Raw genomic sequence first — 44211 nt, forward strand, 5'->3', positions numbered from 1 at the left:
TAATCCAAGGCGCGCTGCAACATGGCCTGCAGCATGTGGGCCTCGACCGCCATATCGGTCGTGTCGAACTGGCGCGACGACCCCAGCAGCAGTTGGCCCGTGGGGCGCGGCTGCAGGTTGAAGGCCACGGAAGGCCCTTCGCTATGGTGCGAGCTGGTGATGTAGCCCAGCTCCACCAGTTGGTGGTGCACCGTGCCGGGGTAGCGGTCGGTGATCAGCAAATGCCCCTTCTTGGGGCGTATGGGTAAATCCGGGCATAGCGTGGTGGCGTGGATGCCATTGGCCAACAGCACCTGCGGTGCCTGGCGGTAGCTGCCATCGGCCAGGCGCACTTTTTGACCCTCTATTGCGGTCACTTGCGCATATTCCACCTGCACAGAATGCTCGTATTTTGATAGCAGCCAGCGCGCCGCATTGGGTGCGTAGACGATGGCGTCGCCCGGCACCACCAGCCCGCCGGCCAGGCCTGGGCGCAGCGCAGGTTCAGCCTGGGCCAAGGCGGCGGCGTCCAGCAGATGGCTGGCAATGCCGTGCTGCTGCATGCGCTGGCGCTTGTCCTCGGCGGCGGCCATTTCTTCGGCGTTGGCGGCAATCCACAGCGTACCGCAGCCGCTGTAGGCGCAGTCTGCGGGCATCTGCGGCGCCAGGGCTTGCCACAGGCTGACCGAATACTGGCTCAGGGCCAGCTCCGCAGGGTTGTCGTCCATCACCACCAGGTGGCCCATGCCCGCGCCGGTGGCGCCGCCCAGGCAGGCGTCGAGCACCAGCACGCGCTGGCCCGCTTGCGCCAAGGCATGGGCGCAAGCCGCGCCGACGATGCCTGCGCCGATGACGATGACGTCCGGCTTCATGCCAGAGAAATTCCCCAGGCAAACGGGTCGTCTTCGGCGATCAGCAAGGTCGATTCGGCGCACACGTGGGCGTGGCCTCGGATCGTGGGAATGATCTGCCCATCCTCCAAGGTGTAAGACGCCTCGAAGCGGCTGCCGATCACGCTGGCTTGCTGCCAGATCTCGCCCGGTGCCAGCTTGCCGTCGGCCGCCAGGCAGGCGATCTTGGCGCTGGTGCCGGTGCCGCAGGGCGAGCGGTCGTAGGCCAGGCCGGGGCAGAGCACGAAGTTGCGGCTGTCGGCGCCGTCATCGTCCGGTCCGAACAGTTCGATGTGGTCGATCTCGGCACCATCGGCACCGGTAATGCCTTGCGCACCCAGCGCGTCGCGCAGCGCGCTGGTGTAGGCGGTGAGCGCCGCCAACTGGCTACTGGCCACGGTCTGGCCGTGGTCGCTGACCAAGAAGAACCAGTTGCCGCCCCAGGCCACATCGCCATGCACCAGGCCGTAACCCGGCACGTCCACCGCCACCTGTGTGGCATGGCGGTAGGCCGGCACATTGCGCACGCTGACCGAGCCGTCCGCGTGCAGCGTGGCTTCTACCGTGCCCACCGGGGTTTCGATCTTGTGCACGCCGGGCTGGATGCGCCCCATATGCGCCAGGCTGACCACCAGGCCGATGGTGCCGTGGCCGCACATGCCCAGGTAGCCGGTGTTGTTGAAGAAGATCACGCCAGCAGCCGCGTCGGCGGCCACGGGTTCGCACAGCAGCGCGCCCACGATCACGTCGTTGCCGCGTGGCTCCAGCACGGTGGCGGCGCGCCATTTGTCGTGCTGGGTGGCCAGCAGGGCACGGCGCTCGGCCATGCTGCCAGTGCCCAGGTCGGGGAAGCCAGCCACCACCAGGCGCGTAGGTTCGCCGCCGGTGTGGGAATCAATGGTCTGGATGCGCTGCATGCGGGTTTCCTTACATGACGGATTGGTACTTGGCCGGACGGGTTTCCAGCGCCCTGGTCACGATACGCTCAATCACGGCACGCTCTTCGCCGATCAGCGGCAGGCGCGGACGGCGCATGTGTTCGGTGCCCACGCCCACCAATGCGTCGATGAGCTTCAGGTTTTGCACCAGCTTGGTGGACACGTCCAGGTGCAGCATGGGCGTCATCCACTGGTACAGCGCCAGCGCCTCGGCCCACTCGCCGGCTTTCATCAGGTCGTACAGCGCCACGGTTTCGCGCGGGAAGGCGCAGCCCACGCCGGCCAGCAGGCCGTCGCAGCCCAGGGCCAGGCCTTCATAGGCCAGGTCGTCCACACCCAGAAACAGCTGGTAGCGCGTGCCCACGGTGTTGCGCAGGTCGGTGATGCGGCGGATGTTGTCGGTGCTTTCCTTGATGGCGACGATCCATTGGCAGTCGGCCAGCTCGGCCATGTGCTCAGGTCTAAGGTCCACGCGGTAGGCCACGGGGTTGTTGTAGACCATGATGGGCTTTTGCGCGGCGTTGGCCATGGTGCGCACATTCTGCATGGCTTCGCGGGCATCGGCCACGTAGATGACGGACGGCATGACCATGAAGCCGTCCACGCCCAGCTTGTTCGCACCGTCGATGTAGCGCAGCGCCTCGCGGGTGCTGGTTTCAGACACATTGGCCAGCACCGGGATGCGGCCCTTGGCGGCCTTCAGCGCGATGTCGGCAACCTGCAGCTTTTCTTCCAGCGTCAGGGTGCTGGCCTCACCCAGCGAACCGCAGGTGACCAGGCCGTGGATGCCGTTGGCAATCTGGAACTCGATGTGCTTGGCTGTGCCTTCGGCGTCGATGCTTTCATCGGCGTGGAACTTGGTGGTGATGGCGGGGAAGATGCCTGTCCAGCGGGGGAGCGTCATGGGATGTGTCCTTGGTAAAAGTGTTTGGAGGCGTGAACTTTAGCAGTCTTAATATATTAATGACATATTTAAAATATCTTCCTAGGGTTTTAAGCAGCTTGCATGCCAGCTTTTTTTGGTCCAATGCACCAATGCAATGCAATTCATGGCTTGCCCCAACACCATGCCCAAACTCCCCCCCGCCCCTTTACCCAAGCGCCGCGCGGCTGACATGGCCTACGACGCAATAGAGACGCTGATCTCCACCCTGCAGCTGGCCCCCGGCAGCCCGGTGGTGGAGGCCGACATCGTCGAACTGACGCAGCTGGGCCGCACGCCGGTGCGCGAGGCGCTGCTGCGCATGGTGTCGATTGGATTGATCGTGCAGCAGCCCAGGCGCGGCCTGCTGGTGTCGCACATCGACCTGGCCGACCACCTGGACGTGGTGCAGACCCGGCGCGTGCTGGAGTGCCTGGTGGCCGCCTGCTCCGCCCGCCGGGCCACGGCCTTGCAGCGCAAGGACATCCTGCGCTGCGCCGACAAAATGGTGCAGGCCGCCACGCGCGGCAATCTGGTGGACTACATGGCCGCCGACCTGGCGCTGGACCAGGTAAACCACCAGGCCAGCCACAACCATTCGGCCGTGAAGGCCGTGGTGCCGCTGATCGTGCAGTGCCGGCGCTTTTGGGTGGCCTACCAGCACGAAGGCGACATCATGGAAGCCGCGCAGGCCCACATGGACCTGGCCCAGGGCATCGCCACCGGCGACGAAGCCGCAGCCGTGGGCGGCGCCACCCGGCTGATGGACTATCTGCAGGGCTTTGCGCGGCGGGTCATCGACAACTAAATTGCTCCTTTTTTTGACATCAAAAACAAGAGCAGGCTGCGCACATATAACCTGCGCAATCGGCCTATTTCATGCCTAAAAATGGGGCTTCAATTGGGCGTTCAAACCTCGTCTAATTCCTGGGCAAAACCCTGCGCCAGGGCCTGCCGCAGGTAGTTCACAAACGCCGTCACCGCGCGCGGCACATGGGCGGTGTAGGGGCGGATGGCATACAGCTGGTCGGCATAGCCCCCGACCAGCTGCCAGTCCGGTAGCACTAGCGCCAATTTGCTGGCGCGCAAACTGGCGGGCAGGCTGAAGTCCGGCAGCAGCGCAATGCCCAGGCCGCTCACCGCCGCATCGCGCAGCGCCTCGCTGTTATTGGCCGACAAGACGCCCGACACCGGTACCGTCACCCGCTCCACATTCGATCCCGTGCCCTGCGCAAAAGTCCAGGCCGGGGTGTCCTGCGCACGCGGGTAGTGCAGGCAGCTGTGGTTGCGCAGGTCTTCCGGCCGCAGCGGCGTGCCGCGTTTACGCAGATAGCTGCGGCTGGCCACCAGCACCGAGCGGGTGGCGCACAGGGTCCAGGCCACATGCGTGTCGGGCGGCGCAGCGGTATGGCGGATCGCCAGGTCAAAGCCTTCGGTGGCCAGGCTGGACAACCGGTCTGACATCTCCAGCTCGAGGCGCACGTCCGGGTATTCGCGCAGAAAGTCGGCCAGGCGCGGCACCAGTTGCTGGCGCGCAAACGCCACCGGCGCTGTCACGCGCAGCAGGCCGTGCGGCGCATCGGCCAGGTCGCGCACCTGGGCAAAGCTCTGGGCGATCTGCTCGAACGAGGCCCGGGTGTCGTCCACCAGGCGCTGGCCGGCCTCGGTCAGCCGAACGCTGCGGGTGGTGCGGCGCACCAGGGGCACGCCGGCCATCTGCTCCAGGTCGGCCATGCGCTGGCTCATCGCCGCCTTGCTCACGCCCAGCCGCGCCGCCGCAGCCGTGTAGCTGCCCTGCTGGGCCAGCACGGTCAGCCAGTGCAAATGGCTCCAAAGCTCGTTGATCTTTTGCTCGTTCATGGCCCTATTGTTCACCATTCTGAACAATCAATTCAAGTTTTCGGCCTTGTAGCACGGGGGGCGAGTCCATAAACTGCAAGTCCGCACTACACAACGAGACACCTACTATGTCCTACACAGATAACACCGAAGTCGCCCAGTACATCCAGGGCCAACGTACCGCTGGCACGGGCACCCGCACCCAGCCCGTGTACAACCCCGCCACCGGCGCCGTGGCGCGCCAGGTGCGCCTGGGCAATGTGCAGGACGTAGACACCGCCGTGGCATCCGCCAAAGCTGCATTCCCCAAGTGGTCCGACACACCGCCGATCCGCCGCGCCCGCGTGATGTTCAAGTTCCTGGAGCTGCTGAACCTGCGCAAGGACGAGCTGGCCCACATGATCACCGCTGAGCACGGCAAGGTTTTCACCGACGCGCAAGGCGAAGTCGCCCGTGGCATCGACATCGTCGAATTCTCCTGCGGCATCCCCCAGCTGCTGAAGGGTGACTTCACCGACCAGGTCTCCACCGGCATCGACAACTGGACGCTGCGCCAGCCCCTGGGCGTGGTGGCCGGCATCACGCCGTTCAACTTCCCCGTGATGGTGCCGATGTGGATGTTCCCGGTAGCGATTGCCGCCGGCAACACCTTCATCCTGAAGCCCAGCCCCACCGACCCAAGCCCTAGCCTGTTCATTGCCGATCTGCTGAAGCAAGCCGGCCTGCCAGACGGCGTATTCAATGTGGTGCAAGGCGACAAAGAAGCCGTGGACGCCCTGCTGGTGCACCCCGATGTGAAAGCCGTGAGCTTCGTGGGCTCCACCCCCATCGCCAACTACATCTATGAAACCGGCGCCCACCATGGCAAGCGCGTGCAAGCCCTGGGCGGCGCGAAGAACCACATGGTGGTCATGCCCGACGCCGACGTGGACCAAGTGGTGGACGCGCTGATCGGCGCCGGCTACGGCTCGGCTGGCGAACGCTGCATGGCAATCTCGGTAGCCGTGCTGGTGGGCGACGTGGCCGACAAGGTCATCCCCAAGCTGCTGGAACGCACCAAGACCCTGAAGGTGCTGAACGGCACGAATCTGGCCGCCGAAATGGGCCCCATCGTGACCGCCGCCGCCCATGCCCGCATCAGCGGCTACATCGAGCAAGGCATCAAGGAAGGCGCAACCCTGCTGGCCGACGGCCGTGGTTTTGACGGTAGCCAGGCCGGCGACGGCTGTGGTGAAGGCTTCTGGCTGGGTGGCACGCTGTTCGACAACGTCACGCCCGACATGAAGATCTACAAGGAAGAAATCTTCGGCCCGGTGCTGGGCTGCATGCGCGTGCCCGACTTCGCCACCGCCGTGCAACTCATCAACGACCACGAGTTCGGCAACGGCGTGGCCTGCTTCACCCGCGACGGCAACGTAGCCCGCGAATTCGCCCGCCGCATCCAGGTGGGCATGGTCGGCATCAACGTGCCCATCCCCGTGCCCATGGCCTGGCACGGCTTCGGCGGCTGGAAGAAGAGCCTGTTCGGCGACATGCACGCCTACGGCGAAGAAGGCGTGCGCTTCTACACCAAGCAAAAGTCCATCATGCAACGCTGGCCCGAAAGCATCGCCAAGGGCGCTGAGTTTGTGATGCCTACGGCGAAGTAAGAGTTGACTTGCGAGGCCTGCTTTCTGCGGGCCTCGCTATTGAAAGAGTAGCTGCTTGAGCAGGTTTTATCTGCGCTGGCGGCTATTTTTGTTTGTGGGCGTTTTTTGACATCCCCGGCCGGGAGTTCGCCCCGGCGGGCGAGGTACTTCTTCTTTGCTTCGCCAAAGAAAAGTACCCAAAAGAAAGGCGAGCCGAAGTCGTCGCCCCCTACGCTGCGCTACGGGGTACGCTGCGTTGCTCGGTCTGTGCGGGGTCCCGCTCGAACTCGGCCTACGGCCTCAAACAATCGCGGTCCCTGATCCGCCCAGCCCTGCGCTACTCGCCGACGCCACACGGCGTGGGAACGGGAGCGGACATCCAGCCCGGCTGGGCCGGGCATCGCGTATCCCGCGAACCCCTCACCCCAACCCTCTCCCCGCAGGGGCGAGGGAGTAATGCAGGGACACGCGCAGTTTTCGCGCCGGTATTGCCCCCTCTCCCTACCGGGGAGAGGGCTGGGGTGAGGGCAAATTCGCGCCCTAGGCGCGATGTGGCGCACAGCGCCACCGATCCCGATCCCCGGGGTCACCCTCTGTATGCGCCGAGGAGCACAGCTTTGGGCGGATCAGGGCTGGCGTTGTTTGAGCCGCAGGCGAGTTTAGCCAGACCCCGCACAAAGCGCGCACCGCAGGTTTCCCAGCGCGATAGCGCTGGGGCGCAGACAGTGGGGGCGCCTTTCTTTTGATGACTTTTCTTTTGCGCAAAAGAAAAGTTACTGCGCCGCCGGGCGCAAATCCCGGCCAGGGATCGCATAGACGCAAGGTGCCATCTGCAGCACCCCAAACCGCACATAAATCTTCAAATAAAAAAGGCTCCAGCGCAGATTCAACCGGCGTAAACAGCTATGGAAAATAGAGCACGCGGTAGTTTCACCTTTTTGAGGGGAATACGCCTGCGGGACGGAAACCGATCGGTTACGCCGGGCTATAGTGGTTCATTGCTCAGCGTGCGGTGTTTGTCAAAACTTTTATACCGGTATAAAAAACCCCACCCCACAGAAAGCCAGTCTGCAAGCCATTTTCAGGAGATTTCGATGGATGTTTTAAACCTCAGCAGCCAATGTAAACCTTGGGTTTTGCGGGGTGCATCACGTTAGCCCGCAGAGAAGAATGTCGAACTCCGAACCACTCATGGTCGACTGTGGACCGCACGGCATGCGCGTTGCCACCGTCGTGTGCAAACATTTGCTCAAGCTGGAACCAGCGCCGGTCGGTTTCGTCGAAAACAGTGACGATCCGAACGACCTGCAAGCTTGGTGCCATCTATGCGAGGAGAGATACCAGCAGGAGGGCGGAATGACCGACGCTTTTCGGGAGTTCAATGGGATGGCAGTCGTATGCATTGCCTGCTACAGCGATGCAAAGTCACGTCATCATTTGCTGGGACACTAACACCATGTCACGGCGCTGCGGTCTAACTCAAACGTTGAGGCTGTAAAAAAACCTCTTGCACGACGTTTGCAACCCATCCGGGGAAGGAGATCGCGACGATCCACGGAGGCAGTGATATGGGTCGGTATGCGGGCATTCACTTGAAGCTGTGCTCCTCGGCGCATACAGGGGGTCCCACGGGGTCGGTGGCGCTGCCTAGGACGTGAAGGGGGACGTTTCCACCCTCCGTTCGGGCTGAGCTTGTCGAAGCCCTTCGACAAGCTCAGGACAGGCACCATCGACAAGCTCAGGGTGAACGGGAAATTCTTTTCGCGCCTGCGGCACGATGCCCGGCGCAGCCGGGCTGGCCGTTTGGCTGTCCGCTCCCACGCCGTGTGGCGTCGGCGAGTAGCGCAGGGCTGGGCGGATCAGGGCCCGCGATTGTTTGAGGCCGTAGGCCGAGTTCGAGCGGGACCCCGACCAGACCGAGCAACGCAGCGTACCCCGTAGCGTAGCGAAGGGGGCGACGACTTCGGCTGGCCTTTTTGTGGTTACTATTTTTGGCCACGCAAAAATAGTGACTGCGCCGCCGGGCGCACTTCCCGGCCGGGGATGCCCATAAACACCCACCCCATAAACAAAAATAGCCGCCAGCGCAGATAAACCCTGCACTGGCAGCTACTCATTCAATAGCACGCAGCCTGAAAAGGCCGTGCGATTTACATGCCCAGCGACTTCAGCAAATCGTCCGTATCGCTGTTGGCCGCAGGTGCGGGCGCGGCTGGCGTGCTGTCGAAGGACTGGTCCATCAGCGCGGCAGGGTCGGGGGCGTCGGGCACGTCGAAGTCGCGGATCTTGATGAACTCGGTGCGGTCTACCGCCAGCTCCAGGTAGAAGATGTTGTTCTTGGCGGTGTAGAAGGTGACGCGGCGGGCCTCGGGCTTGTCGAGGTTGGCGTCCACGCTCATGATGACCTGCTTGTTCAGCACCAGCATCTTGGGTTGGTTCTGGGTGATCTGGGTTTGCAGCTCGCGGTGCACCTTGCCGGTGAAGTCGCCCACCACCTGGTTCATCAGCTCGCCCATCACGTTGCTGACCTCGTCCGAGGTGAAAGACGTGACCAGGTCTTCGCGCGACATGCCCATGTTCAGCAGATAGCTCTCGTACAGCTCCATCGCCGCCTGGGCGGTGAAGTTGATGATCACCAGGCCGGAGAAGCCGCCGTCGAACAGCACGAAGCAGCCTATGTCGGGCTTAAGGCAGGTTTTGCTGATGCGCTGCACCATGCCCGAGAAGTGGATGGTGCTGTGGGTAGCCACGTTCAACACCCGGGTGACGGAGTTGCACAGGCTCAGCAGCAGGTCTTCGGTGCCGAATATGACGGCGGGCTCTTGTTTGCTCATGGTTTTTAGGGTCCTGCAGTTGCAAAGCGATAGTGCAGCAAGCATAGGCCATGTAAGCGCCTGCTTACGATTAATTTAGGCCGTAAATTGCGCGTAAAACACGGCTACGCACCATCCTCCGCCGCGCAACAGCCGCCTACACCACCCCTGCCGCATGCAGCGCGGCGATGGCTGCGGCATCCAGCCCCAGGCCGGCCAGCACCTCGTCGGTGTGTTCGCCCAGCGCTGGCGGTGGGCGGACCAGCACGGGGGGCGTACCCGTCAGGCGCAGCGGGCTGGCTACGCTTGCTATGGATTGAATAGCTGCCGGCGCAGAATCCACCTGCGCTACAGGCTGATTCAGCTTCAAACCCCGGGCCCGCACCTGGGGGTCGACAAAGGCCTGGGCGATGTCGTTGATGGGGCCGCAAGGCACGGCCTTGTCTTCCAGCAGCGCGATCCAGTCGGCGGTGCTGCGCGTGCGGGTCACCGCCTCTAGCAGCGGAATCAGCTCGGCGCGGTGGTTCACACGCAGGGTGTTGGTGGCAAAGCGCGGGTCGGCCGCCCAGGCGCTGTGCCCGGCGGCGGCGCAAAAGCGGGCGAACTGGCCGTCGTTGCCCACGGCCAGCAGCATGGCGCCGTCTGCCGTGGGGAAGTCCTGGTACGGCACCAGGCTGGGGTGGCTGTTGCCCTGGCGCTGCGGCACCTTGCCGGTGTTGACGAAGCCGGCCGCCTGGTTGGCCAAAATGGCCATGCCCACGTCCAATAAGGCCATGTCAATGTGCTGGCCCTGGCCGCTGCGGTGGCGGGCCTGCAGGGCCGCCAGGATGGCGCTGCAGGCGTAGACGCCGGTGAACACGTCGATCACCGCCACGCCGACCTTTTGCGCGCCACCACCGGGGGTGCCGTCGGGGCGGCCGGTGATGGACATCATGCCGCTCAGGGCCTGCACCATCAGGTCGTAGCCCGCGCGCTCGGCGTACGGCCCAGTCTGGCCAAAGCCGGTGACCGAGCAGTAAATCAAGCCGGGGTTGATGGCCTGCAGACTGGCGTAGTCCAGCCCGTACTGGGCCAGGCCGCCGACCTTGAAGTTCTCTACCAGCACATCGCTGCTAGCCGCCATCTGGCGGATCAACGCCTGGCCTGCGGGCTGCGCCATGTCGATGGTGATGGAGCGCTTGTTGCGGTTGCAGGCGGTGAAATAGGTGGCCTGGTCGGTGTCAACGCCATCGGCGTCTTGCAGGAACGGCGGGCCCCAGTGGCGGGTGTCGTCGCCCACCACGGGCCGCTCCACCTTGACCACATCGGCGCCCAGGTCGGCCAGCATCTGGGTGCACCAGGGGCCAGCCAGTACGCGCGACAGGTCCAGCACCTTCAGGCCGGCCAGTGCGCTGGGAGGGGGTTCAGTAGTCATGGTCGAGACAAACGTAGGTGAAAAGCCATTCGACAGGCTCAGGGCGAACGGTGGGCAGCATCCTTAAAACGCTGCGATGCCCGTTTGAGCGCGCCCGAGGATGAGCGCATGGATGTCGTGCGTACCCTCGTAGGTGTTCACCACCTCCAGGTTCACCAGGTGGCGGGCCACGCCGAATTCGTCGCTGATGCCGTTGCCACCCATCATGTCGCGCGCCAGGCGGGCAATGTCCAGCGCCTTGCCGCAGCTGTTGCGCTTGAGGATGGAAGTGATTTCCACCGCCGCCGTGCCCGCGTCCTTCATCTGGCCCAGGCGCAGGCAGCCTTGCAGGCCCAGGGCGATTTCGGTTTGCATGTCGGCCAGCTTCTTCTGGATCAGCTGGTTGGCGGCCAGGGGTTTGCCGAACTGCTTGCGGTCCAGCACGTACTGGCGGGCGCGCAGCCAGCAGTCCTCAGCCGCGCCCAGCGCGCCCCAGGCGATGCCGTAGCGGGCGCTGTTCAGGCAGGTGAACGGGCCTTTCAAGCCCTGTACCTCGGGGAAGGCGTTTTCTTCGGGGCAGAACACGCCGTCCATCACGATCTCGCCAGTGATGCTGGCGCGCAGGCCGACCTTGCCGTGGATGGCCGGGGCGCTAAGGCCGGCCATGCCTTTTTCCAGCACAAAGCCACGGATGGGGCCGACGTTGCCGGCCGCGTCCACCTCTTTGGCCCAGACCACGAACACGTCGGCGATGGGGCTGTTGCTGATCCACATCTTGGCGCCGCTGAGCTTGTAGCCGCCTGCCACCTTGTGGGCGCGGGTGGCCATGGAGCCGGGGTCGGAGCCGTGGTCGGGCTCGGTCAGGCCGAAGCAGCCAATCCACTCGCCGGTGGCCAGCTTGGGCAGGTATTTCTGGCGCTGGGCTTCGGTGCCGAACTCATAAATGGGCACCATCACCAGCGAGCTTTGCACGCTCATCATGGAGCGGTAGCCCGAGTCCACGCGCTCCACCTCGCGGGCGATCAGGCCGTAGGCCACGTAGTTCAGGCCGGGGCCGCCGTACTGCTCGGGGATGGTCGGGCCTAGCAGGCCCAGCCCGCCCATCTCGCGGAAGATGGCCGGGTCGGTGGTCTCGTGGCGGAAGGCCTGCAGCACGCGCGGCAGCAGCTTGTCTTGCGAATAGGCCGCAGCGGCATCGCGCACCATGCGCTCTTCGTCGGTCAGTTGCTGGTCAAGCAAGAACGGGTCTTGCCAGTGGAATGCGGCGTGGGCCATGGGAAGTTCTCCTGGGGAATGCTGGGGGGTCTGCGCACCGGTTATGCGCGGTATGGCCCATGGTAGAGCCAGGAGGGGCCCGGGCGCAAACGATGAATCGTCACCCAGTTATGCGCTGGATGAATGTTTAAAACCTACACCGCCCGTCAATGCCATCGCCAAATTGGCAGCTTGCGCAGAATAAATCTGCGCTGCCAGCTAGCAAAATTGCAGCAATGCCATCACTGAATTGTGTGCTGTGCGCACTTCAATATGCCCATGCGCTGGCGTGTGATTTGGCTTATAGAGTCTTTGGTGCTTGTTGGCGCCATTCGCATCCTCGGCCGGGTAGTCGCCCCGGCAGGCGACTAACTTCTTTTGCTTCGCCAAAAGAAGTCAGCAAGAAAAGGCGAGCCGAAGTCGTCGCCCGGCTGCGCCGGTACGCTGCGTTGCTCGGTCTGGCCGGGGTCCCGCTCGAACTCGGCCTACGGCCTCAAACAATCGCGGGCCCTGATCCGCCCAGCCCTGCGCTACTCGCCGACGCCACACGGCGGGGGAGCGGACAGCCAAACAGCCGAACATCCGACCCGGCTACGCCGGGCATCGCGTAGAACGCGAGACCCTCACCCCAACCCTCTCCCCACAGGGGCGAGGGAGTAAAGCGGGGACACGCGCGGACTTTCGCACCGGTATGGCCCCCTCTCCCCAGAGGGGAGAGGGTTGGGGTGAGGGCAGTCACAGACATAGCCACCCAAACGGCCCTGGAATCACGCCATAATTTGTGCCATAGGCAGGGGGGGTTGAGTAATCCCCAATCCCGTCACCAACTACCAACGGCCATTGCGGGCGTTGGTTCAGTCCAACAAGGTTTAGCCGCCGCATATGAACTTCGCTCTTGCCTATTGCAGCGCCTCGCGGCATATAAACGCCACTCGTTAGGCGCCGCTTGTTTGCATCCTTTACAGCCTTTGATCCTATCGCCCTGGCAAGCTTGGTCATTGCACTATGCGCAATGGTCGCCACCATTTGGCAAGGTGCAATCGCTCGGAAGCACAACCGTTTAAGCGTCCGACCGGTGCTAACTCTCTATCGGCGTGAAGCCGATGGCGTCATCTATGTTCGAAACAATGGGACAGGCCCAGCCATCGTACGTTCGTATGAGCTGTATTCCAAAGACAGGCGTCTGGCCCTGGATGCCTTAGACGAAATCTTTCCGACTGTCACTGACGTACCCGAACTCACTCCAGGCGTTGCAATAGCCGTGGGAGATTCTGTCGAATTAGTCAAGGCGGTCACATTCCTGGAAGCTAGCCACGTGCGGCCGATGCAGGACCTCCGGTTCCGAATCGCCTATGAATCCATTTATGGCGAGAAGCGCGTACTCGAGTGAGGCCCCTCAAGAAACACCGGCCAACTGATGGATTTTCCTGATGTTTTCAAACTGGGCTCAATGTCGGCACGAATTACATGCCCATGACCTCCCCCCGTTAGGCAAGATTGCACCCAACCCACTGCCAGCCCCCCCTTCAAAGCAGCCCCGCACCCGGTTGGTACATGCCACTACCTTGCCGAACTTGGCGTAGACCAGCCGGGCTGGTCTGTACACGGCAACGGGCCCATATCCACACTGGAATAGCCAGATAATGGCCACGGCACTCCAAGAGTGTTTTGGAGGCTTGTGTGCGGATTTTGATTGTCGAAGACGACCTTTTGTTGGGCGAAGCCCTGTCTGCCGGCTTGCGCCAGTTGGGCCATGTGGTGGATTGGTTTGGCGACGGCACGCAAGCCAACGCTGCCCTGGCGGGCACCACTTTTGACGCTGTAGTGCTGGACCTGGGCCTGCCCGGCGGCGACGGCCTGCACTGGCTGGCGCGCTGGCGCAACGCGGGCATTACCGTACCCATGCTCATCCTGACGGCCCGCGACGGCGCGGCCCACAGCATTACCGGCCTGGACAGCGGGGCCGACGACTACCTCATCAAACCCATTACCGTGGACGAGCTGGCGGCGCGCCTGCGGGCCGTGCTGCGCCGCACATCCGGCCGCGCGCAGTCGGTGTGGCAGCACGGCGCACTGGAATACAACCCGGCCACCAAAGCCGTGCTCTGGAAGGGCAAAAGCATCGATCTGACAGGCCGCGAACTGGCCCTGCTGGAAGCCCTGCTGAAGCACCCGCAGCGCGTGCTGTCCAAGGCCCATTTGCAAGAAAAGCTGTACGACTGGAACAGCGCAGAGCCCGAGAGCAACACCCTGGAAGTGCACGTACACCACCTGCGCCGCAAAATTGCACCCAGCATCGTGCGCACACTGCGCGGTGTGGGCTACGCCCTGGGCTCGGGAGAAGCCGAGCCATGAGCCTACAACGCCGCCTATTGATGTACCTGCTGGTATGCGCGCCGCTGGTGTGGATAGTGACCCTGGTGGCATCGTTCTCCCATGCCCGCCACGAGGTGAATGAGCTCTACGACAGCGAATTGGTCCGCCTGGCCCGGCAAGTACAGGCCGTGCTCAGACACAACCGCACAGGCACACTGCAAGCGCCGACACAACCCGCCGCCGAAGGCTTGTACGAAGACGATGAAGACGACATTCGGCAGCTGGCTGTTGCGGTGTGGAATGCCAAAGGCGAACTGGTACTGACCGACCGCGAAGGCATGCAACTGCAGCGCCATAGCGGTGCCGCAGGCTTTGTGGATGCGCAGGTGAATGGCCACGCCTGGCGGGTCTACTACCTGCCCTCCCCCACTGGCGAATGGCTGGTGGCCGCAGGCCAGGACGTGGCTGAACGCCGCGAACTGGAGACGGGTTTAACGCTTGGCCAGCTCATGCCCTGGCTGTTGATGCTGCCGTTTCTGCTGGTCGCCATGGCCTGGGCGGTGCGGCAGGCCTTGCAGCCCATACGCACGCTGACCACCGAGCTGCAAGAGCGCGATGCGCAGGACTTGCAGCCCGTGTCGCCCCTGCGCGCGCCCGCAGAATTGCAGCCGCTGCTGGTGGCCATGAACCACCTGTTCGTCCGCATCGAAGACACGCTGGAACGCGAGCGCCGCTTCACCGCCGATGCCGCCCACGAGCTGCGCACACCGCTGGCCGTACTGCGGGCCCAATGGGATGTGGTGCGCCGCGCACACAGCGGGCCGGAGCGCGAACAAGCCGAGGCCCGGTTCAGCACCGGCCTTGACCGCACCGACCGGCTGGTGATGCAGATGCTGGCCCTGTCGCGTGTGGAGGCCCGGCTGGGCTCTGACAACGCGACCCTGCTCAACGCCCCGGTAGATTGGCCACGCATTGTCGAGCAGACCATGGGCGACTGCCTGCCGCTGGCAGAGCGCAGGCACATCGAACTCGCATGCGAATGGCCCGCCGAGGGCCAGCCCGCCTTGGCCGTGCAAGGCGATAGCAGCCTGCTCGCCATGCTGCTGCGCAACCTGCTAGACAACGCCACACGCTACGCCCCCGAAGGCACGCTGGTGGCCCTGCGGTTTACAGCGGACGAGATGGTGGTGGAAAACGCCGGCACGCCGCTTAGCACCGAAGACCTGGCCAGCCTGGGCACGCGCTTTCACCGCCCGCGCGGGCAGACGGAAATAGGCAGCGGCCTGGGCATCTCCATCGTGCAGCGGATTGCTGCCTTGCAGGGCCTGGTGGTGGAGTTTGGTGCCTGCGAGAACGGGCAAGGCATGCAGGTCAGGGTGCGGAGAAATGTGCAAAGGAGCGTGCTGAAGGGCAACCCCCTTCCACCCGCCACAGCGTAGTACCGCGCACCGTCAAAACTGCTTGCGCCCGGTTGGGCTTGGCGTACGGGTCCAGCGCATGTTGCTCGCCGATCACCCAACTGACCGGGGCCCGGCACAGAACCGCCGGCAAACGTGCCGTGTCCAGCAGGGTAGCGGCAGCCTTGGCGGGAGCGAACTGGCCCGCGTCGGCCAACTCCCTGCGCCAGCTGTCCGTGGCATACACCCCCGGGGCATGCCACTCGTCCACCACCGTCACTGGATCCCACAGCCAGGCATGGAAGGGCACGTCGTAGTAATAGTGCCCGAGCATCAGCACAGGCTCGCCCGGCACACGGTGGCTCTTCAGCACCGAAGCAATTTCCGCTGTGCTCTTGGGCTGGTCCGCAGCAAACCAGGCAATCGAACCCAAGCACAAGGCTGCCGCAACCGCGATGCTGGCGCGCCAGTCCAGCAGCACGCGTTGTGACGCCCCCAGCAGCGCAGGGGCGCAGTCGGCCAGCAAATAGGCCAGGGGCGGCACCGCCGGCAGCACATAGCCCAAGGGCTTGGACTGGGGCATCGAGAAAAACACCACCACGGTGGCGATCCAGATGCCCATCAAACTGCGCACCGGATCACGCTGCAGCCCGTCTAAACGCCCCCCAAGCCAACGCCGAAACACCAGCGGCGCCCAGGGCAGGCTGGACAGGGCCAACACGCCTGCGTAGAACCACCACGGCTGGACGTTGTTAAAGCCGCTGCCCACGAAACGCTGGAAGTGCTGGACCACAAAGAAATAGTGGAAAAACTCCGGAAACCGCAGCTGGTTGGCCACACACCAGGGCGCCGCCACCGCTGCAAAAATCGCCAGCCCCGGCCATGACAGCAATGCCCCCAGCCGGCGCCAGCGCCCAGTCGCCACCAACCAGGCCACGATGACCAGACCCGGAATCGCCACCCCGATCAAACCCTTGGCCAAACACCCCAAACCCGCTAGCGCATACGCCCCCACCAACGACCGTCCAAAAGCTAGCCCCCGCTCCTTGCAGAGCACCGCATCCGCCGCCGCCAGAATGGTCGCTGTGATGCAGCCCGCAACCAGCATGTCCATATTGGCAAACTGCCCACCAATGAAGAACAGCGGCTGCACCAACAAAGCCAGCGCCACCCGGCGTGCCGCCACCGCCCCCACCCAACGCCAGGCAAACAGATACAGCGCAACAGCGCCCAGCCAGGCCCCCAGCAGCGGGGCCGCGCGCGCCGCCCAGGGGTTTGCGCCGAACACCGACATGGAGGCGGCGGTGATCCAGTAAAACAGCGGCGGCTTGTGGAAAAAGGGCAAACCATCCAGTGTCGGCGTCAGCCAGTGGCCCGACACCCACATCTCCCAGGCAACGCCTACGTAGCGCCCCTCATCAGGCAGCATCAGCGGGCGCGCCCACGCGGTGGCCGCCAACCAACACAGCATCGCCAAACACACCACAACATGGGTATGCCATACGCGTGCCGCAGCGGGCCCCTGCCATTCGGAGCGTGTGCCCAATGGAACGGCTGCGTCCAGAGAATTCGGCGCAATAAAGGAAGGCATGCAGGCACTCGCAAAAGGAAAGGTCGGCCGCAGTATTGCGAGGGCCGATTAACTTAGCCTTAAGGACGTTCGGGATGCATTGGGCACACATCAGAATGAGCAAGCTCACTGGGCAAGCACAAGTAGCATGCATAAACCACATGTCTTGCTAGATGGGAATTTAGACAAAATGAGACGCTTGCGCAGAGACTACCTGCGCAAGCAGCTATCAATACCGCAGCAGCACAAACCACCAAACATGTATATTGCGCACACCATGCGCAGAAAAATCCCCTCCCTCCAGGCCCTGGCCTGTCTGGATGCCGCCGCGCGGCATGAAAGCTACACCCGCGCCGCGCAAGAGCTGACGCTGACGCAGGGCGCGGTGTCGCGGCAGATCACGGCGCTGGAAGAATTCCTGGGCATGGCGCTCAGAGAGCTCAGGCTCAATACACCCAGCAGGCGGCGGACGGCTGTAGGGGCTGGAACAGGACAGGCTGCAAGCCATGTCGCTCACCCTGCACCTCACGGTCGTACCCACCTTTTCCACGACAAACTCCCGACACACCAGATCGCCCGGTCCGGGCAGTACCGGGCGGGTCCGGTCTTTTAAGCCGAACATCCGCAACGGCATACGTCCCACCAGAAGTCATCCGCCAGGACAATCTCACGAGTACGCAGCAAACATCTGCCCGACAACCGCCCGATAGCGCTCGGGCACCACTTGCGTGGCACCGCCAGCCGCGGCATTTAAAGCACCTCAGGTAGTCCGCCAAGGCAGTGAAAGAGGGGCAGAAAGCCGAACTTGCGGGCACCCGGACATGCGGATACGGCTGCGGCCGGGAACTCGCATCGCAACAGAACCGTTCAAATGCAGCTTGGGTTGAACATTTACAAGCTGGCTCACAAGCAACTGTGCTTGTACCCCACTGAAAACCGAGTCAGGGTGCAAGGCCTGCGGGGCGAATGACGGCCCCTGCACCCCGCAGTTACTTCTCCCACTCGGCCTTGGCAATCTGCAAGCCATGCTTGCCGTCGTATGCCGCACGCTCGGGTTGCTTCCAGCCTTCGAGCAGCGAGGCGTCAAGGCGGTAGATCTCAACACCCAATGGACGGCAAACCATGAGCGGGTCTTCAGCGTCAGGACCCCACATCGGCAGCGACAGGTCGCCGCCGGGGCAGGTGGACAGGGCGCACAGCAGGTCTATTTCGGCGAAAAACTCCAGGTAATCGCCCTGTTTGGCAGGGCAGGCTTTCATGAAGTACATGTCATCGTGATTGAGGCCGGTGCACTGAAAGATATTCAGTACGTCGTGCACGTCAAACTCGGTGAGACCGTGGGGCAATACAGCGCGAGTCAGGTTGGAATGGCAGTGGTGGTGAAAGTCCTCGCCGGTGAGCATCTTGTTCACATACGGGTCACAACGGGTGCCCAGCAAGTCGTGCAGACGGCCACCATGTTCGTCAATGCCGTAGTCGGCCAGCGTGTCGTCCGTGATGGTGGCCATCGGTCGCAAAAATGGCAGGTTCGACCACAGGCGGTCATAAATGGTGACGTGGGCGCCCTGCAACTGGCGGGTGCGGGCTGCCCACATGCGCTCGCGGGGGTCGTTGGCATTCCATAGGTTGAAGTCGCCGACTTGCGGACCGACAGGGGTGGTTACCCGAAATATATGGCCGGCAGGCACCTTCCATGCACGGCCGGTGCGGATAGGCACCTCGAATTTTTCGACCAGAGTGCGGCCCATCTTTGATTCGCGCAGACGGTCATAGAAAGATTTGTCGACCTGCAGGGCCGCGCCTTTGCCACTCTGGTAAGCGGCAGGATAGTCTTTGTACATGCTGAGTCCTTTTGATCAGTGATTTGGAGCGTTACCTGGGATGTTGGGGAGTGATTGACTGAGGTCATGGACATGCTTGCGCGCGGCCACAGCAAGTTCGGTCGAGTCCGGTGCGCCCCGGCGTGTATCGCAGAGATTCACACCGGGCTGCCTGCTGACGGGATACAGTAATCTCCCTCGGCGTGTGCCATGAAGGCGCGAATACGGCTACTGTCGGACTCAATTGCCAGTTCCTGCTTACTTCTGTCCGCGATGACCTTTCCGTCTTCCATCATCACGATGCGGTCGCTGATGCGTGTGGCGAATCGCATTTCATGGGTGACGATGATCATCGTCATGCCCTCCGCAGCCAGCAACTCGATGGTTTGCAGCACTTCGCCGACCAACTCCGGGTCGAGCGCGGAGGTTGGCTCGTCAAACAGCATCACCTTGGGTTGCATGGCCAGCGCACGCGCAATGGCGACGCGCTGCTTCTGCCCGCCGGATAGCTGGTGGGGGTATTTCTCTGCATGTACCGCCAGCCCAACCTTTTCGAGATTGCGCATCGCCGTTTCACGTATCTGGTCGTCGGTACCCTGCCTGTGATAGCGTGGTCCGAGCATCACGTTACGCAGGATCGTCAGGTGCGGGAACAGATTGAAAGACTGGAACACCATGCCGATGCCGGTGACAGCGTCAAAAAAGTTGTCCGCCAAAACGTACGAGCCCTGGTTCGTGATCCATGGCGCACCGTTGAACCTGATTTCGCCAGCGTCGATGTCCTGCAGCGAGTTGATTGTGCGGATCAGCGTAGTTTTGCCGGACCCGGAGGGCCCGATGATGCTCACCACCTCACCGGCACGCACCGTAAGGTCGATATCTTTCAGGACGGCTTTTGCTCCGAAAGATTTTCCAACTGCCCGCAGCTCAATCAAGGGCTCGCCAATACTCCGTTGACTGTCGTTCGGTGACGCCTTAGCGTTCGAAGCCGTGGCTGTTAGCGCCACCTCGGCACCACTGCGGCGTGTCACGTCTAGTCGGCGCTCGACGACATCGAGCAGACGGCTGAAGATCGTCACGATCAACACGTAATAGAAGGACACAGCCACCAGGGTCTCAATGACCAAGAAGTTGCGCGTGTACAGGCGCTGGCCAACAAGCAAAATTTCGGCTAACGAGATCACCGACACCAGCGACGTTAGCTTGACGATCGTGATGAACTCATTGCCCAGCGACGGCAGCGCGACGCGCAAGGACTGAGGAATGACGATGTGTCGGTATTTTCCAAAGGCGCGTATGCCGAGCGCTCGCGCTGCTTCGTGTTGTCCCACATCCACAGCCAGCAAACCACCCCGGTGAATTTCGGCCAAATAGGCGGCCTCGCTAACCACCAGGGTGAGCAGGCCAGCCCAAAATGGATTCGAGAGTACCGGCCGCAGACTAGGAAAGATTTGCGGTAGGTTGTAGACGAAAATTAGCAGTACCAACAATGGCAGGCTGCGGAACAGCCAAACATATGCTCCGGCCACTTGGCGCAGCCAGGCCGGGCCATTCATCCGTGCCAAGGCGATCAGAAAGCCCAAACCTAAGCCGATGGCCCAGGTCAGGACACTGAGCCAAGCCACCAGCAAGGACGCGTTCCAAAAATCTTTGTTGCCAGCAAGCCCTAAAAGGTAGGCCCAGTCGAAGCTCATCGCAATGGTTCCAATTCAATAGTCGCGGGCAAAGGTTGACACGGCAAGCCGGGTGTCCTGCCACTAAATTCATCCATGATAAAAATGAAGCTGGCCTGGGTTACCGGGCCACTTGCTTCAGCCGCCAACCGCTGCCTTGAAATCCTCTTCGCTGGGCTTGGACACGTTGTACTTCTTCAGAAGTGCGTCGTAGCTACCATTGGCCTGCAACGTGGCCATAGCCTTGCGCAGCGTGGCGACCAATGCGTCATTACCCTTGCGCACACCCAAGCCCACGACTACTGGATAGAGGTTTTCCTTGCTGGTGATCTTGATCCGGCCTCCCAACTTCGTCACCGCATCCTGTAAGACAGCCGAGTCTTCCAGCTGGGCATCCACACCGCCCGAAAGAAGTGCTCGGGTAGCTTCAGGTGACGTCGGGAACTCGCGCGAGTCGATGGGCTTACCCTTGCAAGCACCCTCATTCAGGGCTGCCAGTTTCTCGAGCCAGGCCGCGCCCTTAATCGATGCAACGGCGTGACCACAGAGATCTTCCGGCTTCGCAAACGCATACTTACCAGAGATTGCGACAGCGATCGATACGCCGGTCTTCATGTAGGGGATGTAGTCGATCTGCTTAGCCCGCTCCGGCTTGACATAAAGCGTCGAGGCGACGACATCAAACTGACCACCCCGCACGCCGATGATGAGGTTCTCAAAGCGGGTATCCAGCACCTCAGCCTTCAGGCCCGCCGCCTTTGAAAGCGCGGCAATCAACTCCACGTCATAGCCCGCTGGCTTGTTGCCGTCAGCGAAGTAGTTGTAAGGGGGGTACGTCAGATCGGAACCGACTTTCAGGACACCCTTGTCAATAGTGCCATCGGCGTGTGCGGCCATGGATGCTCCCCCCACAGCGACGACTACGGACACGGCAGCAATCGTTGCGTTTCTAATGCGATTCATTCTGTATTTCTCCAATGTTGAAAAAAAGTATCGTGATCATTGCGCGGGGTCACCCGGATTACCAGCCTGAGGCAATCGCTCTCGCGATTGACTAGATTGAAACTCTGATCAGAACAACTCCACTGTATGGGTCGATAGCAATGAAAACAATTGATCATTTTTCTATATATATGTAAGAATAAATAACATGATTTCCATCTCCTCGCTCTCACTCGGCGCCGTACGAGCCTTCGAAGCGGCGGCTCGGCACCAAAGCATGTCGCGCGCCGGAGACGAGCTATTTGTGACGCACGCGGCGGTGAGCCATCAGGTGCGCAATCTTGAGGAGTGGATAGGGGTGCCCTTGTTTCGCCGCCAAGGGCGCGGTGTGCAGCTGACTACCGCCGGTGAACAGCTTTTCGTACGCGTTTCACCGCTGTTGTCGGGTATCGCGGACGCCTGTAAAACCGTGAAGGCTGCGAGCAAAGGTGCCAGCCTCACAGTTGGCTGCATTCCGTCGGTCGCATCGCGCTGGCTCGTGCCCAACCTAGACAGGTTTTCCAGCGAGTTTCCCGATGTCGAGATTCGAGTGGCATACGCCCACGCGGATGAAAAGCTGGCGAGCTCCAACCTCGACGTTCTGATCACCTATGGCGAAGATCCGTCTAAGGAAGTGATCACCGAGCCCTTGTTTTCCAGGATCAACAAGCCGGTGTGCAGTCCCCACTTCATGACCAAGCACGGCCCCTTCAGGAGTCCCGAGCAACTTATTGCATCCGAACTGTTGCATGACGCGTCACGCGACGGCTGGCGAGAGTGGGCGGGCGCGGCGGGCCTGACGCTGAACAAGGAACTGGCGGGCACCACTTACCAGGACTTCAACCTACTTGCGACCGCGATCATCGCGGGTCACGGTATCGGTCTGTGCCCGGTCAACGTATTTTCGGAAGAGATACGGCGTGGCGACCTGATCGTCGCGTCTGACATCGCGACCAATGGCGACAAGGGCTATGTCGTAATGACCCGACGCAATAGACCCAAGACCGTTACCAACTTCGTGCACTGGTTCGTCGCCACGACGCAGGCGATCCAAGCCGGGGCCGCCGGCACTGGGAGCCAAGGCACCTTGACTCAGGCGGGCCACCGAAAGTCAGGCGCCAAATAGCCAACTGACTGATATAAGTTGCTGCTGGATTCAGGGGCAACTGATAGGAAAGGTGGCGCTGCCACCACTCTTCGAAGAGCTAGAACGGTGGTGAAACTTTTCCGGTATCGCGACTGCTCTCCCCTGAAACCAGTTATCAGAAATGACTAGTTGCTAAGGCGGCCTGCGACTGGAATTGGAGGCGGATTCAATCGGTCAATGCAACACACTAAAAATGACCTGCTAACGCCCAAGCAGCCACGCACGCGGATGGCTAGCGGTTTTTGAACCACGCTTCCAACATACCCGCGCTGCAACACATGCTTTGCATGCTTAAAGCGAAGGCTGCGGCCAATATGTTATGCGCGTAAAACATGTCTTACATTCGTGCCATCGGAACTATATTTCGTTATTTCGCAGATAAAACCTATGAATACTGCTATGAATACGAAAGCATCTCAAACCACCAAACATGTATATTGCGCACACCATGCGCAGAAAAATCCCCTCCCTCCAGGCCCTGGCCTGTCTGGATGCCGCCGCGCGGCATGAAAGCTACACCCGCGCCGCGCAAGAGCTGGCGCTGACGCAGGGCGCGGTGTCGCGGCAGATCACGGCGCTGGAAGAATTCCTGGGCATGGCGTTGTTCCGGCGCACCCGCCACGGCGTGGCGCTGACCGAGCGTGGTGCCGAATACGCACAGCAGGTCGCAGCGCGGCTGCAGGGGCTGGAGCAGGACACGCTGCAGGCCATGTCGTCCCAGGGCAGCGCCGGCACCCTGCACCTGGCCGCCGTGCCCACCTTTGCCACGCGCTGGCTGATACCGCGCCTGCCGGCCTGGGCCGCGCTGCACCCGGACACTACGGTACACATCGAAACCCGCACCCGCCCGTTCCTGTTTGCCGACACGCCGTTTGACGCAGCCCTGTACACCGGCACCGCCGAGCAGGTGGCCAACTGGGCGGGCACACGTGCCGTGCGGCTATTGGGCGAAGAGATGGTACCGGTGTGCAGCCCCGGCTTTTTGGGCGGCCAGAGCAGCTTGAGCCCGGAGGCCATGGCCCAGCGCCCGCTGCTGCAGCAAAGCACCCGGCCCGAAGGCTGGCGCCAGTGGTTTGATGCGCTGAACGTGGCCGCGCCGCTGGCCCTGCACGGGCCACGCTACGAGTTGTTTTCCATGACGGCCGCCGCCGCCGCCCAGGGCCTGGGCCTGGCCCTGGTGCCACGTCTGCTGGTGGAACCCGAGCTGCAGCGCGGTGAACTGGTGATTGCCTGCGCGCAAGCGCCGGCAAGCGACCAAGCCACTCAACGGGCCTACTACTGCGTGCTGCCCGAGCGCACCGAAGACAGGCCGCTGGTCACCACTTTCTTGCACTGGCTGCAAGCATCGGCAACCTAGCGCAGGGCCTTTTCTACCGCGCCCAGCAGCGCCGGGTTGTCGGGCGTGACATCGCTGGGGAAGCTGGACACCACCTTGCCGCTGCGGTCTATTAAGTATTTATGGAAGTTCCATTGCGGCGTCTTGCCGGTGGCCTTGTCCAGCGCGGCGTAAAGACCGTTACGCGCCTTGCCGGTGACGACCGACTTGCCCAGCATGGGGAACTTCACGCCATAGGTGTTGTAGCAAAAGTCGGCAATCTCCTTGGCCGAACCGGGCTCCTGCCCGCCAAAGTCGTTCGACGGAAAACCCAGCACCACCAGGCCGCGCGGCTGGTACTTGGCGTACAGCGCCTCCAGGCCCTCGTACTGGCTGGTGAAGCCGCAGTAACTGGCGGTATTGACCACCAGCACCGCCTTGCCCGCGTACTGGCAAAGGTTCTGCGGCGCCTCGTCCTGCAGACGCGGAAACTGGTATTGCAGGATGGCCGGGCAGGCGGCCTGCCCGGTCGCGGCTGCAGGTGCGGCAGGCGTAGCCGCTTGCACGCCCTGCCCCAGCAGCACCAGCGCAGCCACGGAAATGAAGCGAGATAACAGTTGCATGGTTTGTCCTTGGGCTGTGTGTCAAGTAGAAGGCGTGAGCTTCCGACTCTAGCCCAGTTGGCTTTCCGCGTGGTGCACGCGGTTTTACCCAGGAAATAGGCCGCTCGCGCAGGTAATGTAAGCGGCAGCAGCTATTAAAAACAGAGCACCACAAACCGGGACGCTTGCGCCATAATTTCGCGCAGCCGGCGGTGCCTTGGGCCGCCCCTTTACCCGGAAGGCGCATATGGACGAAGACCCCCGATCCAAAAGCTGGTGGCACACCCTGCCCGGTATCCTGACTGCGGCGGCGGGCACCATCACCGCCATCACAGCACTGGTGACGGCGCTGCACCAGGCCGGTTGGCTGGGCCGCACGCCAGCGCCAGCAACGCCCTCGCCCCCCAGCGCTGTGACGCCCTCTGCGCCTGCCAAAACCAGCCCCACTACAGCGGTAGCGGCCACGCCGCCACCACCTCCTGCTGCAGCCCTCAAGGTAGTGCTGCCCGAACGGGTGGAGATGGTGGCAGACACGCTGGCCTACCGCATTCTCAAAGCCCAACTGCTGCCGTACAACCCCGGCCAGCACAGCCTGAAGTTCCAGATACGCGTCGCCAACAACAGCCGCTATGACGGCAACTTCTGGAGCGCCTCCTTCCGCCTGCTGGCCGACGGCAGCCTGCTGGCACCCGTGAACGAGCTCAACGAACTGGTGCGCGGCAATAGCACCATGGAAGGCTGGGTGGAGTTCACCGTGCCCGATAGCCTGGCCCAGGCGCAGCTGCAGATGGGCACCGTCGGCGTGGGCGTAGCGGGCATCCCCATCGTGCTGAAGGCGGAGCCCTAGCACCTACGCACAAGCCCGGGTAGACCGTTGGCACAGGGTGCAAAGACTCTGGTTGCCATATGGCGAATCGGCCCCATCTGCACACCAAGCCCGGCCGACTGCTACGCTGGCCGTCTTTGTGCCGCATGGGCACTTACTTCATTTTTTATAGCATCTAGCGCAGCTTATATATGCGCTGGAGGCTTGTTTCATCTGCAAAGCAAAAACATGATTCCCTTTTCCGTTCTGGACCTGGCACCGATTGCCGAAGGCAGCACTGCAGCCGATGCCTTTCGCCACGCAAGCGACCTGGCGCAGCACGCCGAAGCCTGGGGCTACCAGCGCTATTGGTTGGCCGAGCACCATGGCATGCGCGGTATTGCCAGCGCCGCCACCGCCGTGGTGATGGGCCATGTGGCGGCGGCCACGCGCACGATCCGTGTGGGTGCCGGCGGCATCATGCTGCCCAACCATTCACCGCTGGTGATTGCCGAGCAGTTCGGCACGCTGGAGTCGCTGTTTCCCGGGCGCATAGACCTGGGGCTGGGCCGTGCGCCCGGCTCCGACCAAGTGACATCCCGTGCGCTGCGGCGCGACCTGCAAACGGACGCGCAGCAGTTCCCCCGCGACGTATTGGAGCTGCAGCACTACTTTGCCCCGGTGCAAGAGGGGCAGACGCTGCGCGCCGTGCCTGGCGCCGGGCTGGAGGTGCCGCTGTGGATTCTGGGGTCGAGCACCTTTGGTGCGCAGCTGGCGGCCGAGCTGGGGCTGCCGTATGCGTTCGCCTCGCATTTCGCGCCGGGCGACATGATGTCCGCCATCGAGATTTACCGCGCGCGCTTCAAGCCGTCCAAGCAGCTGGCCAAGCCCTATGTGATGCTGGGCTTCAATGTGTTCGCGGCGGACACGGATGCGGCCGGGCAGTTCCTGTTCAGCTCGCTACAGCAAGCGTTTGTAAACCTGCGCAGCGGCCGCCCGTCCCAGCTGCCGCCGCCGGTGGATGGCTTCGCCGAGCGCCTGCACCCGGCCGACAAGGCGATGGTGGACAACTCGTTGTCTTGCTCTGCGGTGGGCTCGCCCGACACGGTGCGGCGGGCATTACAGGCTTTCATTGAACGCACAGGGGCAGACGAACTGATGTTGACGTCGCAGATCTTCGACCACCAGGCGCGGCTACGCTCCTACGAGATCACCGCTAGCCTGCGCGCGTAGCCGCAGCCCGTGTGGGCGCATGGGTGTCCACCCACAGGCTGGGCTCGGGCACAGCCTGCGTGGGATCGAAACGGCGCAGGCAGTGCTTGCCGTCTTGCTTGCCCTGGTACATGCCAGCATCAGCCAGCTTGAGCAGAACCTTGGGGTCCACCCCGTCCAGCGGCGCCAAGGCGTAGCCTATGGTCAAGCCGACCTGGAAGTGGTGCAGCCCCAGGTCGAACGGCGCATGGAAGGCATCCAGCAGCTTTTGGCCCAGGTCTTGCGCTTGGCGGTCGGTGTGCAGGCCACGGGCCACGATGACAAACTCGTCGCCCCCCATGCGCGACACCAGGTCGCTGCTGCGCACCAGCACCTGCAACCGGGCCGCCACGGCGCTGAGCAGCACATCGCCCACATCGTGGCCGAACTGGTCGTTCACCGGCTTGAAGCCGTCCAGGTCCAACACATACACCGCCACCATGCTGTGCGGGCCGCATTGGGCCAGGGCCTGCTCCAGCGCCAGGCTCAGGCCCCGGCGGTTGGGCAGGTCGGTTAGCGGATCGGTGTGCGCCAGGGAATGCATTGCGTCGCGCTCCTGGGTGACGCGCGCCACTTTGGCGTGCGCGGCCTGGCTGCGCAAGGCCAGCAGGCGCATGAGCATCAGCAGGTCCAACAGTGCCGCCCATTGCACGGAGTGATGGGTCCAGAAATTCACCCCCACCACGCCATACACCACGCCCACCATGGTCAGCGCTGCCAAGAAATACACCAGGGCACCCAATACCAGGTAGATGCCCATCGCACTGCGCTGGCGCACCCGGTGCCAGGCCGGCTGCAAGGCAAGCAGCGACGGCAAGGCACCCAACAACCCGACCAGCGGACTGACCGCACGGGTGCTGAGCAGGTCCAGCGCATACACCAGCGCCACCAGCACGCAAGCGAGCGCGCCCGCACGCATCGCGCGGCTGAAATGGCGGTATGCCACTGGCCCCGCCAGCACATGCTCAAAAAATAGGAAAAAGCCGCAGGTAGACGCCAGCGCGGACAGTGCTGCCAGGTGCAGCTCCAGCCATAGATTGCCGGTCCACAGGTACTGCGCGCCCACGCCAAACTGCAGCAGCGAAAACACCAGGCCACCCACCACGATCAGCGCGTACTTCAGAAACAGCGGGTCGCGCACGCCCACCCAATGGGTCAAGCTGTACAACAGCAGACACAGAGACAGGCCCAGCATCAGGCCCTGCAGCATCTGCTCGCGCAACGCGTGCTCCAAAAACGCCGACTGTGTATTCAGTGTGATGGGCAGCACCATGGCGCCACTGGTCTGCACGCGGATGTACAGGGTATAGGCCTGGCCCGGCTGCATGCGCAAAGACATGGTGGGCGAACGGGCTGCCCGCGGGCGCTCCAGGTTTTGGTGCAGATTGCCCAGCAGGGCTTGCTGCAGCAACTGCCCGTCGCGCACCAGATAGATGTCCAGGCGGTTCAACACCGGGTAGTCCAGCTCCAGGGCCCAATCCGTCCCGGCAGACGGCGCCAGGCGCACCGGTATGCGCAGCCACACGGGTTCAGAACGCATTCCCAATGTAGAGCGGGCGGTCTGCGGGGGGGCAAAATCGGCAGCAGCTGCCTGCGCCTGGGCGATATCCATACTGCCCGAATCGTCTGGCAGCACCTGCACGGCCGGCCACAGGTCCTGGCGCCAACTTTGCGCATCCAGCACCACCTCGGCCTGCGCCCATACGCCCAGGGGCAGCACCAAACCCACGTACAACAGCACCCGCCAGAGCTGGCGCAGCACAGATTGCGTGGAAAAGGGCAGATGCATTAGGTTTGTTACTTATTGTAAATTAATGTATCCACTGTGCGCTCTGCAGTCTGTGCCCCTGACAGGCGCTACCGCAAGGGCTTCAGCAGGTCGCTCAGGCCGTTGTGGTCGATCTCGTGCATCAAGGCCAGCAGCCGGCCAATATCACCCGGTGGGAAGCCCTCACGCGCAAACCAGTTCAGGTAATTGCCGGGCAGATCAGCGATGGCTGTGCCCTTGTGCTTGCCAAACGGCATTTGCACGCTAACCAAGCGCTGCAATTGTTCTGAGTCCATATCTCCAAATGTAACAATCCCCAAAAAGGCCCCTGTGCACGCCAAGTGCACGACGTACCCAATATTGAGGATGCCGCTCCGCAGCGAGCCACCGAGAGGCCTATATGTGGAAAACGGCAAGCGCCCCCACGAGCACACCCAGGCCACCAGTACCAAACATCGCGTATTCCAGCCATTTCTTCTTGGTCAGCAACGCAATGGCGGCCATGGCGATGGAGATTTGCAGCACCGTGGTGGCCTGGGCCCAGCGGTGGTGCAGGTGCATCTGCTCGTCGCTTTTTTCATCCCACTCGACGACTTCGGTTTCCAGCTTTTCGGCCACCGCCTTGATTCCGTCTTTTTCCTTCTCGTAGCGCTCCAGCTTGGCCTGGTACGCAGACTTCGCGGCCTCTGGCGATAGATTCATCGCCATTTCGGCCAGCGCCTGCTTGGTGCTCTTGGCCTGGTAGTAATTCCATTGGTTGGAGGCCTCTGCCTTTTTCAACGCGGCATTGTTCTTGTACAGCCCCGCGTTGGCCTGCGTAGCCCCACCCATATAAGAGAAGATGGCCCCCACGGTTGCGATGATGGCGGTGAACATCGCAATCTGGTTCACCATGCCACCACTGCCATGCGCTCCTTGCGCAGCGTGCTCCAACTCGTGGTCATGCGGACCGTGGACGTGAAACCCTTCACTGGACATATCTGTTTTCCTGAGAATTTATAAAAGTTATACGAAACATCATGGGCAGATCTGGCCCCACAGCGGGGACCGGATCGGCGCCCGAGGATACAAGAACGCCACACAGCCGCCCGTACACTTTGCCCATGCATCCAACGAATTCCGCCCTGGCCTGGGGCATCATCGGCTGCGGTGCAGTCACCGAGCTCAAAAGCGGCCCTGCGTTCAACAAGGTGGCGCATTCGCGCCTGGTAGCGGTGATGCGCCGCGACGCTGCCCTGGCCCAGTCCTACGCCGAGCGGCACGGCGTACCCAGCTGGACGACGGACGCCGACGCGCTGATCCACAACCCACAGGTCAATGCCGTCTACATCGCCACCCCGCCAGATAGCCACCACTTCTACGCGCTGAAGGTTGCCGCCGCTGGAAAAATCTGCTGCGTGGAAAAGCCCATGGCACTGAACCACCGCGAATGCCTGGAAATGTGCGCAGCCTTTGAAGCGGCGGGCCTGCCGCTGTTCGTGTCTTACTACCGGCGTTCGCTGCCGCGCTTTGCGCAGGTCAAACAGTGGCTGGATGAGGGCGCGATCGGCAACGTGCGCCATGTGCACTGGGCCTACACCCGCACGCCCAGCCCCACCGACCTGGGCCGTGCGCCCAACTGGCGTACCAACCCACAGGTGGCCGGCGGTGGCTACTTTGCCGACCTAGCCTGCCACGGGCTGGACCTGTGCATGCACCTGCTGGGCGACATCGTGCACGCCCAAGGTTTCCATGCGCAACAGCAGGGTCTGTATGCAGCCGAGGACGCGGTCACCGGAGTCTGGCAGTTCGCCAGCGGTGCGCTGGGCTCGGGCTACTGGAATTTTGGCGCCGCCGAGCGCCTAGACGCAGTCACCATCCTGGGCAGCCAGGGGACGATAGAGTTTTCGGTGTTTGGCGACCAGCCATTACTGCTGCGCAACAGCCAAGGCAACCAGCGCTTGGACATTGCCCACCCGGAGAACATCCAACTGTTCCACATCGAGAACATGCAAAAGCACGTGGCCGGGCTGGCCACGCACCCCTCCACCGGGCACACCGCACAGCGCACGGCCTGGGTGATGGAGCAAATCAACCGCCCACGCGGTTGATCTCCGTGCCTAACCGCCCGCGCGCTTGACCGTATAGCCCTGCTTTTGCAGCAGCGCAATCACCGTGTCAACGTGGTCGCCCTGCACTTCGATCACACCGTCCTTCACGGTGCCGCCGCTACCGCAGGCGGCTTTTAGCTGCTTGCCCAGCGCGGTCAGGCCCGCCACATCCAGCGGCACGCCTTTGACCAATGTCACGCCCTTGCCGGCCCGGCCCTTGGTTTCGCGCGACACGCGCACGATGCCATCGGTCTTGGGCAGCGGCTTCTGGCCGCAGATGCAGTCGGCCACTGGCTTGCGGCAGACGGGGCACATGCGCCCGGTTTCTGTGGAGTACACCAGACCGCCGCTGGAGAGTTTGCTTTTCATACCCATTACTATCAAAAAAATAGCACCTAGCGCTGGTATTACCTGCGCTAGGTGCCGATTTGGCTTATACAACTGCAAGTCGCAGGCCTTGCCCCTCTTTCGAGGGATACCGCGGAACTGGCTTTGCCAGGCCGCTGGTATCGCCCCCTGCAAGGGGGTTGGCGTAGCGACACGCAGTGCGCGCAGCCTGGGGGTTAGCCTTTCTGGTAATTGGCGATGCCTTCGAGGATTTCCTTCTTGGCCGCGTCAATGCCTTCCCAGCCCAGCACCTTGACCCACTTGCCCTTTTCCAGGTCCTTGTAGTGCTCAAAGAAGTGGCTGATGGCGTTCAGGCGCATCTTGTTCACGTCTTCCACACTCTTCCAGTGGGTGTACATGGGCAGAATTTTGTCGGTGGGCACGGCCAGCACCTTGCCGTCCACGCCGGCTTCGTCTTCCATCATCAAAATGCCCAGGGGCCGGCAGGGCACGACCACGCCGGGGTACAGCGGGTAAGGGGTGATCACCAGCACGTCCACCGGGTCGCCGTCGCCGCTCAGGGTCTGGGGCACATAGCCGTAGTTGGTGGGGTAGTGCATGGCCGTGGTCATGAAACGGTCCACGAACAGCGCGCCGGATTCTTTGTCCACTTCGTACTTGATCGGGTCCGCGTTCATCGGGATTTCGATCACGACGTTAAAGGCGTCGGGGGCATTCTTTCCGGGGGTCACTTTATTCAGGGACATGGTGGTGTTGCAGTTAGGAGTTGAGAAATCGGATTCTGGTTAACCCGTGATTTTGCCTCACGGCGGTGACGCCAGCCTGACGGCATGCCTGCACACAAAAAAGGCGACACAGCGCCAAGGTGCTGTGTCGCCCGCTTCGCGGTGTGCTAGCCGCTATCAGCTGGGTGTGCAGTACTGCGGCGTGGTGCTTGCCGGAATCGTGGGCAAGTCGGTGGTGTAGGTGCCCACCGAGCGCACGATAACCACGCAGCTGGCGCTGACGTCGAACTCAAACAGGTTCCAGTAGTCCGTGTTCGACGACTCGCCCGTGGTGGGTGGCGTAATCAGCTGCAAGGTACGTCCTGGAATATTCACCTCGACCCGCGCGCCCGATGTAGCGATGGGGCCATCGGAATAGCCCGAGTAGTTACGTACGCTGTACTTGTAGGTACCCACCATCAGCTTGGTGATGGTCACCACCTCGGGGCCGTAGCTGGAGGTATCGTCCACGTCCAGATTGGCGAAAGGCGCTGTGGCAAGAGCCCCCTTGGCCGAGTAATACACATGGTCACCCGCTGGGGTGATCAGGTGCGAATCCAGGTCGCTGGGCAAGGCGCCCCAGGTCAACTTCATGGTGATGCCAGCGCCGCTCTGGCCCAGGCTCAGGCAATCCGTCAAGGTGATGTCGTTCACACTGGCCGTGTTGCGCACGGTGTTAGTCAAATATCCGCCGGACACGCCCACGATAGTGGCCTCGCTGTTGCTGCGGATAGGCAGGCTGAAATTGCCGCTGGCATCGGTGTAGACCGAGCTGGTGCCGGAGTAGTCGATACCGTCGCTGCTGACCAGCGCATTCGCCACCACCGCGCCCGCCGCATTCTTCATGCAGCCATGGACGATGATGGTGTTGTAGGTCTGGTCGGCATTCCAGGTAGTGAAGTGGCTGACCGTGCCTTCGTAGTAGGCCGATGCGCCAGAACCCACCAAGGTCGCCGTGCCCTCTTGTACCCACAGGCCGGTGCTGGTGTTGAAGTAAAACAGCGGGATAGTCGATGGCACGGATGCATTGCGCGAAGCCAGTGGAATGCGGATGGTGGCGGTCTGGCCACTGCGCAGATTCAACGCGGCACCCGTGCTGTCTGTCAGCACCACATTGAGTGCGCCAAAGCTTTCAATCGGCACATTGCCGCTGCCCGTGGAGGTCAGGAAGTCGCCGGGCATCAGGGTCGTATCCACAGCCGGATTGATGGGCGTGATGTTGACCGTGATATTGCCCGTAGGAAGGCTGCCATCGGCACGCTGCACGCCGTTGGCCGGCAAGCTAACCTGCGCGGTGCTGCTGGGTACCGTGACCGTGCCACCAGCCGTGACCGGAACGGTGCCGCGGGCTCCGACCTTGACCAGACGCGCTTGCACATCGGTACGGGCATCGGCCACCACATTGGCAATGCGCACGCCTTCGGCATAGTCGCTAGAGGCAAACACCACCGTCACGCGGCTGCTTGCCGTAAGACCGGTGAGGCTGAAAGTACCGTCGGCCGCCGTGGTGGTAGACAGGCTTCCAACCCGCACCGTCACGCCCGCAACGCCCAGTCCGGTCGCATCGTCCAGCACCTTGCCTGCCACGCCAGTCGTCGAGACCGGCGTGCTGGAAGTGGAACCGGAACCAGAACCGCCGTCGCCATCACAGGCCACCAGGAAGACCGAGGCCACCAGGCCTACGGCCAAGCCACGCCAATAAGTTTTTGAGAACCGCATAGAACACCCTTCATACATGGGAAATGACAGAACCTGTGGGCCGCAAGGCATGGATGCCGGGCTCCGCAAGTCCACACCAGCCCTCGGTCGAATGTGTCCAAGGGCCATGGTTGTGCACCCCCACATGCGCTGCGCAAAGATGCGTCGCGATGCTGAATTTGGGTGCGCTGCGAATTTAGAGCGCCTGCCCTCGGTTTACATACTGGACACAAAGAGTTACCGCAGTGCAGCAACTGTTTTTCCTTTATATTGGTGACGTTGGCCAATCGTCTCCGCCTCTTTGGACGTCGGATGCGCGAGGAAGCAACGCAGCGGGGGTACCACCTTAGGTATGCCCTGCATCACTCTCTGCGGTCTGTGGCAGCACGGACTCGGGCGGTCTACGGCGTTGCTTTTCTTGCCAATAGCGGTGCTATTGGCTGCACAAAGCGCCTTGTATCCCATCCCGATCCGCACTACCACATCCTCGCCGGAGTTATGCAGGGCATCCCTGTCGTTGCACTCCCATCACGCGACAACGACAAAGAGGAGACATTCCCATGGCAGGTAACACAGCGCTGACACTGGCGCTCATCTGTGGATTCATTGCGGTGGCCTACGGCTTCTGGGCCCGCAGCTGGATTCTTTCGCAAGACGCCGGCAACGCGCGCATGCAAGAAATTGCCGCCGCCATCCAGACCGGCGCAGCCGCCTATCTGGCCCGGCAGTACCGCACCATCGCCATCGTCGGTGTGGTGTTGGCCGTCCTCATCGGCATTTTTCTCGACCCCATTTCAGCCGTCGGTTTCGTGGTGGGTGCAGCTCTGTCCGGCGCCTGCGGCTTCATCGGCATGAATGTCTCGGTGCGCGCCAATGTGCGCACCGCGCAGGCGGCCACCAAGGGCATTGGCCCGGCACTCACCGTGGCCTTTCGCGGCGGCGCCATCACTGGCATGCTGGTGGTCGGCCTGGGCCTGCTCGGCGTGACGGGTTTCTACTGGTTTCTGGTGCCGGACGGCATGCCCACCGCAGCGCGGCTGAACCCGCTGATCGGCTTCGCCTTTGGCTCGTCGCTGATCTCCATCTTCGCGCGGCTGGGCGGTGGCATCTTCACCAAGGGCGCGGACGTGGGTGCCGACCTGGTCGGCAAGGTGGAGGCCGGCATCCCGGAGGACGACCCGCGCAACCCAGCCGTGATCGCCGACAACGTAGGTGACAACGTGGGCGACTGCGCAGGCATGGCCGCCGACCTGTTTGAGACCTATGCGGTCACGCTGATCGCCACCATGGTGCTGGGCGCCCTGCTCGCCACCAGTGGCGGTGCCAGCACGGTGGTGTATCCACTGGCGCTGGGCGCTGTGTCCATCGTGGCGTCCATCATTGGCTGCTTCTTCGTCGTCGCCTCACCGGGCATGAAGAACGTGATGCCCGCACTCTACAAAGGTCTGGCGGTAGCAGGCGTGCTGTCGCTGATCGCCTTCTACTTCGTCACCCAGGCGCTGGTGCCCGACAACGCGCTCGGCGGCACGGGTGCGGCCATGAAGCTCTATGGCGCCTGCGCAGTCGGCCTGGTTCTGACGGCCGCGCTGGTGTGGATCACCGAGTACTACACCGGCACGCAGTACGCGCCGGTGCAGCACATCGCCCAGGCATCGACCACGGGTCACGGCACCAACATCATTGCCGGCCTGGGTGTGTCCATGCGCTCCACCGCCTGGCCGGTGATTTTTGTCTGCATCGCCATCTGGACCGCCTTCCATCTGGCCGGCCTGTACGGCATTGCGATCGCGGCCACGTCGATGCTCAGCATGGCCGGCATCGTAGTGGCTCTGGACGCCTACGGCCCCATCACCGACAACGCCGGCGGCATTGCCGAAATGGCCGAGATGCCGAAAAGCGTGCGCGACGTGACCGACCCGCTGGACGCAGTGGGCAACACCACCAAGGCCGTCACCAAGGGCTATGCCATCGGCTCGGCCGGCCTGGCGGCGCTGGTGCTGTTTGCCGACTACACCCACAAGCTCGATGCCTATGGCAGCAAGATCACCTTCGACCTGAGCAACCCGATGGTGATCATCGGCCTGTTCATCGGCGGGCTGATTCCCTACCTGTTCGGCGCGATGGCGATGGAGGCCGTGGGCCGCGCGGCCGGCAGCGTGGTGGTCGAAGTGCGCCGCCAGTTCCGCGAGATCAAGGGCATCATGGAAGGCACGGCCAAGCCCGACTACGGCACGGCGGTGGACATGCTGACCACCGCAGCCATCAAGGAAATGATGATCCCCAGTCTGCTGCCGGTGGTGGTGCCGATTCTCGTGGGCCTGCTGCTCGGCCCGGCGGCGCTGGGTGGCCTGCTGATGGGCACCATCGTCACTGGCCTGTTTGTGGCGATTTCGATGTGTACCGGCGGCGGCGCCTGGGACAACGCCAAGAAGTACATCGAAGACGGCCACCACGGCGGCAAGGGCAGCGAGACCCACAAGGCCGCCGTCACCGGCGACACCGTGGGCGACCCCTACAAGGACACGGCCGGCCCGGCGGTAAACCCGCTGATCAAGATCATCAACATCGTGGCGCTGCTGATAGTGCCGCTGGTGATGCAGATCCACGGCGGAAATATGGCTGCTGCTAAGGCGCCGGCTAGGGTGGCACCCGTTGCCGTCACTGCAGTTGCAATTGCGACTGCGACTGCGGTACCCACCAGCCCTGTGACGCAATAGCATTGACGGGCTCGAGCCACGCGGGTCGGGCCCTTTTCACCGAGAACGTGTTCTTAGAACATTAGGCTCGATCCAACTCCATCTGCTCCCGCGCATACCGCGCCGGCGGCAATCCGACATGGCGGGTGAATGCGACATTGAACGTGCTTGCCGAGCTGTAACCTACGCGCTCCGCCACTTCGGCAACACCACCCAGCTTGCGCCGTAACAAGTTCTTGGCCATGGCCATGCGCCAGGCAAGCAGGTACTCCATGGGTGCAACACCCACGGTGCGGCTGAAGCGCTCGAAAAACGCCGAGCGGGACAGCGCAGCCTCTTTCGCCAGCTGCACAACCGTCCAGGGCTGGGCCGGGCTTTCATGCATGCGCCGTATCGCAACAGCAAGGCGCACGTCTGCAAGACCACGCACAAGTCCAGGCGACGCAGCAGTCCCCGCCGTGGAGCGGAGAGCCTCGATGAAAAGCACCTCCAGCAGGCGCGCCAGGATGACATCCCGCGCGGGGCGCAGCTGACGCGACTCTTCTCCCACGAGCTGCACGAGGGTAGATAGCCTCTTTTCACCACGCACGTGCACCAGCTGCGGCAGCAGCGACACCAGCAAGGCCGCGTCCGGTGAACCCAACACACAGTGGCCCACCAGGAATCTAACGTCCGGCGGACCACTTTGGGTTCCGTGCCTTATTTCGCCCCGCAACAGGCACGTCTCGGAAGGTGGCGAACGATCGGCGCGATCGGGTGCTACAGGCGCCACATCAGACATCGTGAAGCCCTGTGCCGAGGGAATCAAGACAAAGTCGCCCTCCTGCAACACCATCGGCTCGTGTCCGTCGACCGCGAGGCAACTGCTTCCTTCGAGGATGACGCAGAAAAAGGGTTGCCCGTACTCGGTGCGTCGTACGCTCCAATGGCCAGCGCCGCTGACTATTTTTGAGAATGGAGCGCCGGGCTGAAGCAGCGTGACAACCTCCGCCAGTGGATCCACCATTACCGGACTCCTGCAAAAGAAAAATAGATTTCCAATTGTATTCAGTCCGGCACCGGCGGCCTAAAGTCTGGGTACTGCAAACCACTCCAGGGACTCCCATGAAAACCATTCTGATCACCGGCTGCTCGTCCGGCTTCGGCCTCGCCACTGCCCAGCACTTCCTTGACCGCGACTGGAAGGTCATAGCCACCATGCGCACGCCGCACGAAGAGGTTCTGCCCCGCTCCGAACACCTGCGCGTGCTGGCACTTGATGTCACGGATGGCGCAAGTATTCGCCAGCTGGTAGAGGCTGCAGGGCCTATCGATGCCCTGGTCAACAACGCCGGTATCGGCGTAATGGGTGCGCTCGAGGGCACGGATATGCAAACCGCCCGTGAGATCTTCGAGGTCAACACTTTCGGCACGGTGGCAGTGACCCAGGCCTTGCTGCCTCAGTTCAGGCAACGCAAGGCAGGGGTCATAGTGAACATCTCGTCCAGCACCACCTTGAAGCCGCTCCCTTTGCTCACGGTGTACACCGCGAGCAAGGCAGCGGTCAACGCATTTACCGAGTCGCTTGCGCTGGAACTCCAACCCTTCAATGTGCGGGTGAGCCTGGTTTTACCTGGAAGATCCCCGGAAACACCATTCAGCAAAAACGCACAGCCCCGGATGCAGGGTGGCATCCCTGAGTCGTACGCAAGCTTCGCGCAGGGCGTCTTTGCGGGCATGGGACAGCCATCTGCCGTCACGCGGGCACTGGACGTAGCAGAGGCGGTGTGGCGTACGGTCAACGATCCATCAAGCCCGCTGCACATTCCCGCTGGCGCGGACGCCGTGGCGCTGGCCGAATCCCGCTGAGGCCTGTGGTCGCAATGGCACGCCGCCATGTAAAAAGCCGCAGCACCTGTGCAGGCACTGCGGCTTTTGAGCGGGAAAGGCGCTGGGGGATTAAGGCTGTGCGGCCACTTCCACGCGGCGGGCTTCGGCGTTGCTGCCGGAGCCGGTCAGCACTTCAGGCTTGACCAGTTCGATCTTGTCCTGGGCCACGCCCAGGCCCACCAGCAGCTCACGCACGGCAAAGGCGCGCAGCTTGGCCAGCTCTTCGTTCTTGGCCTGGTCGCCGGTGGCGTCATGGAAGCCGCTGATACGCAGGCTCTTGCCCTCGCCGGCCAGCTTGACCACATCGGCCAGCGCCACGTCGGCGCCCTGGGCCACGTCGGCCTTGGCGGTGGCGAAGTAGAACTTGACCACACCGTTTTCGACCTTCACGCTGGCACCATCCACGTCCAGCACCTCTTGCACGGCGGGCGCAGCCTTGGGCTTGGCGCTGTGGGTCTTGTAGATGCCCATGCCAATCGCAAATGCCACGGCGGCAGCCACGACGGCAAAAAGAATTACGAATGCAGCGCTCTGGCTATCGTCTTTGTCCGAAGAAAACATGGTGAAGGCTCCAAAAAATGTGGCGCGATTGTAGAGGGCTGGCGTGACGCAAGCCGGCTGACCTAGCTTGGTGGAGCCTGTTGGATGAAATCCTTTGTGCTGGGAGGCGCACCATGCTGGGCCTGTATCAACTGCCGCAGCTCGCGCACTTCACTGTGCAGCGCGGCGATTTCCCGCATTAGATCGCGCTCAATCTGGCGCTCCTCGGTCTCCACAAACATGGCAGCCACCGAGGCTGTCACCAGGGACAAAATCGCCAGCCCCAGCAACACCACGATGACCGCGAAGAACCGGGACGCATGGGTGCTCGGCACCATATCGCCGTAGCCCACCGTGGCGGCCGTGGTGAAGGCCAGCCAAAGGCCGTCGCCAAAGGTGTGCACGCGTGGCTCCAGCAGCCAAAAACCCACGCCGCCAAAGCCCATGATGATCAAACCCAAGGCCAGGGAATACAGCAGCCCACGGCGGGTGATGATGAAGTGGCGTTTTCTGATGTGTCGCATGGAACCACTGTAGCCCCCGCAGGCGGCCCCGTTCAAGCCTCCAGGTCCAGCACGGCGCGCGCCAGTGCGTCCACACCGGCCTGGGTGAGGTCGTCCGTCTGCAGCGTCTGGCGAGACGCCCATGAGCTGAAATTATTGCTTTGCGAGCGGCTGTAGTGTGGGTCGTAATGCAGCGCCATCAGCTCCGCGAACAGCGCGGCCAGATTACCCTCCAGCGCCCAGGCCTGCCAGCGGCCGATCACCTGCTTGCCGTGAAGGTCTTTGAGCAGCCCCAGCTTGTCGGCCAACTGCTGGGGGGCGTCGCCCAGGTAGGCGTAGTCGCGCAGCAGATAGTCCAGCCGGGCGGCGGGGGTGGCGCTGATCTCTATGCAGGGGCTGGCGCGCAGGCGCAGCACCAGGGGGGTGGGCAGGGTCAGGCGGCCAATCTTGCGGCCCTCACCCTCCACATACAGCGGGCGGCTGGGGTCCAGCTTTTCCAGGATGTGGGCGATGCCAGTTTCAAACGCAGTTTGCGAGGGCTGGGCCTGGCCGGGCACGGCCCCCAGGATGGAGCCCTTATGCACAGCGCAGGCCTCTAGATCCAGCACCTGGTGGCCCATCGCCGCCAGGGACTGCAGAACCCGGGTTTTGCCGCTGCCGGTGGCTCCCACCAGCACCCGCAAGGGCAGCGTGGGGCACTGCTGCTCCAGCGCATCAATCACAAAGCGCCGCCAGGACTTGTAGCCACCTGCCAGCTGCTGGGCGTCCCAGCCCACCATGCGCAGCCAGGTCACCATGGAGCCGCTGCGCATGCCGCCGCGCCAGCAATAGACCAGCGGCTTCCAGTTGGCAGGCTGGTCGACAAAGCGCTCGCGCAAGTGTTTGGCCAGGTTCTCCGCCACCATGGCCCCGCCCACCCGACGCGCCTCGAAAGCGCCCTGCTGTTTGTACAGCGTGCCAACGATGACGCGCTGCGCGTCGTCCAGCACCGGGCAGTTGATGGCGCCCGGAATATGGTCGATGGCGAACTCGGCGGGCGAGCGCGCGTCAATCAGCGCATGGAAACCATGCCGATCCACGACCCTGGTGGGGGCTCTCACACTGCGCCCCCCACTGGCACAATCGCTAACCTTATGACCCAGACATCAGAACCCATTGCATTGACCCAGTTTTCGCACGGTGGCGGCTGCGGGTGCAAGATTGCTCCCGGCTTGTTGGCGGAGATTTTGGCACGCGCACCCCAGGGTCTGGTGCCGCCAGAGCTGATGGTGGGCATGGAAACCAGCGACGACGCTGCCGTCTACCGCCTGAACGACAACCAGGCGCTGGTGGCCACCACCGACTTCTTCACCCCCATCGTCGATGACCCGTATGACTTTGGCCGCATCGCTGCCACCAATGCCTTGTCCGACATCTACGCCATGGGCGGCACCCCCATCATGGCGCTGGCCCTGGTGGGCATGCCCATCGCCAAGCTGCCGCCCGAGGTGATTGGCCGGGTGCTGGCCGGTGGCGCAGCGGTATGCCGCGAGGCGGCCATTCCCATCGCGGGCGGCCACTCCATCGACGTGCTGGAGCCCATCTACGGCCTGGTCGGCCTGGGCCTGGTGCACCCGGACAAGGTACGCCGCAATGCAGACGCCCGCCCCGGCGATGTGCTGGTGCTGGGCAAGCCGCTGGGCGTGGGCATTTTGTCGGCCGCCCTCAAAAAAGGCCTGCTGGATGCAGCGGGCTATGCGCAAATGGTCCACCACACCACCCAATTGAACAAGGTCGGCATCGCCCTGGCGCAGATCGACGGTGTACACGCCATGACCGACGTCACCGGCTTTGGCCTGGCCGGCCACCTGCTGGAAATCTGCCGGGGCTCCGGCCTTTCGGCCCAGGTGGATGCCGCCGCCCTGCCGCTAATCGACAGCGCCGTCCGCTTCGCCCAACAAGGCATTGCCACCGGCGCTTCGGCCCGCAACTGGGAGGGCTACGGCGACCGGGTGCAGTACCAAGGCAGCGACTGGCTGAAGGCCCTGGTGACCGACCCGCAAACCAGTGGCGGCCTGCTGGTCAGCTGCAGTCCGGCGGCCGCTCCGGCGGTATTGGCCGCGTTCCACCAAGCCGGGTTTGCGCAAGCCGCGCAGATCGGCAGCATGCAGGCCCCGGCTCACGGACAAGCCGTACAACTGGCGTTTTAACGTGGCCCACCGCACCATTCCCCTGCTGGACCTGCGCTTGCATGCCGCGCGCCGTGCCACGCAGCAGGACGGCCCGCTGCTGGACCAACTGGCCCGCCCGCTGCACGACCTGCGCATCAGCGTGACCGACCGCTGCAACTTCCGCTGCAGCTACTGCATGCCCAAGGAAGTGTTTGACAAAGACTACCCCTACCTGCCGCATAGCGCGCTGCTGAGCTTCGAGGAAATCACCCGCCTGGCGCAGATCTTCGTGGCCCAGGGCGTGCGCAAGATCCGGCTGACTGGCGGCGAACCGCTGCTGCGAAAGAACATCGAGGTGCTGGTCGCCCAGCTGGCAGCGTTGCGCACGCCTGACGGCCAGCCGCTGGACCTGACGCTGACCACCAACGGTGCCCTGCTGGCGCGCAAGGCCCAGGCCTTGAAAGATGCCGGCCTGCAGCGCCTGACCGTCAGCCTGGACGGCCTGGACGACGCGGTGTTCCGCCGCATGAACGATGTGGACTTCCCGGTACGCACGGTGCTGGAGGGGCTGGAGGCGGCCCACAAGGTCGGCCTAGGCGTCGGCCACGCGGGCGGCGGCCTGAAGGTCAATATGGTGGTGCAGCGCGGCACCAACGAGCATGAAATACTGCCCATGGCCCGCCACTTCAAGGGCAGCGGCATGGTGCTGCGCTTTATCGAATACATGGACGTGGGCGCCACCAATGGCTGGCGCATGGACCAGGTCGTGCCCTCGGCCGAAGTCATACAAACCCTGCAATCCGAATGGCCGCTGCGGGTGCTGGCGCCCAGCGCGCCCGGCGAAACCGCACAGCGCTGGGCCTATGCCGATGGCAGCGGCGAGGTGGGCGTCATTAGCAGCGTGACCCAGGCCTTCTGCGGCGGCTGCAACCGGGCTCGCCTGTCCACCGACGGTCGCGTCTACCTCTGCCTGTTCGCCAGCCGGGGCCATGACCTGCGTGACCTGCTGCGCAGCGGCGCCGACGATACCCAGCTCAGCAACGCCTTGCGCGGTATCTGGCAAGGCCGCAGCGACCGCTATTCCGAGCTGCGCTCGGGCCTGGCAGCCGATACTGGCCCGGCGGCACGGCGGGTGGAAATGAGTTACATCGGTGGCTGAGCTGGCGCTGCAGGACATCACCGGACTGGTGCTCGCAGGCGGCCAGGGTGCGCGCATGGGCGGCCTGGACAAGGGCCTGCAAGCCTTCAAAGGCAAAACGCTGGCACAGCACGCGCTGGCCCGGCTGCGGCCGCAAGTCGGCAGCCTGATGCTCAGCGCCAACCGTCATCTGGCCGACTACGCGGCCTTTGGCGTCCCGGTGTGGACCGACGCCGGGTCCGAATCGGAAGACGACTATGCCGGCCCCCTGGCCGGCATGCTGGCCGGCCTGGCCCACTGCAGCACCGCCTACCTGGCCTGCGTGCCCTGCGACGCCCCACTCTTCCCCGCCGACCTGGTGGCCCGCCTGGGCGCTGCACTGCTTGCGTACCAGGCCGATATGGCTGTGGCAGCGTCCATCGATACCTCAGGCAGCCTGCGCAGCCAGCCGGTGTTCTGCCTGCTGCGCAGCGACATGCACTCCAGCCTGGCGCAGTACCTGCAGCAAGGCGGCCGCAAAGTGGCCGTCTGGCTGGCCCAGCACCGTACGACCACGGTGGCATTCGAAGACGCCCAGGCTTTCTCCAACGCGAATACCTTGGCCGAACTACGCGGTCTGGAACGATGAAGACTACCGACGCCATTGCGGCCAGCACCCCTGGCTACAACCCGCTGAACCTGCCCGTAGCGGCGGCCCAAGCCTTTTTGTCGGCCCTGGCAACGCCGGTGACTGAGACAGAAACCGTAGACATCCTGCAGGCACTGGGCCGGGTGCTGGCGGCAGACGTGGTGTCCCCCGTCAGCGTGCCGCCGCACGACAACTCGGCCATGGACGGCTATGCCTTCGACGGCGCCCAACTGCAGGACGGGCAGAAGCTGTCACTGCAGGTGGTTGGCCAAGTGCTCGCGGGCCATACATGGTCCACCCCCATCGCCCCTGGCCAGTGCCTCAAGATCATGACCGGTGCCCCCATGCCACCCGGCCTGGATAGCGTCGTGCCGCATGAACGCGTGCAACTGCAAGGTGATTGCATCCATTTCGACCCCAGCCAGCTGCGGCGCGGCGCCAACCGCCGCCTGGCGGGCGAAGATGTGCAGCAAGGCCAGGCCGCCATGCGCCAGGGCGACCGCCTAGCACCTGCGGCCCTGGGCCTGCTGGCCAGCCTGGGCCTGGCCCAGGTAACGGTGTACCGCCGGCTGCGGGTGGCCTACTTCTCCACCGGCGATGAAATCCTCAGCCCGGGCGAGGCGCCTCGGGCTGGCGCGGTATTCGATAGCAACCGCTACACCCTGTTTGGCCTGCTGACGCGGCTGGGCGTGGAGATAGTGGACCTGGGCGTGGTGCGCGACGACCCGGCCCGGCTGCACACCGCCTTGGCCCAAGCAGCCAGCCAGGCCGATGCCATTCTGACCAGTGGCGGCGTCAGCACCGGCGATGCCGACCACACGCGCAGCATGATGGCGGCGCTGGGCGACGTGGTGTTCTGGCAGCTGGCGATGCGTCCGGGCCGGCCCATGGCGGTCGGCCGCCTCCACGCCAGCGCCCCGCAATATTTACAAGAAAAATATGGCTCTAGCGCAGATAATACCTGCGCAAGCAGCTATGAAAAACGCAGCAAATCCGACACTCTGCTATTGGGCCTGCCCGGCAACCCGGTCGCAGTAGCGGTGGCATTTACGGTGCTGGTGCGCCCGGTGCTGCTGCAGCTGATGGGCTGCAACCCCACACACGCAGCCCCACAGCCGCTGTTGCGGGCCCGCAGCATGCAGGCCCTACGCAAACGGCCGGGTCGTAGCGAATATCCGCGCGGAACGCTGTGCCGTACCGAAGACGGCCAGTGCGGCGTGCGCCTGGTGGGCAACCAGGGCTCGGGCGTCCTCAGCTCTATGGTGCTGGCCGACGTTCTAGTGGTCCTGCCCGAGGCGCAGGGCGATGTGGCCGAGGGCGACGCCGTGGACGTGATGCTGCTGGAAGGCTAAGCGCCGGCCCTAACAGGCTGCTGAAATACTGCCCACCTTGCCCCCCCCGCCTGGCACGCATGCTGCTGAGCTGAACGCATCGCCACCGAGCCGAACCACTTTGCACCATGCGCGGTCCCGACACCTTCACCGAG

General features: G+C 63.1%; 39 protein-coding genes and 1 pseudogene (1 of these 40 cut by a window edge). 18 read left to right on the forward strand and 22 right to left on the reverse strand.

Annotation, left to right across the window (positions count from 1 at the left end; genetic code table 11):
- The 3 genes in view from AC4BBN_RS19145 to AC4BBN_RS19155 are tightly spaced (at most 10 nt apart) and all read right to left on the reverse strand, a layout consistent with a single transcriptional unit that may run on beyond the window.
- Positions 1-851 carry the 5' portion of an NAD(P)/FAD-dependent oxidoreductase gene (locus tag AC4BBN_RS19145; protein ID WP_490593594.1) on the reverse strand. The gene continues 256 nt to the left of window position 1, outside the view, so only the first 851 of its 1107 coding nucleotides appear in the window; it begins with the start codon at positions 849-851; its stop codon lies beyond the left edge, outside the window.
- Positions 848-1786, reverse strand: a complete 939-nt coding sequence (locus AC4BBN_RS19150) for a 4-hydroxyproline epimerase (RefSeq protein WP_490593595.1) — start codon at positions 1784-1786, stop codon at positions 848-850. Before AC4BBN_RS19150 ends, AC4BBN_RS19145 begins: the two co-directional genes overlap by 4 nt.
- Positions 1787-1796: 10 nt before the next feature.
- Positions 1797-2711: a dihydrodipicolinate synthase family protein gene (locus tag AC4BBN_RS19155; RefSeq protein WP_490593596.1), complete on the reverse strand. Its 915-nt coding sequence runs from the start codon at positions 2709-2711 to the stop codon at positions 1797-1799.
- Positions 2712-2874: 163 nt separating this feature from the next.
- On the opposite strand from AC4BBN_RS19155, the gene AC4BBN_RS19160 reads away from it, so the two are divergent.
- The gene (locus AC4BBN_RS19160; RefSeq protein ID WP_490593597.1) at positions 2875-3537 is read left to right on the forward strand and encodes a GntR family transcriptional regulator; all 663 of its coding nucleotides are present in this window, start codon (positions 2875-2877) and stop codon (positions 3535-3537) included.
- Between the two features lie 101 nt (positions 3538-3638).
- Here the strand turns inward: AC4BBN_RS19160 and AC4BBN_RS19165 are convergent, their stop codons facing one another.
- Positions 3639-4589: a LysR family transcriptional regulator gene (locus AC4BBN_RS19165; RefSeq protein WP_490593598.1), complete on the reverse strand. Its 951-nt coding sequence runs from the start codon at positions 4587-4589 to the stop codon at positions 3639-3641.
- 107 nt (positions 4590-4696) lie between these two features.
- On the opposite strand from AC4BBN_RS19165, the gene AC4BBN_RS19170 reads away from it, so the two are divergent.
- Positions 4697-6217, forward strand: coding sequence for a CoA-acylating methylmalonate-semialdehyde dehydrogenase (locus tag AC4BBN_RS19170; RefSeq protein ID WP_490593599.1), 1521 nt, complete (start codon positions 4697-4699; stop codon positions 6215-6217).
- 1194 nt (positions 6218-7411) lie between these two features.
- Positions 7412-7648 (forward strand): hypothetical protein, encoded by a 237-nt coding sequence (locus tag AC4BBN_RS19175; RefSeq protein WP_490593600.1) that lies wholly within the window; start codon positions 7412-7414, stop codon positions 7646-7648.
- 698 nt (positions 7649-8346) lie between these two features.
- Here the strand turns inward: AC4BBN_RS19175 and AC4BBN_RS19180 are convergent.
- From AC4BBN_RS19180 to AC4BBN_RS19190, 3 genes are all read right to left on the reverse strand, one after another.
- The gene (locus AC4BBN_RS19180) at positions 8347-9030 is read right to left on the reverse strand and encodes a DUF3334 family protein (RefSeq protein ID WP_490593601.1); all 684 of its coding nucleotides are present in this window, start codon (positions 9028-9030) and stop codon (positions 8347-8349) included.
- A 136-nt stretch (positions 9031-9166) separates the two neighbouring features.
- A complete protein-coding gene (locus AC4BBN_RS19185) occupies positions 9167-10423 on the reverse strand; it encodes a CaiB/BaiF CoA transferase family protein (RefSeq protein WP_490593602.1) in 1257 nt (418 codons plus the stop codon).
- A gap of 63 nt (positions 10424-10486) precedes the next feature.
- A complete protein-coding gene (locus tag AC4BBN_RS19190) occupies positions 10487-11677 on the reverse strand; it encodes an acyl-CoA dehydrogenase (protein WP_490593603.1) in 1191 nt (396 codons plus the stop codon).
- Between the two features lie 925 nt (positions 11678-12602).
- Between AC4BBN_RS19190 and AC4BBN_RS19195 the strand changes: the two genes are divergently transcribed.
- The 3 genes from AC4BBN_RS19195 to AC4BBN_RS19205 all read left to right on the forward strand — a co-directional run bounded on the left by AC4BBN_RS19195 (position 12603) and on the right by AC4BBN_RS19205 (position 15411).
- A complete protein-coding gene (locus AC4BBN_RS19195; RefSeq protein WP_490593604.1) occupies positions 12603-13046 on the forward strand; it encodes a hypothetical protein in 444 nt (147 codons plus the stop codon).
- A 290-nt stretch (positions 13047-13336) separates the two neighbouring features.
- On the forward strand, positions 13337-14011 hold the full coding sequence (locus tag AC4BBN_RS19200; protein ID WP_490593605.1) for a response regulator: 675 nt from the start codon (positions 13337-13339) through the stop codon (positions 14009-14011).
- Positions 14008-15411, forward strand: coding sequence for a sensor histidine kinase N-terminal domain-containing protein (locus tag AC4BBN_RS19205; RefSeq protein ID WP_490593606.1), 1404 nt, complete (start codon positions 14008-14010; stop codon positions 15409-15411). The genes AC4BBN_RS19200 and AC4BBN_RS19205 overlap by 4 nt, the downstream gene beginning before the upstream one ends.
- On the opposite strand, the gene AC4BBN_RS19210 is transcribed toward AC4BBN_RS19205, so the two are convergent.
- Positions 15344-16960: an ArnT family glycosyltransferase gene (locus AC4BBN_RS19210; RefSeq protein WP_490593607.1), complete on the reverse strand. Its 1617-nt coding sequence runs from the start codon at positions 16958-16960 to the stop codon at positions 15344-15346. The two genes, AC4BBN_RS19205 and AC4BBN_RS19210, sit on opposite strands and share 68 nt — an antisense overlap.
- Positions 16961-17216: 256 nt before the next feature.
- Between AC4BBN_RS19210 and AC4BBN_RS19215 the strand changes: the two are divergent.
- A pseudogene (locus AC4BBN_RS19215) lies at positions 17217-17372 on the forward strand (LysR family transcriptional regulator); the annotation flags it as partial.
- Positions 17373-17928: 556 nt separating this feature from the next.
- On the opposite strand, the gene AC4BBN_RS19220 reads toward AC4BBN_RS19215, so the two are convergent.
- From AC4BBN_RS19220 to AC4BBN_RS19230, 3 genes are all read right to left on the reverse strand, one after another.
- Positions 17929-18780 (reverse strand): urea carboxylase-associated family protein, encoded by an 852-nt coding sequence (locus AC4BBN_RS19220; protein WP_490593608.1) that lies wholly within the window; start codon positions 18778-18780, stop codon positions 17929-17931.
- Positions 18781-18917: 137 nt separating this feature from the next.
- A complete protein-coding gene (locus tag AC4BBN_RS19225; RefSeq protein WP_490593609.1) occupies positions 18918-20453 on the reverse strand; it encodes an amino acid ABC transporter permease/ATP-binding protein in 1536 nt (511 codons plus the stop codon).
- 117 nt (positions 20454-20570) lie between these two features.
- Positions 20571-21329 carry an ABC transporter substrate-binding protein gene (locus tag AC4BBN_RS19230; protein ID WP_490593610.1) on the reverse strand — a complete coding sequence of 253 codons (759 nt, stop codon included), beginning with the start codon at positions 21327-21329 and terminating at the stop codon, positions 20571-20573.
- 253 nt (positions 21330-21582) lie between these two features.
- Here AC4BBN_RS19230 and AC4BBN_RS19235 point away from each other — a divergent pair, with 253 nt between their 5' ends.
- Positions 21583-22539 carry a LysR substrate-binding domain-containing protein gene (locus AC4BBN_RS19235; RefSeq protein WP_490593611.1) on the forward strand — a complete coding sequence of 319 codons (957 nt, stop codon included), beginning with the start codon at positions 21583-21585 and terminating at the stop codon, positions 22537-22539.
- 469 nt (positions 22540-23008) lie between these two features.
- Positions 23009-23917 carry a LysR substrate-binding domain-containing protein gene (locus AC4BBN_RS19240; protein ID WP_490593612.1) on the forward strand — a complete coding sequence of 303 codons (909 nt, stop codon included), beginning with the start codon at positions 23009-23011 and terminating at the stop codon, positions 23915-23917.
- Here the strand turns inward: AC4BBN_RS19240 and AC4BBN_RS19245 are convergent.
- On the reverse strand, positions 23914-24498 hold the full coding sequence (locus AC4BBN_RS19245; protein WP_490593613.1) for a glutathione peroxidase: 585 nt from the start codon (positions 24496-24498) through the stop codon (positions 23914-23916). The two genes, AC4BBN_RS19240 and AC4BBN_RS19245, sit on opposite strands and share 4 nt — an antisense overlap.
- Positions 24499-24724: 226 nt before the next feature.
- Between AC4BBN_RS19245 and AC4BBN_RS19250 the strand changes: the two genes are divergently transcribed.
- Positions 24725-25324 (forward strand): hypothetical protein, encoded by a 600-nt coding sequence (locus tag AC4BBN_RS19250; RefSeq protein WP_490593614.1) that lies wholly within the window; start codon positions 24725-24727, stop codon positions 25322-25324.
- 207 nt (positions 25325-25531) lie between these two features.
- Entirely contained in the window at positions 25532-26515 is a 984-nt protein-coding gene (locus tag AC4BBN_RS19255; RefSeq protein WP_490593615.1) for an LLM class flavin-dependent oxidoreductase, read from the forward strand.
- On the opposite strand, the gene AC4BBN_RS19260 is transcribed toward AC4BBN_RS19255, so the two are convergent.
- The 3 genes from AC4BBN_RS19260 to AC4BBN_RS19270 form a co-directional block, all read right to left on the reverse strand.
- The gene (locus AC4BBN_RS19260) at positions 26499-28322 is read right to left on the reverse strand and encodes a diguanylate cyclase domain-containing protein (protein ID WP_490593616.1); all 1824 of its coding nucleotides are present in this window, start codon (positions 28320-28322) and stop codon (positions 26499-26501) included. The two genes, AC4BBN_RS19255 and AC4BBN_RS19260, sit on opposite strands and share 17 nt — an antisense overlap.
- Before the next feature lie 68 nt (positions 28323-28390).
- Positions 28391-28597 carry a DUF3820 family protein gene (locus AC4BBN_RS19265; protein ID WP_490593617.1) on the reverse strand — a complete coding sequence of 69 codons (207 nt, stop codon included), beginning with the start codon at positions 28595-28597 and terminating at the stop codon, positions 28391-28393.
- A gap of 100 nt (positions 28598-28697) precedes the next feature.
- Positions 28698-29279 (reverse strand): DUF4337 domain-containing protein, encoded by a 582-nt coding sequence (locus AC4BBN_RS19270; RefSeq protein WP_490593618.1) that lies wholly within the window; start codon positions 29277-29279, stop codon positions 28698-28700.
- 125 nt (positions 29280-29404) lie between these two features.
- Here AC4BBN_RS19270 and AC4BBN_RS19275 point away from each other — a divergent pair, with 125 nt between their 5' ends.
- Positions 29405-30391, forward strand: coding sequence for a Gfo/Idh/MocA family protein (locus AC4BBN_RS19275; protein ID WP_490593619.1), 987 nt, complete (start codon positions 29405-29407; stop codon positions 30389-30391).
- Positions 30392-30400: 9 nt separating this feature from the next.
- Here the strand turns inward: AC4BBN_RS19275 and AC4BBN_RS19280 are convergent, their stop codons facing one another.
- From AC4BBN_RS19280 to AC4BBN_RS19290, 3 genes are all read right to left on the reverse strand, one after another.
- Positions 30401-30760, reverse strand: coding sequence for a translation initiation factor Sui1 (locus AC4BBN_RS19280; RefSeq protein WP_490593620.1), 360 nt, complete (start codon positions 30758-30760; stop codon positions 30401-30403).
- Positions 30761-30954: 194 nt separating this feature from the next.
- Positions 30955-31485, reverse strand: coding sequence for an inorganic diphosphatase (gene ppa, locus AC4BBN_RS19285; protein WP_490593621.1), 531 nt, complete (start codon positions 31483-31485; stop codon positions 30955-30957).
- 156 nt (positions 31486-31641) lie between these two features.
- Positions 31642-33222 carry a DUF2135 domain-containing protein gene (locus AC4BBN_RS19290; RefSeq protein ID WP_490593622.1) on the reverse strand — a complete coding sequence of 527 codons (1581 nt, stop codon included), beginning with the start codon at positions 33220-33222 and terminating at the stop codon, positions 31642-31644.
- Between the two features lie 539 nt (positions 33223-33761).
- Here AC4BBN_RS19290 and AC4BBN_RS19295 point away from each other — a divergent pair.
- Positions 33762-35918, forward strand: a complete 2157-nt coding sequence (locus tag AC4BBN_RS19295) for a sodium-translocating pyrophosphatase (RefSeq protein ID WP_490593623.1) — start codon at positions 33762-33764, stop codon at positions 35916-35918.
- Positions 35919-35979: 61 nt separating this feature from the next.
- Here the strand turns inward: AC4BBN_RS19295 and AC4BBN_RS19300 are convergent, their stop codons facing one another.
- A complete protein-coding gene (locus AC4BBN_RS19300) occupies positions 35980-36903 on the reverse strand; it encodes an AraC family transcriptional regulator (protein WP_490593624.1) in 924 nt (307 codons plus the stop codon).
- A 98-nt stretch (positions 36904-37001) separates the two neighbouring features.
- Here AC4BBN_RS19300 and AC4BBN_RS19305 point away from each other — a divergent pair, with 98 nt between their 5' ends.
- Complete coding sequence (locus AC4BBN_RS19305; RefSeq protein WP_490593625.1) at positions 37002-37745, forward strand: SDR family oxidoreductase; 744 nt, start codon at positions 37002-37004, stop codon at positions 37743-37745.
- Between the two features lie 90 nt (positions 37746-37835).
- Here AC4BBN_RS19305 and AC4BBN_RS19310 read toward each other — a convergent pair whose 3' ends face one another.
- The 3 genes from AC4BBN_RS19310 to mnmH form a co-directional block, all read right to left on the reverse strand.
- A complete protein-coding gene (locus AC4BBN_RS19310; protein WP_490593626.1) occupies positions 37836-38327 on the reverse strand; it encodes an OmpA family protein in 492 nt (163 codons plus the stop codon).
- A 62-nt stretch (positions 38328-38389) separates the two neighbouring features.
- A complete protein-coding gene (locus AC4BBN_RS19315; protein WP_490593627.1) occupies positions 38390-38830 on the reverse strand; it encodes a potassium channel family protein in 441 nt (146 codons plus the stop codon).
- Positions 38831-38862: 32 nt separating this feature from the next.
- On the reverse strand, positions 38863-39909 hold the full coding sequence (mnmH, locus tag AC4BBN_RS19320; protein ID WP_490593628.1) for a tRNA 2-selenouridine(34) synthase MnmH: 1047 nt from the start codon (positions 39907-39909) through the stop codon (positions 38863-38865).
- 33 nt (positions 39910-39942) lie between these two features.
- On the opposite strand from mnmH, the gene selD reads away from it, so the two are divergent.
- From selD to moeA, 4 genes are read left to right on the forward strand one after another with little or no spacing between them, the layout of a single operon-like run.
- Entirely contained in the window at positions 39943-40998 is a 1056-nt protein-coding gene (gene selD, locus AC4BBN_RS19325; RefSeq protein ID WP_490593629.1) for a selenide, water dikinase SelD, read from the forward strand.
- Between the two features lies 1 nt (position 40999).
- Complete coding sequence (gene moaA, locus AC4BBN_RS19330) at positions 41000-42118, forward strand: GTP 3',8-cyclase MoaA (protein WP_490593630.1); 1119 nt, start codon at positions 41000-41002, stop codon at positions 42116-42118.
- Positions 42111-42725: a molybdenum cofactor guanylyltransferase MobA gene (gene mobA / locus AC4BBN_RS19335; RefSeq protein WP_490593631.1), complete on the forward strand. Its 615-nt coding sequence runs from the start codon at positions 42111-42113 to the stop codon at positions 42723-42725. The genes moaA and mobA overlap by 8 nt, the downstream gene beginning before the upstream one ends.
- A complete protein-coding gene (gene moeA, locus AC4BBN_RS19340) occupies positions 42722-44077 on the forward strand; it encodes a molybdopterin molybdotransferase MoeA (protein WP_490593632.1) in 1356 nt (451 codons plus the stop codon). Before mobA ends, moeA begins: the two co-directional genes overlap by 4 nt.
- Positions 44078-44211: the final 134 nt, after the last annotated feature.

This window comes from Rhodoferax sp. SPJ21, assembly GCF_058216335.1.

What these genes read in the sequence shown, in the direction of transcription:
- AC4BBN_RS19240 (WP_490593612.1), top strand. Translation starts at nt 23,009, where the DNA reads ATGCGCAGAAAAATCCCCTCCCTCCAGGCCCTGGCCTGTCTGGATGCC.
- selD (WP_490593629.1), top strand. Translation starts at nt 39,943, where the DNA reads ATGACCCAGACATCAGAACCCATTGCATTGACCCAGTTTTCGCACGGT.
- AC4BBN_RS19280 (WP_490593620.1), bottom strand. Translation starts at nt 30,760, where the DNA reads ATGAAAAGCAAACTCTCCAGCGGCGGTCTGGTGTACTCCACAGAAACC.
- AC4BBN_RS19290 (WP_490593622.1), bottom strand. Translation starts at nt 33,222, where the DNA reads ATGCGGTTCTCAAAAACTTATTGGCGTGGCTTGGCCGTAGGCCTGGTG.
- AC4BBN_RS19165 (WP_490593598.1), bottom strand. Translation starts at nt 4,589, where the DNA reads ATGAACGAGCAAAAGATCAACGAGCTTTGGAGCCATTTGCACTGGCTG.
- AC4BBN_RS19265 (WP_490593617.1), bottom strand. Translation starts at nt 28,597, where the DNA reads ATGGACTCAGAACAATTGCAGCGCTTGGTTAGCGTGCAAATGCCGTTT.
- AC4BBN_RS19260 (WP_490593616.1), bottom strand. Translation starts at nt 28,322, where the DNA reads ATGCATCTGCCCTTTTCCACGCAATCTGTGCTGCGCCAGCTCTGGCGG.
- AC4BBN_RS19175 (WP_490593600.1), top strand. Translation starts at nt 7,412, where the DNA reads ATGCGCGTTGCCACCGTCGTGTGCAAACATTTGCTCAAGCTGGAACCA.
- AC4BBN_RS19180 (WP_490593601.1), bottom strand. Translation starts at nt 9,030, where the DNA reads ATGAGCAAACAAGAGCCCGCCGTCATATTCGGCACCGAAGACCTGCTG.
- AC4BBN_RS19245 (WP_490593613.1), bottom strand. Translation starts at nt 24,498, where the DNA reads ATGCAACTGTTATCTCGCTTCATTTCCGTGGCTGCGCTGGTGCTGCTG.
- AC4BBN_RS19305 (WP_490593625.1), top strand. Translation starts at nt 37,002, where the DNA reads ATGAAAACCATTCTGATCACCGGCTGCTCGTCCGGCTTCGGCCTCGCC.
- AC4BBN_RS19210 (WP_490593607.1), bottom strand. Translation starts at nt 16,960, where the DNA reads ATGCCTTCCTTTATTGCGCCGAATTCTCTGGACGCAGCCGTTCCATTG.
- AC4BBN_RS19205 (WP_490593606.1), top strand. Translation starts at nt 14,008, where the DNA reads ATGAGCCTACAACGCCGCCTATTGATGTACCTGCTGGTATGCGCGCCG.
- AC4BBN_RS19220 (WP_490593608.1), bottom strand. Translation starts at nt 18,780, where the DNA reads ATGTACAAAGACTATCCTGCCGCTTACCAGAGTGGCAAAGGCGCGGCC.
- AC4BBN_RS19185 (WP_490593602.1), bottom strand. Translation starts at nt 10,423, where the DNA reads ATGACTACTGAACCCCCTCCCAGCGCACTGGCCGGCCTGAAGGTGCTG.
- AC4BBN_RS19310 (WP_490593626.1), bottom strand. Translation starts at nt 38,327, where the DNA reads ATGTTTTCTTCGGACAAAGACGATAGCCAGAGCGCTGCATTCGTAATT.
- AC4BBN_RS19315 (WP_490593627.1), bottom strand. Translation starts at nt 38,830, where the DNA reads ATGCGACACATCAGAAAACGCCACTTCATCATCACCCGCCGTGGGCTG.
- AC4BBN_RS19160 (WP_490593597.1), top strand. Translation starts at nt 2,875, where the DNA reads ATGCCCAAACTCCCCCCCGCCCCTTTACCCAAGCGCCGCGCGGCTGAC.
- AC4BBN_RS19190 (WP_490593603.1), bottom strand. Translation starts at nt 11,677, where the DNA reads ATGGCCCACGCCGCATTCCACTGGCAAGACCCGTTCTTGCTTGACCAG.
- AC4BBN_RS19295 (WP_490593623.1), top strand. Translation starts at nt 33,762, where the DNA reads ATGGCAGGTAACACAGCGCTGACACTGGCGCTCATCTGTGGATTCATT.
- AC4BBN_RS19255 (WP_490593615.1), top strand. Translation starts at nt 25,532, where the DNA reads ATGATTCCCTTTTCCGTTCTGGACCTGGCACCGATTGCCGAAGGCAGC.
- AC4BBN_RS19275 (WP_490593619.1), top strand. Translation starts at nt 29,405, where the DNA reads ATGCATCCAACGAATTCCGCCCTGGCCTGGGGCATCATCGGCTGCGGT.
- AC4BBN_RS19230 (WP_490593610.1), bottom strand. Translation starts at nt 21,329, where the DNA reads ATGGCCGCACACGCCGATGGCACTATTGACAAGGGTGTCCTGAAAGTC.
- AC4BBN_RS19235 (WP_490593611.1), top strand. Translation starts at nt 21,583, where the DNA reads ATGATTTCCATCTCCTCGCTCTCACTCGGCGCCGTACGAGCCTTCGAA.
- AC4BBN_RS19300 (WP_490593624.1), bottom strand. Translation starts at nt 36,903, where the DNA reads ATGGTGGATCCACTGGCGGAGGTTGTCACGCTGCTTCAGCCCGGCGCT.
- AC4BBN_RS19170 (WP_490593599.1), top strand. Translation starts at nt 4,697, where the DNA reads ATGTCCTACACAGATAACACCGAAGTCGCCCAGTACATCCAGGGCCAA.
- AC4BBN_RS19250 (WP_490593614.1), top strand. Translation starts at nt 24,725, where the DNA reads ATGGACGAAGACCCCCGATCCAAAAGCTGGTGGCACACCCTGCCCGGT.
- AC4BBN_RS19150 (WP_490593595.1), bottom strand. Translation starts at nt 1,786, where the DNA reads ATGCAGCGCATCCAGACCATTGATTCCCACACCGGCGGCGAACCTACG.
- AC4BBN_RS19270 (WP_490593618.1), bottom strand. Translation starts at nt 29,279, where the DNA reads ATGTCCAGTGAAGGGTTTCACGTCCACGGTCCGCATGACCACGAGTTG.
- moeA (WP_490593632.1), top strand. Translation starts at nt 42,722, where the DNA reads ATGAAGACTACCGACGCCATTGCGGCCAGCACCCCTGGCTACAACCCG.
- AC4BBN_RS19225 (WP_490593609.1), bottom strand. Translation starts at nt 20,453, where the DNA reads ATGAGCTTCGACTGGGCCTACCTTTTAGGGCTTGCTGGCAACAAAGAT.
- ppa (WP_490593621.1), bottom strand. Translation starts at nt 31,485, where the DNA reads ATGTCCCTGAATAAAGTGACCCCCGGAAAGAATGCCCCCGACGCCTTT.
- AC4BBN_RS19155 (WP_490593596.1), bottom strand. Translation starts at nt 2,711, where the DNA reads ATGACGCTCCCCCGCTGGACAGGCATCTTCCCCGCCATCACCACCAAG.